General features: G+C 43.1%; 57 protein-coding genes, 1 tRNA gene, 1 pseudogene and 1 other annotated feature (1 of these 60 running past the window's edge). Of the genes and pseudogenes, 41 read left to right on the forward strand and 18 right to left on the reverse strand.

Features of this window, described 5'->3' with window-relative positions; translation table 11 throughout:
• Positions 1-93 precede the first annotated feature (93 nt).
• The 4 genes and pseudogenes from HNQ43_RS03095 to HNQ43_RS03110 all read right to left on the reverse strand — a co-directional run bounded on the left by HNQ43_RS03095 (position 94) and on the right by HNQ43_RS03110 (position 2819).
• On the reverse strand, positions 94-225 hold the full coding sequence (locus tag HNQ43_RS03095) for a zeta toxin family protein (protein ID WP_132587467.1): 132 nt from the start codon (positions 223-225) through the stop codon (positions 94-96).
• 199 nt (positions 226-424) lie between these two features.
• Positions 425-1202: pseudogene (gene ant(9) / locus HNQ43_RS03100) on the reverse strand (aminoglycoside nucleotidyltransferase ANT(9)).
• A gap of 24 nt (positions 1203-1226) precedes the next feature.
• Positions 1227-1997 (reverse strand): nucleoside phosphorylase, encoded by a 771-nt coding sequence (locus HNQ43_RS03105; RefSeq protein WP_002578723.1) that lies wholly within the window; start codon positions 1995-1997, stop codon positions 1227-1229.
• A gap of 24 nt (positions 1998-2021) precedes the next feature.
• Positions 2022-2819 (reverse strand): helix-turn-helix domain-containing protein, encoded by a 798-nt coding sequence (locus tag HNQ43_RS03110; RefSeq protein WP_087231435.1) that lies wholly within the window; start codon positions 2817-2819, stop codon positions 2022-2024.
• A 338-nt stretch (positions 2820-3157) separates the two neighbouring features.
• Between HNQ43_RS03110 and HNQ43_RS03115 the strand changes: the two genes are divergently transcribed.
• The 6 genes from HNQ43_RS03115 (at position 3158) to HNQ43_RS03140 (ending at position 7854) form a co-directional block, all read left to right on the forward strand.
• The gene (locus HNQ43_RS03115; RefSeq protein WP_002588751.1) at positions 3158-3571 is read left to right on the forward strand and encodes a cysteine-rich VLP domain-containing protein; all 414 of its coding nucleotides are present in this window, start codon (positions 3158-3160) and stop codon (positions 3569-3571) included.
• A gap of 111 nt (positions 3572-3682) precedes the next feature.
• The gene (locus HNQ43_RS03120; protein WP_087231432.1) at positions 3683-4078 is read left to right on the forward strand and encodes a replication initiator protein A; all 396 of its coding nucleotides are present in this window, start codon (positions 3683-3685) and stop codon (positions 4076-4078) included.
• A gap of 183 nt (positions 4079-4261) precedes the next feature.
• Positions 4262-5206: a MobV family relaxase gene (mobV, locus tag HNQ43_RS03125; protein WP_087258076.1), complete on the forward strand. Its 945-nt coding sequence runs from the start codon at positions 4262-4264 to the stop codon at positions 5204-5206.
• Between the two features lie 72 nt (positions 5207-5278).
• Positions 5279-5473, forward strand: coding sequence for a hypothetical protein (locus HNQ43_RS03130; RefSeq protein ID WP_087258079.1), 195 nt, complete (start codon positions 5279-5281; stop codon positions 5471-5473).
• A gap of 100 nt (positions 5474-5573) precedes the next feature.
• The gene (locus HNQ43_RS03135; RefSeq protein ID WP_070112441.1) at positions 5574-7196 is read left to right on the forward strand and encodes a recombinase family protein; all 1623 of its coding nucleotides are present in this window, start codon (positions 5574-5576) and stop codon (positions 7194-7196) included.
• A gap of 40 nt (positions 7197-7236) precedes the next feature.
• Positions 7237-7854: an XRE family transcriptional regulator gene (locus HNQ43_RS03140; RefSeq protein ID WP_183374679.1), complete on the forward strand. Its 618-nt coding sequence runs from the start codon at positions 7237-7239 to the stop codon at positions 7852-7854.
• A 273-nt stretch (positions 7855-8127) separates the two neighbouring features.
• Here HNQ43_RS03140 and HNQ43_RS03145 read toward each other — a convergent pair whose 3' ends face one another.
• Positions 8128-8445 carry an acylphosphatase gene (locus HNQ43_RS03145; protein WP_183374681.1) on the reverse strand — a complete coding sequence of 106 codons (318 nt, stop codon included), beginning with the start codon at positions 8443-8445 and terminating at the stop codon, positions 8128-8130.
• 143 nt (positions 8446-8588) lie between these two features.
• Between HNQ43_RS03145 and trkA the strand changes: the two genes are divergently transcribed.
• The 3 genes from trkA to HNQ43_RS03160 are packed head-to-tail and all read left to right on the forward strand — an operon-like array spanning position 8589 to position 12203.
• Complete coding sequence (gene trkA, locus HNQ43_RS03150) at positions 8589-9947, forward strand: Trk system potassium transporter TrkA (RefSeq protein ID WP_183374683.1); 1359 nt, start codon at positions 8589-8591, stop codon at positions 9945-9947.
• Positions 9934-11442, forward strand: coding sequence for a TrkH family potassium uptake protein (locus HNQ43_RS03155; RefSeq protein WP_221247986.1), 1509 nt, complete (start codon positions 9934-9936; stop codon positions 11440-11442). The genes trkA and HNQ43_RS03155 overlap by 14 nt, the downstream gene beginning before the upstream one ends.
• Before the next feature lie 59 nt (positions 11443-11501).
• Positions 11502-12203 carry a metallophosphoesterase gene (locus tag HNQ43_RS03160; RefSeq protein WP_183374685.1) on the forward strand — a complete coding sequence of 234 codons (702 nt, stop codon included), beginning with the start codon at positions 11502-11504 and terminating at the stop codon, positions 12201-12203.
• Positions 12204-12429: 226 nt separating this feature from the next.
• Here the strand turns inward: HNQ43_RS03160 and HNQ43_RS03165 are convergent, their stop codons facing one another.
• Entirely contained in the window at positions 12430-13089 is a 660-nt protein-coding gene (locus HNQ43_RS03165; RefSeq protein ID WP_183374687.1) for a uracil-DNA glycosylase, read from the reverse strand.
• Positions 13090-13137: 48 nt separating this feature from the next.
• Here HNQ43_RS03165 and HNQ43_RS03170 point away from each other — a divergent pair, with 48 nt between their 5' ends.
• On the forward strand, positions 13138-14310 hold the full coding sequence (locus tag HNQ43_RS03170; protein ID WP_183374689.1) for a bifunctional folylpolyglutamate synthase/dihydrofolate synthase: 1173 nt from the start codon (positions 13138-13140) through the stop codon (positions 14308-14310).
• Here the strand turns inward: HNQ43_RS03170 and HNQ43_RS03175 are convergent.
• Genes HNQ43_RS03175 through mnmE form a run of 3 tightly spaced genes read right to left on the reverse strand, consistent with a single transcriptional unit; the run spans position 14291 to position 17025 of the window.
• Entirely contained in the window at positions 14291-15337 is a 1047-nt protein-coding gene (locus HNQ43_RS03175) for a metallophosphoesterase (RefSeq protein ID WP_183374691.1), read from the reverse strand. The two genes, HNQ43_RS03170 and HNQ43_RS03175, sit on opposite strands and share 20 nt — an antisense overlap.
• Position 15338: 1 nt before the next feature.
• Positions 15339-15689 (reverse strand): DUF1622 domain-containing protein, encoded by a 351-nt coding sequence (locus HNQ43_RS03180; RefSeq protein ID WP_183374693.1) that lies wholly within the window; start codon positions 15687-15689, stop codon positions 15339-15341.
• 7 nt (positions 15690-15696) lie between these two features.
• Entirely contained in the window at positions 15697-17025 is a 1329-nt protein-coding gene (gene mnmE / locus HNQ43_RS03185; protein ID WP_183374695.1) for a tRNA uridine-5-carboxymethylaminomethyl(34) synthesis GTPase MnmE, read from the reverse strand.
• 52 nt (positions 17026-17077) lie between these two features.
• Between mnmE and HNQ43_RS03190 the strand changes: the two genes are divergently transcribed.
• The 3 genes from HNQ43_RS03190 (at position 17078) to HNQ43_RS03200 (ending at position 20192) form a co-directional block, all read left to right on the forward strand.
• Positions 17078-17677 (forward strand): L-threonylcarbamoyladenylate synthase, encoded by a 600-nt coding sequence (locus tag HNQ43_RS03190; protein ID WP_183374697.1) that lies wholly within the window; start codon positions 17078-17080, stop codon positions 17675-17677.
• Between the two features lie 46 nt (positions 17678-17723).
• Positions 17724-17933 (forward strand) — a binding site (T-box leader).
• Positions 17934-17967: 34 nt separating this feature from the next.
• Positions 17968-19923, forward strand: coding sequence for a lysine--tRNA ligase (lysS, locus tag HNQ43_RS03195; protein ID WP_183374699.1), 1956 nt, complete (start codon positions 17968-17970; stop codon positions 19921-19923).
• Positions 19924-20048: 125 nt separating this feature from the next.
• The gene (locus HNQ43_RS03200; protein WP_183374701.1) at positions 20049-20192 is read left to right on the forward strand and encodes a rubredoxin; all 144 of its coding nucleotides are present in this window, start codon (positions 20049-20051) and stop codon (positions 20190-20192) included.
• Positions 20193-20256: 64 nt separating this feature from the next.
• Here HNQ43_RS03200 and HNQ43_RS03205 read toward each other — a convergent pair whose 3' ends face one another.
• Positions 20257-21477: a serine hydrolase gene (locus tag HNQ43_RS03205; RefSeq protein WP_183374703.1), complete on the reverse strand. Its 1221-nt coding sequence runs from the start codon at positions 21475-21477 to the stop codon at positions 20257-20259.
• Positions 21478-21548: 71 nt separating this feature from the next.
• Between HNQ43_RS03205 and rho the strand changes: the two genes are divergently transcribed.
• Positions 21549-22685, forward strand: coding sequence for a transcription termination factor Rho (gene rho, locus HNQ43_RS03210; protein WP_244957029.1), 1137 nt, complete (start codon positions 21549-21551; stop codon positions 22683-22685).
• A gap of 33 nt (positions 22686-22718) precedes the next feature.
• Here rho and HNQ43_RS03215 read toward each other — a convergent pair whose 3' ends face one another.
• The gene (locus HNQ43_RS03215) at positions 22719-23897 is read right to left on the reverse strand and encodes a DUF349 domain-containing protein (protein WP_183374705.1); all 1179 of its coding nucleotides are present in this window, start codon (positions 23895-23897) and stop codon (positions 22719-22721) included.
• A gap of 149 nt (positions 23898-24046) precedes the next feature.
• Between HNQ43_RS03215 and HNQ43_RS03220 the strand changes: the two genes are divergently transcribed.
• Positions 24047-24961, forward strand: a complete 915-nt coding sequence (locus HNQ43_RS03220) for an alpha/beta fold hydrolase (RefSeq protein ID WP_183374707.1) — start codon at positions 24047-24049, stop codon at positions 24959-24961.
• Here the strand turns inward: HNQ43_RS03220 and deoD are convergent.
• A complete protein-coding gene (gene deoD / locus HNQ43_RS03225; RefSeq protein ID WP_183374709.1) occupies positions 24942-25661 on the reverse strand; it encodes a purine-nucleoside phosphorylase in 720 nt (239 codons plus the stop codon). The genes HNQ43_RS03220 and deoD overlap by 20 nt on opposite strands.
• A gap of 178 nt (positions 25662-25839) precedes the next feature.
• On the opposite strand from deoD, the gene rnmV reads away from it, so the two are divergent.
• The 14 genes from rnmV to HNQ43_RS03295 all read left to right on the forward strand — a co-directional run bounded on the left by rnmV (position 25840) and on the right by HNQ43_RS03295 (position 39015).
• Positions 25840-26364 carry a ribonuclease M5 gene (gene rnmV, locus HNQ43_RS03230; RefSeq protein ID WP_183374711.1) on the forward strand — a complete coding sequence of 175 codons (525 nt, stop codon included), beginning with the start codon at positions 25840-25842 and terminating at the stop codon, positions 26362-26364.
• 2 nt (positions 26365-26366) lie between these two features.
• Positions 26367-27269 (forward strand): 16S rRNA (adenine(1518)-N(6)/adenine(1519)-N(6))-dimethyltransferase RsmA, encoded by a 903-nt coding sequence (gene rsmA, locus HNQ43_RS03235; protein ID WP_239461019.1) that lies wholly within the window; start codon positions 26367-26369, stop codon positions 27267-27269.
• Positions 27208-28038 (forward strand): 4-(cytidine 5'-diphospho)-2-C-methyl-D-erythritol kinase, encoded by an 831-nt coding sequence (gene ispE, locus HNQ43_RS03240; protein WP_183374713.1) that lies wholly within the window; start codon positions 27208-27210, stop codon positions 28036-28038. The genes rsmA and ispE overlap by 62 nt, the downstream gene beginning before the upstream one ends.
• A gap of 10 nt (positions 28039-28048) precedes the next feature.
• Positions 28049-28258, forward strand: a complete 210-nt coding sequence (locus HNQ43_RS03245; RefSeq protein ID WP_183374715.1) for a DUF1146 domain-containing protein — start codon at positions 28049-28051, stop codon at positions 28256-28258.
• A gap of 2 nt (positions 28259-28260) precedes the next feature.
• Positions 28261-29187, forward strand: coding sequence for a rod shape-determining protein (locus HNQ43_RS03250; RefSeq protein ID WP_183374717.1), 927 nt, complete (start codon positions 28261-28263; stop codon positions 29185-29187).
• Complete coding sequence (locus HNQ43_RS03255) at positions 29184-30245, forward strand: MraY family glycosyltransferase (protein ID WP_183374719.1); 1062 nt, start codon at positions 29184-29186, stop codon at positions 30243-30245. Before HNQ43_RS03250 ends, HNQ43_RS03255 begins: the two co-directional genes overlap by 4 nt.
• A 44-nt stretch (positions 30246-30289) precedes the next feature.
• Positions 30290-30811, forward strand: coding sequence for a hypothetical protein (locus HNQ43_RS03260; RefSeq protein ID WP_183374721.1), 522 nt, complete (start codon positions 30290-30292; stop codon positions 30809-30811).
• Positions 30812-30832: 21 nt separating this feature from the next.
• The gene (gene tilS, locus HNQ43_RS03265; RefSeq protein WP_183374723.1) at positions 30833-31999 is read left to right on the forward strand and encodes a tRNA lysidine(34) synthetase TilS; all 1167 of its coding nucleotides are present in this window, start codon (positions 30833-30835) and stop codon (positions 31997-31999) included.
• 27 nt (positions 32000-32026) lie between these two features.
• Positions 32027-32569, forward strand: coding sequence for a hypoxanthine phosphoribosyltransferase (gene hpt, locus HNQ43_RS03270; protein WP_183374725.1), 543 nt, complete (start codon positions 32027-32029; stop codon positions 32567-32569).
• Positions 32570-32583: 14 nt separating this feature from the next.
• Complete coding sequence (gene ftsH, locus HNQ43_RS03275; protein ID WP_183374727.1) at positions 32584-34536, forward strand: ATP-dependent zinc metalloprotease FtsH; 1953 nt, start codon at positions 32584-32586, stop codon at positions 34534-34536.
• A gap of 25 nt (positions 34537-34561) precedes the next feature.
• Positions 34562-35443, forward strand: coding sequence for an Hsp33 family molecular chaperone HslO (hslO, locus tag HNQ43_RS03280; RefSeq protein WP_183374729.1), 882 nt, complete (start codon positions 34562-34564; stop codon positions 35441-35443).
• Positions 35430-36416 (forward strand): tRNA dihydrouridine synthase DusB, encoded by a 987-nt coding sequence (gene dusB / locus HNQ43_RS03285; RefSeq protein WP_183374731.1) that lies wholly within the window; start codon positions 35430-35432, stop codon positions 36414-36416. The genes hslO and dusB overlap by 14 nt, the downstream gene beginning before the upstream one ends.
• A gap of 124 nt (positions 36417-36540) precedes the next feature.
• Positions 36541-38373: a 1,4-alpha-glucan branching protein GlgB gene (gene glgB / locus HNQ43_RS03290; protein WP_183374733.1), complete on the forward strand. Its 1833-nt coding sequence runs from the start codon at positions 36541-36543 to the stop codon at positions 38371-38373.
• A 33-nt stretch (positions 38374-38406) separates the two neighbouring features.
• A complete protein-coding gene (locus tag HNQ43_RS03295) occupies positions 38407-39015 on the forward strand; it encodes a class I SAM-dependent methyltransferase (protein ID WP_183374735.1) in 609 nt (202 codons plus the stop codon).
• Here HNQ43_RS03295 and HNQ43_RS03300 read toward each other — a convergent pair.
• Positions 39005-41503, reverse strand: coding sequence for a translation factor GTPase family protein (locus tag HNQ43_RS03300; protein WP_183374737.1), 2499 nt, complete (start codon positions 41501-41503; stop codon positions 39005-39007). The genes HNQ43_RS03295 and HNQ43_RS03300 overlap by 11 nt on opposite strands.
• 67 nt (positions 41504-41570) lie before the next feature.
• A tRNA-Ser gene (locus HNQ43_RS03305) sits at positions 41571-41659 on the reverse strand.
• Positions 41660-41743: 84 nt separating this feature from the next.
• Between HNQ43_RS03305 and HNQ43_RS03310 the strand changes: the two genes are divergently transcribed.
• Complete coding sequence (locus HNQ43_RS03310; protein ID WP_183374739.1) at positions 41744-42907, forward strand: cation diffusion facilitator family transporter; 1164 nt, start codon at positions 41744-41746, stop codon at positions 42905-42907.
• Here HNQ43_RS03310 and HNQ43_RS03315 read toward each other — a convergent pair.
• Entirely contained in the window at positions 42904-43659 is a 756-nt protein-coding gene (locus tag HNQ43_RS03315; RefSeq protein ID WP_183374741.1) for a DeoR/GlpR family DNA-binding transcription regulator, read from the reverse strand. The two genes, HNQ43_RS03310 and HNQ43_RS03315, sit on opposite strands and share 4 nt — an antisense overlap.
• Positions 43660-43902: 243 nt before the next feature.
• A complete protein-coding gene (locus HNQ43_RS03320) occupies positions 43903-44694 on the reverse strand; it encodes a purine nucleoside phosphorylase YfiH/LACC1 family protein (RefSeq protein WP_244957030.1) in 792 nt (263 codons plus the stop codon).
• Positions 44695-44832: 138 nt separating this feature from the next.
• On the opposite strand from HNQ43_RS03320, the gene hrcA reads away from it, so the two are divergent.
• The 4 genes from hrcA to dnaJ are packed head-to-tail and all read left to right on the forward strand — an operon-like array spanning position 44833 to position 49394.
• Positions 44833-45867: a heat-inducible transcriptional repressor HrcA gene (hrcA, locus tag HNQ43_RS03325; protein WP_183374743.1), complete on the forward strand. Its 1035-nt coding sequence runs from the start codon at positions 44833-44835 to the stop codon at positions 45865-45867.
• Positions 45860-46408, forward strand: a complete 549-nt coding sequence (gene grpE / locus HNQ43_RS03330) for a nucleotide exchange factor GrpE (RefSeq protein ID WP_183374745.1) — start codon at positions 45860-45862, stop codon at positions 46406-46408. The genes hrcA and grpE overlap by 8 nt, the downstream gene beginning before the upstream one ends.
• A 13-nt stretch (positions 46409-46421) precedes the next feature.
• Positions 46422-48224 carry a molecular chaperone DnaK gene (gene dnaK / locus HNQ43_RS03335; protein ID WP_183374754.1) on the forward strand — a complete coding sequence of 601 codons (1803 nt, stop codon included), beginning with the start codon at positions 46422-46424 and terminating at the stop codon, positions 48222-48224.
• 54 nt (positions 48225-48278) lie between these two features.
• Complete coding sequence (gene dnaJ, locus HNQ43_RS03340) at positions 48279-49394, forward strand: molecular chaperone DnaJ (RefSeq protein WP_183374756.1); 1116 nt, start codon at positions 48279-48281, stop codon at positions 49392-49394.
• 35 nt (positions 49395-49429) lie between these two features.
• Here the strand turns inward: dnaJ and HNQ43_RS03345 are convergent, their stop codons facing one another.
• A complete protein-coding gene (locus HNQ43_RS03345) occupies positions 49430-49837 on the reverse strand; it encodes a hypothetical protein (RefSeq protein ID WP_183374758.1) in 408 nt (135 codons plus the stop codon).
• Positions 49838-49895: 58 nt separating this feature from the next.
• On the opposite strand from HNQ43_RS03345, the gene HNQ43_RS03350 reads away from it, so the two are divergent.
• Both HNQ43_RS03350 and HNQ43_RS03355 read left to right on the forward strand, forming a co-directional pair.
• Positions 49896-50894 (forward strand): serine/threonine protein kinase, encoded by a 999-nt coding sequence (locus HNQ43_RS03350; protein ID WP_183374760.1) that lies wholly within the window; start codon positions 49896-49898, stop codon positions 50892-50894.
• Positions 50895-50954: 60 nt separating this feature from the next.
• Entirely contained in the window at positions 50955-51461 is a 507-nt protein-coding gene (locus HNQ43_RS03355; RefSeq protein WP_183374761.1) for a DUF4352 domain-containing protein, read from the forward strand.
• A gap of 26 nt (positions 51462-51487) precedes the next feature.
• Here HNQ43_RS03355 and HNQ43_RS03360 read toward each other — a convergent pair whose 3' ends face one another.
• Positions 51488-51931: a PaaI family thioesterase gene (locus tag HNQ43_RS03360; RefSeq protein WP_183374762.1), complete on the reverse strand. Its 444-nt coding sequence runs from the start codon at positions 51929-51931 to the stop codon at positions 51488-51490.
• Positions 51932-52011: 80 nt separating this feature from the next.
• Here HNQ43_RS03360 and HNQ43_RS03365 point away from each other — a divergent pair, with 80 nt between their 5' ends.
• The 5 genes from HNQ43_RS03365 to HNQ43_RS03385 all read left to right on the forward strand — a co-directional run.
• Positions 52012-52533, forward strand: coding sequence for a hypothetical protein (locus HNQ43_RS03365; RefSeq protein WP_183374763.1), 522 nt, complete (start codon positions 52012-52014; stop codon positions 52531-52533).
• Between the two features lie 211 nt (positions 52534-52744).
• Positions 52745-53851 carry a glycosyltransferase family 4 protein gene (locus HNQ43_RS03370; RefSeq protein ID WP_425321251.1) on the forward strand — a complete coding sequence of 369 codons (1107 nt, stop codon included), beginning with the start codon at positions 52745-52747 and terminating at the stop codon, positions 53849-53851.
• Positions 53848-54897 (forward strand): lysylphosphatidylglycerol synthase transmembrane domain-containing protein, encoded by a 1050-nt coding sequence (locus HNQ43_RS03375; protein WP_183374765.1) that lies wholly within the window; start codon positions 53848-53850, stop codon positions 54895-54897. Before HNQ43_RS03370 ends, HNQ43_RS03375 begins: the two co-directional genes overlap by 4 nt.
• Positions 54898-54909: 12 nt before the next feature.
• Positions 54910-56871, forward strand: coding sequence for a glycosyltransferase (locus HNQ43_RS03380; RefSeq protein ID WP_183374767.1), 1962 nt, complete (start codon positions 54910-54912; stop codon positions 56869-56871).
• Positions 56868-57671, forward strand: partial view of a 3'-5' exoribonuclease YhaM family protein gene (locus HNQ43_RS03385; protein WP_183374769.1) — the 5' portion only. The gene runs 126 nt beyond the window's last position; 804 of the gene's 930 nt are visible here — the first part of the coding sequence; the start codon lies at positions 56868-56870; its stop codon lies off the right edge, out of view. The genes HNQ43_RS03380 and HNQ43_RS03385 overlap by 4 nt, the downstream gene beginning before the upstream one ends.

Below are 57671 nucleotides of genomic sequence, written 5' to 3' on the forward strand. Positions count from 1 at the left end.
AGGCATATCCAATTACCTCCTTCGGTGGTACTGTTTCTTACTATTGTTATACGCTATTTCTCGTCAAAAATCAACCATTTGTTGTGACAGAGCCTAATGAAAAAAGTCGTCTGTGTGCATATGCACAGATTTATCCATGTTCGATTCTTTTGCGACAATCGACGCAGTTGTTGTCTTTCCTGTTCCCGGCGAACCTGTAATCACAATAATTCTTCCTTGATTCATCTACATTCTCCCTCGCAATTCAGATTTACCGCTCTCTTTCTGATTTTGGAGCGTTTCTTCTCTCAAGATTGAAATGGGCGGGAAGCCATTTTAGGGCTTTCCCGCCTTGATTGCCCATCAGCAAAGACGGGCGGGACTGTCAACGGCGGCGCATTTATGCGCCGTTCATCTTGACCGTTGATTGGCCCCGCTAACTTTGCTACTCTGTTCTAAGTAATTCCTCAATTTGTTTTTTCATATATTCTACAAGTGCCATCGCTTCCTTTTCTACTGTCTCCCATTCATCAGACAAATTTCCCAAATAAGCTTCCTTTGCCGTTGTTAGCAGGGGGGGGAAATCTCTCCGGCAATTTTAAAATTACCCATTTTGCGGCAACATCTTTTGTCGTGATTTCTTCTGTTACTAAAGTAAACCACATTCGTGATAAGGTTAATAACACATTTCTTTCATCACCCTTAAAGCTGGAAATCAAACCAGGTAAAGAAAACCGAATTGCTTTTTTAATTTCGTGAAATGGGATAGCGGGAATAAGCTCTTTGCTTTCCGCCCCCTTCAAAGTTATGCTATTTTTTCTTGCTTGCCATAATAAAATCATTATATCTGGGTCATTGCAGGCTTGCGGATATTCTCTTGCTTCCATCTCTCCCCTTAGCCATTCACCATACATATACTGACATTTTGGCGGAAATTGCAACGGAACAATATCAGATTGATTGATAATAGTTACCTCTAAAGGTCTTTTTTCAATACAGCCTACGGAGCCAGAAATTTTCAATAATTGCTTTGTTAGATCTGCTCTGATTGAATTACTCAATTCTTGTTTAGTAATTATCAGTATATCTATATCACTATCTGGACGCAGCCCATTCATTGTTGCTGAACCATATAAATATATCCCCAATATTTGACCTTGTAATATGGTTTCTGCTATTGAAATAACTTGATTTACTTGTTGTGGAAATTCATTTATATTCATTGTAACTCCTATATGTATTTATTTTTACTCCTCAACAACTGATAAAACAGCGTCTAAGGCTAATTCTAAGGCTATGGATATACTTGTTTTTCCCCATTCTCTTTCTTGGTATTTATGAGGGTCTGCAAGAGTATCGGCTGAAAAAAGCAGCATAGCCCATGTAACTTTTCTAAATTTTGCACACGCCGCCAATGCGGAACATTCCATTTCTACTACTTGACATCCCTCTTCTTTCCGATACTGAACCATTTCTACTGTTTCTCGATAAAAACCGTCTGTTGTCCATGTTTTAACTTCCCAATATGGTATATTCTTTTGGCTTAAAGCAGATTCAATCGCATTTATACCAGCCTTTGAAATCTCTACTTCTCGGGAGGGAGGAAGATAATGGTAAGATGTTCCCTCATCTCTCAATGCAGAAACAGGTATCAAAAATCTATTTTCCGGGATGTCTTCCAATACGCCGCAGGAGCCGACGGAAATAATCTTTGTTACACCCCCTGCAATTAAATATTCTAAAACTTGGACGGCAGCAGCACTTCCCACAGGAGCCGGACATAGACATATTTTCTCCTGATTATAAAGACATTCATAAATAGGATATCGTCTTGTTGCACTTTCAAATTCATCTATCTGTATTCCATCATGGGTATGTGCATAATTTTCAACCTCGTCTCCTAAAAAAGCAAACACTGCTTTTGCAGGAAAACATTTTTTCCCATTTCCCGGCTGAAAAACAGCTTTTGATGCGGTATCGTACTCTAAAACAGGGTAGTCATGCTTTACTAATGGCATATTATTATCTCGAATAACAGGCTATTATTCTATTCCTTTCATCATCTTTTTTGCCAACTGCTTGAACAGGTCGGCAGTTTCTTCATCCATCGGTGCAAGCTGTCCGATCTGTCCGGCAACCATCGCCGTTACATCGTCAATGGAAAGCGGGTTTTGCTTCTGTTCCGCCAATGCGTCCCGCATGGCTTGGAACATCGCGGCGGTCACAGCTTCTCCCGGCTGTTCCCCGTTGTCAATGTCTTTCTTAATATCCCGCAGGATAGCAAGGAACACATTTTTGATTTTCTCAATCTCCGCCTCATGTTCCCCCATCTTCTGGGCGTTCAAAAGCTGTAAATCCTGCTTTGCTTCCGCCCGGTGTTCCGGGTGTTCTTTCATCAGGTCGGACAGGGAAGCCGTTGCCATCTCGATAAGCTGGTTTCTTGCTGTTATGCCTTTTGCCGCTGTGTCCTGAAAATAAATCCGTATCAAATCTATCAGCTTAGGAAAATTCCTATGTTCCAACAGGCGGTTGAGGATTTGCACATCAACAGCACCCGTCACAAGCCCCCTCACGGCTCCCTCGGACAAGCCTAATTCAGAAATATCGTAGCTTTTACGAACGCTCACGGTAGACAAGCCCAGTATGTAGTCTGTCGATACCTTAAATTCCTTTGCTACACCTATGAGAATATCACTGCTGACCGTTCTTGTTTCGCCGCTGACAATGCGGCTCAACTGGGAAGCGGAAACGCCTATCTTCTCCGCAAGTTCCTTTTGTGTGATGTGGTTCCCGTTGCATAAATCGGAAATCCGCTGTCCGGGTGTTCCGGGTAAAGCCATAGATACGCACCTCCTCCGCATACTTCCATTATACAGAATGATTGCAAAAATGCAATTTCCAAAGTGTAAACTTCATCAAAATGCAATTCTCGCAATATTCCGGGAATTGCATTTTTTTCGTGTAGACTTAGGGTAGTTCATCGATGGACGGCACCTTGAAAACAGAATGACCGTCCGAAAAGGAATACCCAGGCTGGGGAAGCACCGCAAGGAGTCGGACTTCGGGACAAAATGTCCCGAAGTTGCGGGGAGCGTGCCAACGCCGGAACACGCCGCAGGAATGGGGCAGGAAACCTTTTCGGGGAGAACGGCAACGGAAAGCAAAATGGAGGGAACGCATGAGAGATAACCCCTATAAAGACTTGCCGCCGCTGGAACGCAGGCCGGACGGTTCCCTTTACCGCATGACCCCGGCGCAGAGAAAACAGGCGGCCAGCCTGATACGCCGGGAGTGCTGTTGCTGTGAGGACGGCAACTGCATTGTCCTTGACGATGGGGACACCTGCACCTGTCCGCAGACGATTTCTTTCTCGGTCTGCTGTAAGTGGTTCCGCTGGGCGGTCTTGCCGCTGGACGGGACGCTGGAAGCGGAGATTTTCCGGGATAAGGACTTGAAACGCTGTGAGGTCTGCGGCGGTGTGTTCGTCCCCAAATCCAACCGGGCAAAATACTGCCCCGGCTGTGCCGCCAGAGTTCACAGGCGGCAGAAAACAGAAAGTGAACGGAAAAGGAGGTCTGCTGTGGACAGTTAGGAGCGAAAAAAGCCTTGATTTATCAGGCTTCGCAAGCCCCAAACCGGGGCAGGTGGTATAAAGTATCGCCCGCCCCGGAAAACGGGCTTCTAACCGTCCACAAAACGCACTATGACAAATACCATCTATATCCATCAGCCGGAAAGGGCGTTCAGCTTCACCCGGCTCCCGAATTTCCTCTTTGAAGCCCCCACGTTCAAGCTCCTGTCCAACGAGGCAAAGGTTCTGTATGCCTTTATTCTGCGCCGGACAGAGTTATCCCGCAAAAATGGGTGGGCGGATGACTGCGGACGGATTTTCCTGTATTTCCCTATCTGTGAAGTGGTCACATTGCTCCATTGTGGGCGGCAAAAAGCGGTGAACACCCTGCGGGAACTGCAATACGCCGGACTGGTGGAAATCCAGAAGCAGGGCTGTGGAAAACCCAACCGCATTTTCCCAAAATCCTATGAAGCGGTTCCAAACACCGACTTCAAGAAATCCCGTTCTGGTACGCCGGAGGACTGAAAACCGTACCCTTGAAGTACGGAAATCAATCTTGAGAAGTACGAAAACCAGACGGTATATAGAAATACAAAGATTAAAATGATTTATTTATATCCATTCCATTCCTATCGTATCAGAGATAATTCTGGCGGGATTTTCCCTGTGGAAAACCCTGGATAGGAAAGGAATGGGGAAAGGAGCAGAATGGCACAACACGCAATTTTGCGGTTTGAGAAGCACAAGGGCAACCCGGCAAGGCCGCTGGAAGCCCATCACGAAAGACAGAAAGAACAATATGCCAGCAATCCCGACATTGACACAAGCCGGAGTAAATACAACTTCCATATCGTCAAGCCGGAGGGACGCTATTACCACTTCATTCAGAGCCGTATCGAGCAGGCCGGATGCCGGACGAGGAAAGACAGCACACGGTTTGTCGATACACTGGTAACTGCCAGCCCGGAGTTTTTCAAGGGGAAATCCCCAAAGGAGATACAGGCGTTTTTCCAGAGGGCGGCGGCTTTCCTCATTGGCCGGGTAGGACGGGAAAATATCGTGTCGGCGGTGGTACACATGGACGAGAAAACGCCCCACCTGCATTTGACCTTTGTTCCGCTGACAAAGGACAACCGCCTGTGTGCAAAGGAGATTATCGGCAACCGGGCAAACCTGACGAAGTGGCAGGACGATTTTCACGCCTATATGGTGGAGAAATATCCTGACTTGGAGCGTGGGGAAAGCGCCAGCAAGACAGGCCGGAAGCATATCCCCACCCGGCTTTTCAAACAGGCGGTTTCCCTCTCCAAACAGGCCAGAGCCATTGAAGCCGCCCTTGACGGCATTAACCCGCTGAACGCCGGAAAGAAAAAAGAGGAAGCCCTTTCCATGCTGAAAAAGTGGTTCCCGCAGATGGAAAACTTCTCCGGGCAGTTGAAAAAGTACAAGGTCACAATCAATGACCTGTTGGCGGAGAATGAGAAGTTGGAAGCAAGAGCAAAGGCCAGTGAAAAAGGCAAGATGAAAGATACGATGGAACGGGCAAAGCTGAAAAGCGAACTGGACAATTTACAGAGGCTGGTTGACCGTATCCCGCCGGATATACTGGCGGAACTGAAACGGCAGCAGCGGCACACGGCAAAGGAAAGGTGATAGATATAAGCAGAAATTTTCGCCGCCCCTGTGCGGCATTGTACCTTGAAAACTGAATATGGAGGACACTGGATGGCAAAAAGCGAAAGCGATATTTTTACACCCCGGACAGGGCAGGTCATACGAACAGAGAACGGGACGCAGTATTTTGTATGTGGGAACAACCGTATAAAAATCTCCGAACACTTCGCCGCAGTCGGGAAGCCCCTCGGTGATCTGATTGTAGATGTGGTGCGGCATACCGCAGAAAAAGCCGCTTCAACCTGATAGCCCATCATTGATAACACGCCCACGCTTATGATATAATTGCCATAGAGCAAAAGTATTGTAAGCGTGGGTTGTTTCTTTAGAAGGAGGATTTTTAACGGTGAAACAACCTTACAATACTACGATTTACAACACGGCGCTTTATATGAGATTGAGCCGGGACGATGAAAACTATGGTGACAGCGTAAGCATTGAAACACAGCGGACAATCCTGCAACAGTACGCAAAGGAACAGGGGCTTCATGTAGTCGGTGAGTATGTGGACGATGGCTGGTCGGGGACGAACTTTGAACGCCCGGATTTTCAGCGCATGATGGACGATATGGAAGCCGGAAAAGTAAACTGCATTGTCACGAAAGACCTTTCCCGTTTCGGGCGGGAACATGTGATGATGGACTACTATCTGGAATTTCTGTTCCCGGAAAAACGGGTGCGCTACATCGCCGTTGCGGAGAATGAGGACACAGAAAAAGGGCTTTCCGATTTTGTCCCGTTCAAAAACCTGTTCAATGAGTGGTTTGCGAAAGATACGAGCCGCAAGGTAAAGGCCGCTTTCAAAGCGAAGTTTGCCACAGGACAGCGTATCGGCGCCTATGCTCCCATCGGGTACAGGAAACACCCGGAAATCAAAAACAAGCTGATAATCGACGAGGAAACCCGCTGGATAGTGGAGAAGATTTTTGACCTTGCCATTCATGGCAGAGGGGCGGCCAGTATCACAAGAATACTGATTGCGGAAAAGGTTCCCACGCCGGGATTTATCAACTTCCAGCGTGACGGGACTTTCGCAAACATCTATGCGGGTGCACCGGAGGAAAAAAGCTACGCATGGACGATAGCGCAGGTCAAGAGCATTATGAAAGATGAAACCTATATCGGCCATACCATCCACTACCGGGAAACAAATATTTCCTTTAAGAACAAGCGGAGGGTACGCAAGCCCCAAAGTGAATGGGTGCGGGTGGAGAACACGCAGGAGCCGATTATCAGCGAGCAGGTTTTCCGGCAGGTACAGGAGCAGATAGCAAACCGCCGCAGGAAGTGCAAGGATGGTACAACGCAGATTTTTTCCGGATTGGTAAAATGTGCGGATTGCGGCTGGTCGCTGTCCTATGGGGAGAACAGGCAGAACAGCAAGCCTTACGGCCATTATCATTGTAGCAAGTACGGGCAGGGCACACGCCAATGCTCCATGCACTATATCCGTTATGATGTGCTTTATGCCTATGTCCTCTCCCGTCTGCAATACTGGTCGGGACTGGTACAACATGATGAAGAACGGCTCTTGAAGCGGCTGTTAAATGCCACTGATAAGGGACAGGCCGCCGCAAGAAAGAAGCAGGCCGCAGAACTGAAAAAGGCAGAGAAGCGAAAAGCCGAAGTCGATACTTTGTTTGCCCGGATGTATGAGGACTGGGCGGCGGGGCGTATCACGGAATACAACTTCTCTATGCTGTCCGGGAAGTACCAAAGCGAACAGGCTGAACTGGACGAAAAGATTGAGCGGCTTCAATCCGCTATCACCACTGAAAGCCAGAACGCCGCAGACGCAGAAAAATGGATTGCCTTGATGAAAGAGTGCGTCAATCCAACGGAACTGACCGCCGAACTTTTGAATACGCTGATTGAAAAAATCGTTGTCCATGAAGCGGTCAAAGGTGAGGACGGAAGCAGGGAACAGGAGGTAGAAATCTTCTACCGCTTTATCGGCAAGATTGATTGAATGACACCAATATCTTTAACTATGTGATACCGGGAACAGTTTGCCTAATGTTACATTGCTCGTTCCTATCGCTGATGTGTTTGGGATAACCGTAACAGAACTTTTGAAGGGTGAAAAAATAAGCGGAAATAAATCACTGAGCACGGATGAAGTAGAAGATCTCATTATAAATTCTTTAGATTTGTCAGTGCGTAATACTATTTGTCAACGAAAGAAGAACTTGATTTTTGCATTTCTTATTTCAATCGGCGTGGTGATTGCGGAAGCTGTTTTAATGACTGTTTCTGGAATCACCATAGAACAAATGGGAGATAGTATATATATTTCTTTTTTGATGCTCATATTTGCGATTTGCTGCATTTTCGTAAAAGAAGTGTTGCCAACCTATTATGATAAAGACAAGATCAATTTTGTTTCACAGGGAGTATTCAGAATACATATGCCAGGATTAGCGTTTAATAACGGAAATTGGATATATGTATTGACCATATTCCGATTGTTTACATTGGGTGTTGCTGTTCTTGCTCCTATTCTTTGTTGGCTTTGCATTTCAATCGGTGGAGTTGATTTATGGAAAAGCATACAATATCCTTCCATACTTATTGTACTTGCCGGGCTTATAGTCGCAACGTATATTGTTGGAAAAAAATATGAATAAGGTTATTTTTGAAATACTAATCGTTGAATATACCGACAACGAGGTGCGATTTTTTTAACTTTATTTTCTGTTTTCTCACAGAGGATGGCAGTGTAATTTAATCGTTCGGCAACTATCCTCTAACTTTAAAATGTAAATTGATTTCCGCTCTATTGGGGCGGAAATTCGTCTCTTTGAAGATATAGACCATGAAATTAAGCTGCGGCTAGTCAAAGGCTAATCTTATAATGGAATGCCAGATCTAATCTATGTAAAGAGTAAAAGAGATATTCTTTAATATCGTACTCGAAATCCGGTTTCCATTTGAATGGGGATCGTTTCTTGTTTCATTTCGTCGATTTGAATATAATGGTCTTCATATAGTTTTTCGATCAGTTTGTTGATAGCGTCCGGTTCCCCTTGAAGTTGAGCGATGACGCTGCCGTCCCATTGGTTTTGAACCCAGCCGCTAATGTGATATTGATTTGCCAATTGTTGGACCAGGAAACGAAATCCTACACCTTGTACGATCCCGGTAAATCGTATCTGTTTTCGAATACTAGAGGATGAAGTTGATTTCATATTTTGGGAATGGTGGTTAAAAAAATGCATATGATCTCCTTTTTATTCATTATAGCATTCTAAAATAAGTAAAATCTTTATGAAATCTTAATATTATGTCTCCTTTTTCTTGATTCCTTTCTATAAGGTGTCTACAATAAAATCTGTTCAAATTGAAGAAATGGGAGATCGATATGAAGATTGCGATTGTCGGAAATGGAAAAGTTGGATTTGCGATAGCGAAACAGCTGGACCAGGAAGGCCATGATGTGACGATCATTGAAAACAAGTCCAAAGTTTTGGAAGACACGATGAATCGTTTAGATATTATTGGCGTTTTTGGCAACGGAGCTAATGTAGAAGTGTTAAAAGAAGCACAAGTCAAAGATTGTGAGCTCTTGATTGCGGCAACTAGTCAAGATGAAGTCAATATCTTGAGTTGTATGCTTGCCAAAAAACTAGGGACAAAAAATACGATTGCACGTATTCGAAACCCGGAATATGTCAGTGGGCTAAACTTGATGAAAGAAGAGTTGGGCCTATCGATGCAGATCAATCCAGAAATGGCGGCGGCTTTGGAAATCGTACGTTCTTTGCGGTTCTCCTCCAATATTAAAGCGACCTCTTTTGCCAAGGGAAGAATGGAATTGACAGAGATCAAGATCAAAGAGGGAAGTCCGCTGATTGGACAAAGTTTGAGTGAGATCAGCAGCCGCTATAAATCAACGGTCTTGTTTTGTGTGATTCAGCGTGGAAGCCAGGTCATTATTCCCGATGGACAAACGATCATTTTGGAAGGGGATAAAGTTTCTTTGACGGGATCCATGCAGGATCTGGAGAATTTTTATCAGGAAATCAAGATCTTAAAAAATCATAAGATCCAGGAAATCATGATCGTTGGCGGCGGGCGCATTACTTTTTATCTGGTTCGTTTGTTATTGCGTTTAGGCATGGAAGTTAAAGTGATTGAAAAAAATAAAGAAGTTTGTCTGGATCTTGTTGAAAGGTTTCCGTCAGTAACGGTGATCCATGGCGACGGAACCGACCATGAGCTTTTGCGTTCGGAAAATTTGGAAGATATGGATGGATTTGTGGCATTGACTGACAATGACGAAGAAAATGTCATTATTTCGATGTTCGCATCCAATCTGGGAGTACAAAACGTGTTGCCGAAAGTCAATCGCGTTTCTCTAGGATTCTTGTTGGAGAAGCTTGGATTGGAAAATGCGATCACGCCAAAAAATATTACGGCCAATCAAATTTGTCAGTATGTCCGTGCCATGCAGAATACGGTAGGCTCAAACATCGAGTCTTTGATCAAAATCATAGATGACCAGGTAGAGGTGCTGGAATTCCGCGTTCGTGACAACTGTAAGTTTATTGGTGTTCCTTTGAAAGATCTGACATTTAAAAATGAAATGTTAGTGGCCTATATTACTCATCGGGGAAAGCCGCAGGTCGCTCAAGGAGATACTCGTGTCAGTTTGGGAGACAGTATGATCTTGATTAGTAAGATTGCAGGATTGAGGGATATCAACGATGTATTGGCTTAAACGAAAATTGCGCAAGATCAACTGGAGCTTGATTGCCAATTTAAATGGATATGTCTTGATTTGTTTAGGGCTTTTGATGGTTTTGCCGACAATTTGTTCTTTGATCTATAAAGAAGATGTTGTCTATGATTTCTTGATCACGATTGCGATCTGTTTAGTCGTTGGTTTTGGATTGTCTAAGATCAAGCGTTCCAGAAGAGACTTTTTTGCCCGGGATGGAATGATTGCCGTCGGATTATGCTGGATCACAGCCAGTCTTTTTGGGGGCCTTCCTTATTTTATTTCCCAGGAGATTCCCAGTTATGTGGATTGTTTCTTTGAAGCTGTCTCTGGATTTACTACGACCGGATCCTCAATCGTTCCGGATGTTACAGCGTTATCAAAAGGGATCTTATTTTGGCGAAGCTTCACTCACTGGATCGGAGGCATGGGGATCTTAGTCTTTATCCAAGCCTTTATTCCTAAAGCCAACGAGCGTTCCATGCATATCATTCGAGCCGAGTCGCCAGGGCCCATTATTGGAAAACTAGTTCCTCGTATTCAGCAGACGGCCGCCATTTTATACAGTATGTATATGGGGTTGACGATTTTGTGCATCGTATTCTTATTGGTTGGCGGCATGCCTCTTTTTGATACACTGTGTTATACATTCGGAACTGCCGGAACAGGGGGCTTCAGCATTTCTCCTTTGAGTGTCGGAGAATATAATAATTTATATTATGAAATCGTCATCACCGTGTTCATGCTCTTGTTTGGAATCAATTTCAACTTATATTATTTCTTATTGTTGAAAAAATTTAAATCGGTCTTTAAAAGCGAAGAGTTACGAACTTATCTGTTTATCGTTTTTGCTTCCATGATTTTGATTGCCTTGAACATCTCTAAGATGTATGGCGGATTCTTTGAAGGCCTTCGATATTCATCTTTCCAGGTTGCGACCATTATTTCGACGACTGGATATGCGACTACAGATTTCAATTTGTGGCCGATGCTTTCCAAGTCGATCTTATTATGTTTAATGGTTGTGGGAGCTTGTGCCGGTTCTACGGCAGGCGGAATCAAAGTTTCCAGGTTTTTGATTATCTTAAAGAAAATCAAGCTGGATATTCAGCGCTTGATCCATCCGCAAAAAGTTTCGGCGATCACGATGGATGGAAAAATCGTTGATGAAGTGACCGTGCAGCAGATTTTAACTTTCTTTGGATGTTTTATCTTGATTTTATTGAGCTGTATTTTATTGGTTTCGTTAGATAATTTGGATTTTGAGACAACGATCAGTTCTGTTTTTACTTGTATCGGAAATGTCGGTCCGGCTTTTGGATTGGCAGGGCCTATGGGTAATTTTGCCATGTATTCGGATCTTTCAAAGATTGTATTGAGTGTTGCGATGTTAGTGGGAAGATTGGAAATTTATCCAATTTTGATCTTCCTGTTTCCTTTGTTTAAAATACCAGATCTGGTCAATCCAAAAAAGTTTTATAAACATTCAAATTGACGGGTAAATCCCGTCTTTTTTGATATATAATAGAAGCACAAAAAAAGGGGGATTTTGTCATGGCAACTTATGTATGCAGTGACATTCATGGGCTCAGTCAAAAATATTATTCACTTTTGGATAAGATCGACTGTGAACATGGAGATACATTGATCATATTGGGGGATGTGATCGATCGTGGGCCAGATGGATTTGAAATCTTGATGGATGCGTTGAAAAGAGAAAATGTTCATCTTCTGATGGGAAATCATGAATATATGATGTGGGAAGTCTTGGAAATCAATAAGGGAGAGATTCCGAATGACATCTCGGTTTTAAACTGGCTGTTGAATGGAGGGGCCACTACTATTGCCGCCTATAACAAGGCTAGTTTGGAAGATCAATTCTTTATTTGTCAGTCATTAAGGTCATTGCCTTATGCATTTACCGACATCGTAGTGAATGATCGACATTTTTATTTATGTCACACGGCACCAGGAAAGGCAAAAGACAAAAAAGTTTTATATTGGAAGGACATCAAAGATCCGATGAATTTTGTCTGGGAACGTATGGATCCAAACGGTCCTTTTCTAGAAAACAAAACCATCATTGCCGGCCATACGATCGTATTGAACTATCATCCGGAATTAACGGTATTCAGTGATACAAACGATCTGAAAACCGCAAATTATATTGATATCGACTGTGGCTGTGCCATGAATGATGAATCCAGCAAGTTAGCTTGTCTTTGTCTGGATACAATGGAAGTGGAATATTTTTAGTAGCGCTCTTAATGATTGTGAATGTGCTATTTTATCAGATTGAAATTAAAATCAAGCTGAAAAGAAAAAAGCCTATTTCTATGTAGGATATAGAAATAGGCAACACATCAACAGTTAGAGTATATCACTGTTTCAAGGCCTTTTCAAGAATGGAGATAAGCTTGAAAAGGGGTGTGAAAGCCACAATAAATTCAGGTTTAACTTCTTATTTCGGCGCTGAGGACTTCTAGAACCATTTGATTGGTGTTTTGCCATGCGCTACCAGGAATTCATTACATTTCTTAAAATGTCCATTGCCAAAGAAGCCCCGATAAGCACTCAGAGGACTGGGGTGCGGACTGGTCAAGACCAAGTGATTCGGGTTATTGAGATAGCGTTTGGTCTGGATTGCTTTTGATCCCCACAACAAGAAGACGACAGCGTCTTCTTTTTCATTGATGCGCTTAATAGCTTCATCCGTAAATCTCTGCCATCCGATATTTTGGTGTGCCAGAGGATGTGAATCTACGACTGTTAAAATAGGGTTTAATAATAATACCCCTTGTTTGGCCCAGTCGGTCAAATCTCCGTTGCGGTGCAGTTTGACATGATATTCTTCTTCGATTTCTTTATAAATATTGACTAGGCTAGGCGGGATTTTGATATCTGGTGCCACACTGAACGCAAAACCTTGTGCCTGTCCGGGTTGATGATATGGGTCTTGTCCTAAGATCACCACTTTTGTATCGTGCAAAGAAGTAGTTAAAAATGCATTGAATATTTTCTCTTTGGGAGGATACACTTTTTTTGTTTTATATTCGCGCGCAAGAAAATAGTTGATCTTGTTGAGATAATCCTTTTGAATCTCTGTATCAAAGAGCTCTTGCCAATCGTTATTAAATTTCATTGCGGACCTCCATGGAAGTTTTTCTTGATTTCTATTATAATACGAATCATGAACTTACAAGAAATAATTCAAGAAATGGAGTCAAAAAAAAGCCGAAATATGGATTTAGACAGCTTTCGAAAGATTTTGGATCATGAGCTTCCGAATCATCGAAAACTATCAAAGATCCAAGTTGCCGGAACCAACGGCAAAGGAAGCACCAGTACATGGCTGTCTTTATTGTTGGAAAAAAGCGGACTGAAAGTCGGTCTATTTACGTCTCCGCATTTGATTGTCCACAATGAAAGAATTCAGATCCAGAAAAAAATGATATCCGATTCAGATCTGGAACGGTTGTATGATCGGTATCGTTCTTTATTCCTGGAAAAAGGATTTACGATGTTTGAGATGGATCTGTTTCTGGCTCTGGCCTATTTTTTAGAGAACCGGGTGGATATTGCGATCATTGAAGTTGGACTGGGAGGCAGATTGGATGCCTCCACAGCCTTAGATTATAAAGCTACAGTACTGACCAATATAGGGCTAGAACACACGGAGATCTTAGGGGACACGTTAGAACAGATTGCTTATGAAAAAAGCGGGATCTTTAAAACCGGAGTTTTAGCGGTATGTGGTGTCGAACAACCGGAATGTCAAAAAGTAATCGACCAGACAGCAAGAGAAAGACGAGTGCCGCTTTATTATTCCTATATGCCTGAAGTAGTTCAGAAAGGGAAAAAATATTTTGTATATTATCTGGATGGGGTCCTGGTATTTGACAAGCCCTATTATCAGTTGAAAAACTTCATTTTAGCTTGCGATACGTTGTATCATCTGAATTTCCGCTTACATTATCCTCTATTACAGGAAACCATCGATGATTTTCATTTTTCCGGCCGGTGCATGCCTTTAAGAAAACGGCCTTTGGTCCTAGTGGACGGTGCCCATAATGTACACGGGATCCAAGCTTTGGTTTCTTCCTTAAAGACATGGAGAGGGCAAATCTATTTTTCCGTTTTGAAGGAAAAAGATGCCCCTCATATGATTGAGCTGCTGAAGACATTAAAAGCACCGATCACTTTAGTGGATTTTGAAAGCGACCGGCTTTACCCTTTAAAAAACCTGGGCTTGCCGATCCTTTCCATGGACGCATTAAAAAAACGGCTTCAAGAAACACATGAGCCGTCTTTAGTTTGCGGATCTTTATATTTTGTCGCAGAAGTTATGAAGTACTTTTCTTGATATGGATCACGACATATTCGCTTTTCCCTTCGGTGCGCAAAGGGAATCCCCATCCGTTGACTCCGGAACTGGTGATCTGGGTGAATCCTTGTTCTTGTTGGATGCCGTAGTCATGTTCATTGACATGGAGCAGGCTGGATAAAAATCCCAAAGGGAAGATCTGCCCGCGATGGGTATGTCCCGAGATCTGCAAGTCTATATCGTTTTGAACACAGTTATCTAATTCAACAGGCTGATGATCTAACACAATCTTATAATTGCCATCTGCAGGGCCGATCAGCTCTTTTAAGCTTTTTCGGTCCTTTTCTTCTGCATCTTCTCGCCCGATCAAAGTAAGATTTTCTTTTTCAACCACAGTATCTTGAAGCAATTGGATCTGATTTTGATGGAGCACTTTCTTGATATCTTCTTTTGAAAAATCTGGATGCGATGAATAATGTTGATTATCGTGATTTCCATAAACATAATACACCGGGGCTGTCTGGCTGAGTTTTCCCAATTCAGCAAAGACGGTTTCCATTTCTTCTTTTGTAGTGAATTCATCCACGATATCGCCGCCCAATGCATAAAAATCCGGATTCTCCTTCTCTAGATGAGAGACCAGTTTCGTTAAAGAATAAGGAGTCATACCGGTCGGATAATGCAGATCCGCTAAAAAGACGATCTTTGTTGGTTCAATGTCTTTGTCTGTAAAAAGTGTATAGCTTGTCGGTTTTATATGGTGAAGGTTGTAGATGCCATATCCCAAAATGCTGCTTGTCAATAATAGCGGAATCAAGAAAAGTAAAAGATTTACAGGTTTATGAAACAAAAAATAAACCAGCTGCATGATCAACAATAAGCAGAAAAAGTGAAAGTAAAATGCCGGGAAAAGCGTATTGAACGTAATACAGGGAAGTAAAAACAATATCACAACGCCTATTAAGATCTTCAAATCGATCTGCGGCATCCATTTATGGATCAAAAAGACAAGATTTGCCCCCAAAGCTAGACATACAAGTCCTAAACCAATTTTTAGATAAATCATCTTATTCGATATCCTCGATTTCATCTGTTAGCGCATTGGCGCTTTTCCATTCCCAATGGATCAAAAAAGTAATGGCCGCTTTGACTAAGATCAAGGCGCCGATCTGAATGATCTCATCTAAAGAACGAACGGTGATCGTACGAATGATCTCCGCAGCCAATTTAAATGTTAAGGCAATGCTGAGTCCGCGAAGAAGCGGCTTTTTTGTATTTTTGTCCTTTTGAAAAAGATTCAATATACTGCGAAAAGCACTGAAGACGATGATGGCCAAGGCCACAGCTTCCAAAAAATACAAAGAAAGATAGGCTATGTTGCACAGTATCGTATGCACTTGTTCTAAAAAGAGTTCCATAAGCAACCTACTTTCCTAGACAGAACTTAGAAAACAAAGTATCAAGAAGATCTTCTCGATGCACTTCGCCCAAGATCTCTTTGAGATCCTCATAAGCTTCCTGGATGTCGATTTCTACTAAATCCGGTTCTGTGTGATTTTCCAAAGCAATTTGGGCTCTTTTCATAGCAGATTTCGCCTGTTGAAGCAAGCCGATTTGTCTTTCATTGGATAAAATGGGCTCTTCTTTCAACAAGTCGTTTTGATAAAGCGATTCCAAGGCGTCGATCAGAGGCTGGATCTGATGATTTTTGGCAGAGATGCAGATTCCTTCTTGTGAGGTGTCGCTTAGATCTTGTTTGTTCCAGATGATCAAGCGCAGTTTATCTTTTGTCTGTTCTAACAGATCTTTGTCTTCTTTTGTCAGAGGACGACTGCCATCCAAAACCAGCAGCACGAGTTTGGCTTGTTGGAGCTTTTCCTGACTTTTTTCGATACCGATCTGTTCGATTTTATCACTGGCATGGCGGATACCGGCAGTATCGATCAAATTAAGCTGTACCGATCCGATATGGATCTGCCCTTCGACGATATCTCGGGTTGTTCCCGCAATATCAGTGACGATTGCTTTGTCTTCCTCAAGCAAAGCATTAAGAAGGGAACTTTTACCAACGTTGGGACGCCCGATGATCACTGTATCGATCCCGTTTTTGATGAGCTGTCCGGTATTGGCTTTTTTTAAGATCGCATCGATCCGGTCAAGCCATTCTTTGACCTTTGGTAAGAGATCTTGTTGCGTAAGTTGTTCGATGTCTTCATATTCCGGATAGTCGATATTGACTTCGATCTGAGCGATGATGTCCAGAAGATCCTCAATCAAAGGCTGTAATAATTGATGAACGCTGCCGCGGATCCCTCTGATTGCCATTTTGGCTGCCGAATCGTTGGTCGCTTCGATCATGTCTTCGACGGCTTCCGCCTGTGAAAGATCGATCCTGCCATGATAAAAAGCCCGCTGGGTAAATTCGCCCGGTTTGGCGAGTTTCGCACCATGACTTAAGACAATAGACAAAATTTTACGAGTGATAAAAATGCCGCCATGACAGTTGATTTCTACGATATCTTCCCGGGTATATGTCTTAGGGGCACGGAAGACAGAAACCAAAACTTCGTCTACCGGCTCTTTATGATCATCAAGGATGTGACCATAGTGGATCGTATGCGAAGGAACATGAGACAAATCTTTGGTGAAGATCTGATTGACAATGGGTATGGCATCTTCTCCACTCAAACGGACAATCGAGATGGCTCCTTCTTTTAAGGCGGTCGATATGGCACAGATCGTATGATCAAACATGAGAATCATCCTTTCACTTGTATCTATTCTATCATAAACCTATAATAGGAATATGCGTACTTATCAAAAAGAACAAATCAAAGAAGTAGTACAAGCCTTTCAAGATCATCAGATCTTGGCGGTCCCGACCGATACGGTGTATGGGGTTGGGGTATTGTATGGAGATCTAAAGGATCTTGAACGTTTGAAACACGCCAAACATCGCCCGGAAACCAAACCCATTCCGATGATGGTGGCCAATGTGGACCAGATGAAACAAGTGGCCTATGTGGATTCACGAATCGAAAAGATCGCTGCCCGTTTTCTGCCGGGGGCTTTGACCCTGGTTTTACGTGTCAAGGAAACGGTGCCCAAAGCGTATACCAATGGCTTGGATACGATTGCGATCCGTATCCCGGAAGAAGACTTCTTGCTGGAGGTGATCCAGGAATTGAATGCACCTTTGTTGGTGACAAGCGCCAACCAGTCAGGTGCCAAGACAGCTCTATGCAGTGAAGATGTTTTCGAACAGCTCCCTAATATCGACGGAATTGTATTAGGAAGGTGCAAAGCTTTGCAGGCCAGTACGATCGTAGACTGTACCCGAGAAACATTAACGATTCTGCGGCCGGGTCCCATTACGCTGGAACAATTAAAAGAAGCAGCTGATTAACAGTTTTTCGTTGACAAAGTTTTCGAGCTTTAGTACGATACATCCCGTAAAGGCTATGAAGAGGACGAGTACTTTAGGAAAATGTTCAAGAGAGCTTTTGGATGGTGGAAAAAAGCACAGGACCTGGAGGAATAAAACCTTGGAGCTGTATGTAGTTCCTGCATTAAAGGAAGCGCTGTTATTAGACAGCGACAGAGGTCTTTCAGAGTGATTTGAAAGATGAATTAGGGTGGTAACACGAGCATTCGTCCCTTGGATGAGTGCTTTTTATTTTGAAAAAGGAGAAAATCATGGCACAACAAAAATTAACGGAACAAGAAAAAGTACGTCGTCAGAAAATGCAAGATCTGGCAGAAATGGGAATTGATCCCTTTGGACAAGCTTATCAGCGAACATCGACCTCAGGAAAGATCACGGCCCAATATGAAGACATGACCAAAGAACAGCTGCAGGAGCTGGATGTTCATGTAAAGATCGCCGGTCGTATCATGACCAAACGCCGTCAGGGAAAAGCCGGCTTTATGCACATTCAAGATGTGGATGGACAGATCCAGATCTATGTTCGTAAAGATGAGGTGGGCGAAGAACAGTACGAAATCTTCAAGAAAAATGATATCGGCGATATTGTAGGAATCGAAGGAACGGTCATGAAGACCGATCACGGCCAGCTTTCAGTACGCGCCAAAGTCTATACGCATTTATCAAAAGCTTTGCGTCCTTTACCGGAAAAGTATCATGGCCTGACTGATGTGGAAGAGCGTTTCCGTCGTCGTTATGTGGATCTGATCATGAATCCGGAAGCCAAACACATTGCCTTGACACGGCCAAGAATCATTCGCGCCGTGCAGGAATATTTGGATGGTCAAGGATTGGTGGAAGTGGAAACGCCGGTATTACAGCCTATCTTAGGAGGGGCTGCCGCTCGTCCGTTCATCACGCATCACAACACACTGAATATGCCTTTCTATTTGCGAATCGCTACAGAGCTTCCTTTGAAACGATTGATCGTTGGAGGCCTGGAAGGTGTGTATGAAATTGGACGCTTGTTTAGAAATGAAGGAATGGATGCGACCCACAATCCGGAATTTACGACCGTCGAAGCGTATGTTGCTTACAGTGATCTGCATGGCATGATGGATCTGATCGAAGGATTATTTGATTTTGTCGCCAACAAAGTTTTGGGAACGACCGAGATCACTTATCAGGGACAGGAAATTTCCTTAAAAGCTCCCTTCAAGCGCATCACAATGTGTGAAGCCGTCAAGGAAAAAACGGGCATCGACTTTAAACAAGAAATGAGTTATGAACAAGCCGTTGCCTTGGCCCAAGAACACGATATCGAAGTGGATAAGATCCATAACTCGGTGGGGCATATCATTCAGCTGTTCTTTGACAAATATGTTGAAGAAACGATTGTACAGCCTACTTTCGTTTATGAATATCCAATCGAGATCAGCCCGCTGGCCAAGAAATGTAAAGACGATCCGCGATTTACCGATCGTTACGAACTCTTTATCTGCGGTCATGAATATGCCAATGCTTTCTCGGAATTGAATGATCCCATCGATCAAAGAGAACGCTTTGAAAAACAGTTGGAACTTCGTGATCTAGGGGATGAAGAAGCCAACGAGATGGATGTTGACTATGTTGAAGCTTTGGAATACGGCATGCCTCCGACCGGTGGAGTCGGGTTGGGAATCGACCGCTTCGTGATGCTTCTGACGGATCAAAGAACAATCCGTGAAGTCCTCTTGTTCCCGCATATGAAGCTGACCGGAGAATCCAAAGGAGCTAAAGTGGAAAAAGAAAAAGAATACACACCTTTGATCCCGGTAGAAGTTAGTGCTCTGACCAACAAGAAACCGACGATTGATTATTCCAAAGTAGAGATCGAACCATTGTTCAAAGACTTCGTGGACTTCGAGACCTTCTCAAAATCTGATTTTAGAGCCGTGAAAGTCAAAGATTGTACGGCCGTTCCAAAATCGAAGAAACTGCTACAGTTTGTATTGGATGATGGAAGTGGAGAAGACCGTATCATCTTAAGTGGCATCCACGATTACTATGAACCTGAAGAACTGATCGGCAAGACCTTGGTGGCCATCACGAATCTGCCTCCTCGTAAAATGATGGGGATCGATTCTTGCGGCATGATCATCTCGGCGGTACATAGTGAAGCCGGAGAAGAACGCTTGAACGTACTGGTTTTAGACAGTGCGATCCCAGCAGGTGCCAAATTATATTAAAACCAAGACAGCTTTCGAAAGAAGGCTGTTTTTCTTTGAGCATATGAATTGATATAGGGCAGAAGAGAGAATATACTGAAATTAAAGAAATCATTTCAGCGAAAAGCTGATAGAAAGAGGTCAACATGAAGTATATTTGTTCTGTTTGCGGCTATGTGTATGATGAAAGTCAAGAAGCTGTACCGTTCAATGAATTGCCAGACGATTGGAAATGCCCTTTATGCGGTGCACCTAAAAAGGTGTTCAAACCCGAAGAAGCGGCTCAGTAAATTGTGCTTAAAAAAGACTCTAAGGGATGACTTAGGGTCTTTTTTGTTGAAAAAAGAGCTGTCTCTAGAAGTTTGACAGCTCTAATAAGTATTGATAAACACAATCACTGATCTCCTGGCAGAAGCTTTGATAAGAAGAGTCGGAGAAAGTCACGAGCAAATAATCGCCAAATGATGCGTAAACGATTCCGCCATCTAAATAATTAGCCAGCGCCCAGCCAGATTTGTGAGCACATTCGACATCCTCCGGCAAGGAAGAAACGATGCCGGTATCATCGGCGCATTGTTTTAAGAGGTCCATCATTTCTTCGCAAGCGTCGGAAGTCAAGATCTCTTCATTGTAGATCATCTCTAATAGATTGGCTACATCCGCAGGTGTGGTCGTATTTTCGTGAGCTCCTTCAAAATATCCTTCACCAGGAACGAGACCATGATAGATAGCGGTATCTTCCAAGCCTAAGGAAGCACAATACTGATTGACGACGGTCGTACCGACATGGGGGTCGCCATTTCCCAGCATAGAAACCAGGACATTGTAAGAAGTATTGTCGCTATCGATGATCATATTTTCTAAATACGTTTCGCAATCACTCTTTTCCAAATTGCCTTCCTGAATCTGGGAATAAACGGTCGCCATCACAAAGATCTTGATGATCGAACAAGGGTACATGGAAACGTTTCCGGTTTGAATCGTTGTACCGCTGTTCAGATCTTTGAAATACACTTCAGCCAAACCGCTATAGTTTGATTGAATCGCCTCGATTTGTTTCTCCAGTTCTGTTGAACTGATTTGAATTTGTCCGTTTTCATCGAATTGATAGAAAGTTCCTTCTATTTCCACTTCACCTTTGGCCATTGTTCCGTTTTCCAGGAAATAGGCCGTATAGGCCTGGTCCCCATCCTTGATCTCATAAAAAGTATTCTGAGCCATCGTTCCATCTTTTTGAAAGAAGTAGGTTTCGCCTTCGATCGTTTGTACGCCATAGGCTTGTTTTCCATCCTCCAAAAAGTAATAAGTTCCCTCTTCGGTTTCTAATAAGCCGGTATACATATAGCCGGAATCGGGGTCAAAGTAGTACCAGTCTCTATCAATTTCAGTCATGCCAGAAGCTTGAGAACCGTCTTCATGAATATAGATCTTGTGATGATCAAACAAAGAAGCATTATGAAATCCGGAACGATTGATCAATAACAGGGAACACAACATGAAGAACAAACAAACGATCAAAATCAGAAAGATGCGATATTGTCGAAGAAATGCGTTGATTTGTTGACGTGAGGGCATAGACGTTCATCCCCTTTTTAGTTATTATAAAACAAGAAATAAATTTTTTGTCAGAGAAAGAAGGATCTGAATTGGAAAACACAAAAGGAATCTTAGAAGTATTGCCGGATGGATTTGGCTTTTTAAGAGGAGAGAATTACCTTTCAACCGAAAATGATGTATATGTATCTCCTTCTCAAATCAAATCCTTGCGTCTTCGGACCGGAGATGTGATCGAAGGAGAACCGCGCGAGAAAAAAGAGAATGAGAGATACCGTTCTTTGATGCGGGTTGACACCATCAATGGCCATACGGTCGATGAGGCATTCCGCCGAAAGAAATTCGATCATTTAACCCCTGTTTTTCCTAATAAAAAATTGAACATGGAGACTCCGGATGGAAATCTGGCGATGCGGATCATTGATTTATTGGCACCGATTGGAAAGGGGCAGCGTGGATTGATTGTTTCTCCGCCCAAGGCAGGGAAGACGACTTTACTGAAAAATGTCGCAAATTCCATCATCAAACGTACCCGAACCGTTAAGATGATCATCTTGTTGATTGATGAAAGACCGGAAGAAGTCACAGATTTTCGTGATTTTATCCGCGAACATAAGGCCCAGGATCGTGTCGATGTGATCTATTCTACGTTTGATGAATTACCTGAACATCATACGCGGGTAGCGGAAATGGTCTTAGAAAGGGCCAAGCGATTGGTCGAACATGGGGAAGATGTTGTCGTCCTTCTGGACAGTATTACCCGTTTGGCTCGGGCCTACAATTTAACGAGCCAGACTAGCGGCCGTACGCTTTCAGGGGGATTGGACCCTGCGTCTTTACACTTTCCGAAAAAGTTTTTTGGGGCTGCCCGGAACACTCGCGAAAAAGAAGGCGGATCTTTGACGATTCTGGCAACAGCTCTGGTTGACACCGGCAGTAAAATGGATGATGTGATCTATGAAGAGTTCAAGGGAACCGGAAATATGGAACTCGTCTTGAATCGCTCTATTTCAGAACGCAGGATCTTTCCGGCCATTGATATCTTGAAATCAGGGACGCGCCGGGAAGATTTGTTGTTGACAAAGTCTGAACAAGAAGCCGTATCGCGCATTCGTAAATCAATCAGCCGTTTAGGCAGTGAAGATGCGACCGAAAGCATTCTTGGCCTATTTTCAACTTATAAGACCAATGAGGTCCTGGTTCAACAAATTTTGGCCTCTCACAAATAAAAAGGCAACCGATGAGTTGCCTTTTTAAATGCTCTATTTGTTGATTTTTTCATCGATATCTTCGATCTGTGTCTCTAATTCTTGAATGAACTCCTCTTTTTGAGCGATTTGTTTCTCGATATCTTTCATCTCTTGTTCGGAGACAAGACCATACATAGATTCCTGAAGCCGGCTGATCTGCTTTTTCTGGTTGTTGATCAGGTCGGCCTTGCGCTGACGAGCTTCTTTCATACGATCTTGGCGCTGTTGGATGCGCTGTGCATTGGCTTTGCCCAAACCGTCAAAGTAAATATCGTTGATCTCGCGGAATTCGGCCCAGATCTTGTCGTCTTTGTTCTTTCCGCAAGAACCGATGTTTTTCCATTTCACGGCCAATTCTTTCATGGTTGCCGTGTTTTCACGACAATAATCTTCGCTGTCTTTGATGGCGCGAGCTTGCTCGATCAGGGCTTGTTTTTCTTTTAAGTTGGCATTCTGCTGCTCGTGAAGAGAATCATAAAATTCATTGCGGCGAGAATAGAATTTTTGACGGGAAGCGTTGAATTCTTCCCATAGAGAATCATTTTCTTCTTTTCCCGCAAAACCAGCTTCACGCCATTCTGTCATCAGAGTGCGGAATTTTTCGGAAGTCTTTTTCCATTCTGAAGATTCTTCCAATGCTCTTGCCTTTTGAATCAATTCTTTTTTGATTTCTTTGGCTCTTTCAAAGTTTTCATGCATTGCTTCCCACGCTTCTTGTTTGCGGTCGTAGAAAGCTTGGCGAGCAGCTTGGAATTCTTCCCATAACGCATCATCTCGTTCTTTTCCGGCGCTGGCAATCTTTTTCCATTCTTCTAAAAGGTCTTGCTGCTCTTTGGTTGCTTGTTTCAAGTCCTCAGATTTCACCAAGGCTTTAGCTTTTTCGATCAATTCGCGCTTCGCTGCTTCACTCTCTTTTTCAGCTTCTCTATACTTTGCATAGAATACATCTAAAGCAGCCTCAAAACGATTTTTGAGGTCTTCCTCGTATTCGCTTTCCCAGTAATGGATCTGGCGCCATTTTTTACGCAATTGGTTGATATGACGATTTGCTTCCTGTGGACTGTCGAATTCCTGGCTCGATTCCGCTTCGGCTACAAGGGCTTCTTTCTTTTTGATGTCCTCATCCATATCATCGTACTTTTCTTCGAAGTAATTTTCGTTCATACTAGCACCCCCTGCTTTTTGATACATATATGAAGTATAACACAAAAAATCTCATCATCTATAGAAAACGTGTATTTTTTTATGTGTTTTTGTGGGAAGAATTTACCTATATTTTTGCCGAAATATGGTATTTTTTTGGGAAGGGTGATTCAATAGAATCATAAGGGTGATACGTTATGGAAGAAATGGAATTCAAGCTTTTGATCAATGGGCAAAGCTTAGATATTTATCAAATCAACCCGTCCCATGATCCCAAAGGAATCGTTGTGATCGTTCATGGAATGGCGGAACATAAAGAGCGATATGCCAATATGATGCATGCCTTGGCAGATGATGGATGGATTGCTCTGATCTATGATCAAAGAGGGCACGGAAGAAGCGTGAAACGCTTTGAAGATCTGGGATATATGGATGATCATCATGCGCAAAAGTTAGTACAGGACCTGTCAGAGATCGTTGCCTATGCCAAAGAACAAGCTCCCAATAAACCGGTTGTCTTGTTCGGACATTCGATGGGGACTTTGGTTGCCCGTCTCTATTTGAAAAAATATGATGATACAATTGACCGGCTAGTATTGAGCGGAGCTGTTGCCGCTAATCTTTTGGCCTTGATGGGCAGCTTATTGGCAAGCCTTTTAGAAAAAATCTATGGATCTAGATACCGCAGTGCTCTGATTCAAAAAATGGCTTTAGGAGCATACGATTCAAAGTGCCCGGGGCATGGTAAAAATCATTGGCTTTCTGTGAATGCAGAAAATGTAGAGGCCTATAATAAAGAACCGTTAGACGGATTTACGTTTACCCTGAATGGCTTTTTGAATCTGTTCTGGATGATTCAACATACCTATGATCGAAAGGGCTGGCAAGTCCATAACCCGGATTTAAAGATTTATTTTTTAGCAGGAGAAGAAGATCCTGTCATCGGCTCAATCAAAAAATGGCAAAAGGCCCAAAAAGCCCTTTGCCAAAGGGGGTATCGATTTGTTTCAGGAAAATTGTATCCCCATATGCGCCATGAGATTTTTCAGGAAAAAGAGGCGCAAAAAGTCATTGAAGATCTTTTGACATTTATCAATGATCAAAACGAGTAGCGCTTTCAAGCCCCAGACAGATCATCGTATCCAGATCCTGCTGACGCTCCTGGCTGGTGAGTTCTTCGTCAGTATAGACAAAAGAATCGCTGACCGTGCATAAGCAAGCGGCTTTTTTGCCAAGGATAGCCGCGTTATGAAATAACGCAAAGCTTTCCATCTCCACGGCAGCACAGCCGTTTTGTTTGGCAAGATCGGCCGCTTTGTCATCTTCATGATAAAATACGTCGCTGGAATGGATCCGAATCGGTTTTAACGGGATCTCTAGATGTTGTGCTGTCTGGACTAGGATCTGATTGATGCCGCTATCGGGTAACTGTATGGATCTTGGATCGTCAGATTGACTTCTGGCATAGGTCGATTCGGACCATGCGGAATCCACAAGCACAACATCACGCAAGTGCAGGTCAGGGCTGTAAGCCCCGCAGGAACCAACGCGTAAAATGGTCTCAACGTTATAAAAGCGATAGAGTTCATAAGAATAGATGCCGATACTTGGCATTCCCATGCCGGAACCCATAACGGAAATTTTTTGACCCTTGTAGGTGCCGGTATAACCAAGCATATTACGAACGCTGTTGAAACAGATCGGATCTTTTAGATATTTTTCGGCGATGGCTTTGGCTCTTAACGGGTCCCCGGGCATCAATACGATCGGGGCGATTTGATCAGGATGGGCAGAATTATGTGGTGTACTCATGCGATTCATTTCCTTTCTGTTTAGACTGAGATCAAGGCAGGGTTGCGTTATAGGGTAATCGTGCTATAATGTTTCCGATTAAGGGGGTAAACAAAAGAGAACCGGCCGTCACTGTTTTTCAAAAACAGAAACCCCACTTTTGACGCTGCCTTCTCTTTTTTATTATACTTAATTTACCATGAAAGAAAAAATCAAAGAGATCCTTGTTGTGGAAGGAAAAAACGATACAAATACGCTTCAATCTTATTTTGAATGTGATACGATCGAAACTGGCGGAGACCAAGTCAGTCAAGAAACGATCGAACGAATCAAAGAAGCGCAAGCCAGGCGCGGAGTGATTGTTTTTACTGACCCAGATACACCTGGGGAACACATTCGCCGATTGATCAAAGAAGCGGTGCCGGGATGTAAACACGCATTTATTGAAAAAGAAAAAGCCAGGACGATTCGCAAAGTCGGTGTGGAGCATGCCAGCAAAGAAGACTTGTGGGAAGCATTGTCTCACTGTGTGACGTTTTCAGAAGAGACGGGATCTTTGCGTTGGGAAGATTTTGTGGATCTGGGATTGACCGGATCGAGCGACAGTGCCTTGCGGCGCGATCGGATCTGCCGTCAGTTTCATATTGGTAAATGCAATGCGAAGACTTGTTTCAAGCGTTTAAATCAGATGCAGATCACCCGGAAAGAATTGGAGAAAGAATAATTATGCAGCCTATCGCAACGATCAAGCGAACCAAAGAGATCCAAGATAAATACCAAATCTTTACGAAAAAAAACTATGGGCAAAACTTTATCATTGAACCCAAGATTGTGGAAAAGATTGCTGATTATGCGATCCAAGATCCTGACGAACTGGTTTTTGAAATCGGTCCGGGAATTGGAGCTTTGACAGAATTTCTTTGTCAAAAAGCCAAACGAGTCATCGCTCTCGAAATCGATTCTCGGCTCCCGTCCATTTTACAGGCAGAGGTCAAGGGAGATTTAACAGTGCTTCTGCAAGATGTCTTGGAAACCGATATCGATCAATTGATCCGGTCGTATCGCAAACCGAATCAGAAAGTCGTTTTTGCCAGCAATCTTCCTTATTATATTACGACCCCGATTTTGTTTCGGCTTTTTGAAGCGAAAGAGCCGATTGAAAGAATTACGGTCATGATGCAAAAGGAAGTCGGACAGCGGTTTTTGGCGGATTCGAAAGATAAAGAATACAATGCTCTTAGTGTGATCACGCAGTATCGCTGTGATATCAAGAAGGTCATGGATGTCTCCAGACATGTCTTTTGGCCGAAGCCCAATGTCGATTCGATGGTGCTGTCTTTTTCTTTTCATCATCGTTACGCTCTAGAACAGGAAGAGCTGTTTTTTGAGATGGTCAAAGCTTGTTTTCAACAGCGTCGTAAAACCATCGCAAACAACATGGGCAAATGGATCAAAGATAAAATGCAGGCAGAACAGATTTTAAAAGCGGCTGGCATTGATCCTGAAACTCGTGCTCAACAACTGGGGCTGGAAGAATTTATAAAACTATTTGATGAGGTGAAATTCTATGAAGGTGCAAGCACAGGCAAAAGTGAATCTGGCATTGGATGTCATCGGGAAACGAAATGATGGGTATCATGAATTAGATATGATCATGGCTCCAATCTCTTTATATAATGATATAGAGATCGATATTCATCCTGTTGATCAGATCACCTGTGATGGAGGAAAGATCCCGGATCATTCGACGATTCATAAAACATTGGCTTTACTGCGAAAAGAGATCGGTTTACGCAATCATTATGCGATCCATGTGTTAAAGCGGATCCCCGATCAAGCAGGCTTGGCCGGCAGCAGTGCGGATGCCGCCGCTGTTTTTCGGGCCGTGATGGCGATAGAGGGAATCGATCTAGAGTTGGTCAAACAGCTGGAATTCGCCAAACAAATCGGTGCAGACGTGCCATTTTGTCTTGTGAACCGCCTGTCTAGAGTCCAGGGAATCGGTGAAAAGATTCGAGTTTTGCCTCAAGGATGGAAACTGTCTTGCCTGATCGTCAAGCCTAGCTATGGAATATCAACGCCAGAGGCTTTTGAACGATGGCATGCGCAAGCGCCGGTCCATGTGGATGTGGATGCGGTCGAAGATGCGATCCAGAATCAGGATTTCGTCTCTCTTTGCGAGCGGATGGGAAACGCTTTGGAGAAACCTGCTTTTCAAATGCGCCCAGAATTACGAGAACTAAAGCAGAAAATGGAAGCGCTGGGTTTTGATCGAGTTATGATGTCGGGGTCGGGATCCAGTCTGATGGGATTTTTTCACGATCTGAGTCATCTCAAGCGTGCCAAAGAACTTTGTGTCGGCATGGACTGTTTTGTTGAAATCGTTACGATAGGATAGGAGGAAAGACATGGCCAATTCGATCATAGAAATTATTCTGTTTGTGGTTTGTTTTATCTTAAGCTTTTATGCTTTGAGTGCCGTCCGTTTTGAAGCGTTTTGTCGAGTGAAACAGCCTTCAAAAGTGACTTTGCTGATGTTTTTATGCGCTTTGGCCTTGGCTTATTTATGTACACAGGCTATCTTGCAGCTGACGATCTATAATGGATTGGGAGTTTAGGCATGTTTGAACGTTGGTTGGCTTTAGATGTTGGCGCCTATGAAGTGCGCCTTCACGATTATGGCCATCAAAGCGATGCCAAGACGCGGACAGTGATGGCATTTCGCCATCATGAACCGATTGCGTATGGACAGGACGCTTTGACATATATCTATAAAGATCCAAGCGTGCAGATCCGTTATCCGATCCAGGAAGGCGATGTGGATCATTCAATCAGTGATTTGATTGCCCATTGCTTAGATGTTTTAAAAAGCTCGCAGACACTCCTCAAACCTTGTGTTTGGATGGCCGTTCCTTCCGGATCATCCGAAGAGGCCTTGATGCGTTGGCAACATCTTTTATTGGATGCGGGGATCAAAAAGACAAAATTTATCACCAATGAAGAACTTCTGCAGACTAAAGAAGCTTGCTTTTTGATCCATGCCGGACATTCATATACGGAAATGGGGATCTTTGTCAACGGAACCAGGCGCGCATATAAGAAGATCTCTTTTGCGGGCAGCCGCATGGATGATCAGATCAAACGAGTGGTGGCGACCAAAACCAATTGTCTTATCTCAAACGAAGACGCTTCTGCTCTTAAACACGCAGCCAGCGATGCGTTTTGGAAAAATAAAAATGCCCGTCTTGTCTGTATGGCGATGGATCGTTATCAGCGCCTTGGCCAGATCGAAATCAGCGCTGCCGATCTGTGGCCGGCACTGGAGATGATCGAACAGCAGATCGTTCTTTGGGCTAAGCAGTGTTTTAAAGAACAGCCTTTTGAGATGAAGCAGGCTCTTTTGAAAAAAGGAATTTTTCTAGATGGGGGACTGGCCCGCTGTTTCGGGTTGCGACAATTGTTGGAACAAGCCTTCTCGTGCCCGGTGATCGCAGCAGAATTTCCGGAGTATGAGATCATAAATACTATGAAGGAGTTACGCCCATGATCGATTTACAGTGGATATGTCTGGCTTTTTTGGGAAGTTTAGTATTGACTCCCATCATAAAAAAAATATCAGAAATCGCCAAAGCATACGCTAAAGAAAACAAGCGGACAGTTCATCATGGCAAGATCTCACGCATCGGCGGAGTTGCGATCTATTTGACTTTTATTATCGTGAGCTCTTTGTTTTTGGAAGTCGATCGTGCGATCAATGGGGTGATCTTAGGCGGAAGTATTATGTTTTTTGCGGGACTGGTCGATGATTTGATCGATTTGAAACCGCGTATGAAACTGCTTTTGGAATGTATAGCGGCTGGCGTTGCGATTTATTTCGGCGTCAGTGTGGATGTGATTCGTTTACCGTTTGGCATCAGCATTGATATAGGTGTCTTTTCGGTTTTGTTTACTTTGATATGGATCGTCGGCATTACCAATGCGGTGAATCTGATCGATGGCCTCGATGGTTTGGCCGGCGGACTTTGCGTAATTGTCCTGATGATCATTGGCAGCATGGGAATCATTGAGCGTCGTTTTGATATCATGAACCTGGCTTTTGTGCTGGGGGCCAGCATTCTTGGCTTTTTGGTTTACAATGCGCATCCTGCCAGTATCTTTATGGGAGATTGCGGCTCCTTGTTTTTGGGATTCATGGTTTCTACGATCTCGATCATGGGATTTAAATCCAGTACGATCATGACATTAGCGTTGCCGGTTTTGATCCTGATGGTGCCCATTATTGATACCTTGTCTGCTATCTTGCGGCGAACCTTAAAAGGACAGCGATTTATGGAAGCGGATAAGAGTCACCTGCATCATTTGCTGATGCGCCAGTTTGGACATCGAAATACGGTGATCATCATGTGCGGCTTGACGGCTTTGTTTGGATTGAGCGCTTTTGTTTATATGCTCAATCGCAATATCGGATTTATCGTCATGCTTGTAATGTTGTTTGCGGTCGAGCTGTTTATTGAGAAATCCGGAATGATTTCCAATCATTATCATCCTTTGCTGAGTCTGGAAAGAGGCGTTCGGGCAAAGTTCAAGAAGCAAAAGACAAAATAAAGATGTGTCATGTTTTGGTCACATCTTTTTGTTTGAATGAGGATATGGAACCCCAGGACTGGATCAAAAGAAAAAATCAGCGAACTTCCGTGCAGGCCTTGGTTTGTGAAGCTGAAAAGCAAGAAAAAAAGATGCTGCAAACAATGGAGAGCCGGGAAGTCTTCGATTATATGATTTCCAAGCTGAATTTCTGCAAACGCAGACTGGCCTTTTCTTATAAAGAGGTGCAAGGCCATTATACACTCCGCAAAGGCGATATTTGTTATATCGATTTTGGACAGGCTTATGTAATGGAGATTGGATATCTGCATTTTGGCCTGATTCTTGCTTTTTGTCATCAAAAGGTTTTTGTTGTTCCTATGACAGGGAAATGTCGCGAAGACAAAGAGTATATTTTCCCGCTTGGTCAGATTCCGGGCCTTTATAAAGAATCGTATCTTTTTTTGAATGATGCCAAGTGGATCAATACAGCTCGTATTATCGATATCAAGGGGCATTTGGATCCGGAAGCCGGCCTATTTCAAACGATACAAAAAAGTGTAGTCAGATGCATTGGAGTAAAATAGCAAGAGTGATAAAATAGACCCATGGAAAAACCCAGTATTATCGGATGCTCCGGCGGTCCCGACAGCATGGCTTTATTGGATTGGATGGTTTCAAAAGGTTTCTATGTGATCGTGGCTCATGTCAATTATCAAAAACGCGAAAGCGCCTTGCGCGACGAAAAGCTGGTCAGAGCATATTGCCAAAACAAAGGTATTCCATGTTTTGTGGAGTATCCTCAGTTTTCAAAAGGACAAAACTTTCAAGCCTGGGCTCGTCAAGTGCGCTATGATTTTTTCGTGAAGCTGGCTTGCCGCTTTGAGGCTCAAGGAATCTATGTCGCCCATCAAAGAGAAGATCATTTGGAAACGTATCTTTTTCAAAAACAACGAAAGATGCTTTGTGAATACTATGGCCTCAAGCCTGTATCGTCTTATCGGGGGATCCCGTTGTATCGTCCTTTGTTGGATTGGTCAAAAAAGGATTGCGTGGCGTATTGTCAAAGAAGGAATATTGAATTTGGAATCGATGAATCGAATCAAACCGATCAATATGTTCGTAACCGGATCCGCCATCATTGTGTGGATCAGATGAGCGAAAAACAAAAAACAGATTTGCTTCATCAGATCGATACTGTCAATCGGGAATGGAAAGAGAAACAAGAAAGCGCAAGACTTTTCTTGAAAAACTGGGATCAGAAGATCGCTTCGTTAACCGACTGGTATTTCCTGGAAGAGCATCTTTATCAGCAGACGGGAGAGCGCCATGGCAAAAAAGAATGTCAGAATCTGCTTGATCAGATTCAAACGGATTGTTTGATCGATTTAAAAGATTATGAGATGGAAAGCTTTCAAGGAAAACTTTGGATCGTAAAAAAACAAGCGCCGGTCAAGATCGTTTTGCCGAAAATTCAATATGGAACTTATCCTGGATTTACCTTGGCCAATGCGGGCAGGACCATTGAAGGGGTGTCTGTGTCCTGTGATGATTTTCCTTTGACGATTCGGACAGTTCAAAAAGGAGATCGAATCGAATTGCGTTATGGAACAAAAAGGCTGAATCGCTTTTTTATTGACCGTAAGATTCCCAGGGTGATGCGAAAAAACTGGCTGGTGATGGAAAACGCTTCGGGAAGAATCATTTTTGTGCCTCAAATTGGTTGTGATGTCCAACATTTTAGTGCACAACTGAATTTATTTATGTTACAATGAATTTCGTATCTCAAGGAGGGCTTTTGGATGATTAGTCAGGATATTCAAAAGGTTTTGATCGAAGAAACCCAGATCAATGAACGCTGTAAAGAGTTGGCTGCTCAAATTGAAGCAGATTACCAGAAACGCGGACAAGTACCGGTAATCGTCGGCTTGTTGAAGGGAAGCGTGCCGTTTATGGCAGAGCTGATCAAACGATTTACTTTTCCTTGTGAGATCGACTTTATGTCAGTGAGTTCCTATGATGGCACCGAATCCATCGGTGATGTGCGCATTGATAAAGATATGGATCTTTCTTGTAAGGGACGGGAGGTCTTGATTGTAGAAGATATCGTCGATACAGGAAGAACGCTTCGTGAAGTGAAGAAGCTTTTAAAAAGAAAAGGAGCTGCCGATGTCAAAGTTGTCAGCTTGTTGGATAAACCAGAACGCCGCGTTGTAGAGATCGAAGCCGACTATATTGGCTTTCGGGTCCCAGACGAATTCGTGGTCGGGTATGGTTTGGACTATAATCAGAAATATCGAAATTTGCCGTATATAGGAGTGCTGAAACCTGAAGTCTACCGTTAGATAGGAGGATGCCTATGAAAAAATGGATCAATTATTTGCCCACTTTGTTTGTGGTTTTGATCGTCCTGTCTCTGTTTTTCTACAGTTCTCAGGGATCGACACGAACGATGAACTATACACAATTTAAAGAGATGGCAGAAGATGCCCGGTTTGGAGATACCAATGTATCAATTTCGACATCGATCATTCATGTTGATGGTGTGCTTCAAGACGGAGATTCGAATATACAGTACAGTGTGATCATTCCAAATTCAGAAGCAAATCTGGAATGGCTGGAAGATACCTTGACGGAAAACGGTGGCGAGATCACTGTGCAAGATCCAAATCAATCCAGTATTTGGATTACGCTGTTAGGCAACATTTTGCCGCTGGTGATCATCGGAGTTTTCTTTTACATCATGTTTGCGAAGATGGGCGGCGGAAGCAGTAATAAGGCTTTTGAGTTTGCCAAATCGAAAGCGCGTGTCGAAACCAATGTCAAGACTAGATTTCGTGATGTAGCGGGGTGCGAAGAAGAAAAAGAAGAAGTAAAAGAAATTATCGATTATTTACGAAGTCCCAAGAAATTTACAGATATGGGCGCTCATATCCCTAAAGGGATCTTGATGGTAGGTCCTCCGGGAACGGGAAAGACTTTGCTTGCCAAAGCCGTGGCCGGCGAGGCGAATGTGCCGTTTTTCTCGATTTCCGGCTCTGATTTTGTTGAGATGTTTGTGGGGACCGGAGCCAGCCGTGTTCGTGATATGTTCAAGAACGCACAAAAGAGCGCTCCTTGTATTGTCTTTATCGATGAAATCGATGCCGTCGGCCGCCAGCGTGGTGCCGGCATGGGCGGAGGCAATGATGAACGTGAACAAACCTTGAACCAGTTGTTGGTAGAAATGGATGGTATGACCGATAACATCGGAATCGTAGTGATTGCCGCTACGAACCGTCCGGATGTTTTGGATCCGGCCTTGTTAAGAAGCGGTCGTTTTGACCGACGTGTTACAGTCAACTTGCCGGATGTCAAAGGGCGTAAAGAGATCTTGGAAGTACATGCCCGCAATAAGAAATTGGCATCCGATGTATCTTTGGAAAATCTGGCGCGCCGCACACCAGGCTTCTCAGGGGCGGATTTGGCGAATGTTTTGAATGAAGGAGCGATTTTAGCGGTCCGGAATAAAGAAACCCAGATTACGATGACAGATCTTGATGAAGCTATTGATCGTGTCATGATGGGGCCAGCGAAAAAAAGCAAGAAATATACGGAAAAAGATAAGATGCTTGTATCGTATCATGAAGCCGGCCATGCCGTGATCGGCTTGAAATTAGAAGATGCGGATATGGTGCAGAAAGTGACGATCATTCCTCGTGGCGAGGCTGGCGGTTATAACTTGATGACGCCGCGAGAAGAAAAGTATTTCCATCGCAAGAGTGAATTTATCGCCCGCATCACAGGTTTATTAGGGGGCCGGACAGCCGAAGAGATCGTCTTTGGAGAAGTCAGTGCCGGGGCGGTCAATGATATCGAACAGTTAACGAAAATTGCGAAAAACATGGTTCGCGTTTATGGAATGTCATCCTTAGGGCCTATCCAGTATGCGGATCCGCAAGGCAATGTCTTCTTAGGAAGAGATTATACACAGGGCAGTTCTTATTCCGATGGGGTTGCGGATGAGATCGATAAAGAAGTTCGTGCCATTGTCGATGCCTGTCATCAGCAGTGTCGCCAGATCTTGACGGAAAATCGTGATTTGTTGGATCTGATTGCCAAAAATCTATTCGAGCACGAAACTTTGACAAACGAAGAGATCAATAATTTGATGAATTATGGTTCTCTGGAGGACCCTCATGCACCAAAGCCAGAACCACAACCCGAAAAAACACAACCGGATGTTCCGCCGATTCCTTCTAAAAATGCTGGCGTTGAACAAAAAGATCTGGATGATGCATTGAGTGAATTGACAAAGAAAAAAGACGTGTAAAGCGTCTTTTCTTTTGGAGGAAAAAATGAACGATACGATATGTAAAGCTTTGGTCTGCCAAGACCATGTCCGTTTGTATTTGATCCGCAGTACCGATCTGGTCCAAGAGGCCAGAGATCGTTTCGATCTGTATCCTTGTGCTTGCGCAGCTTTGGGACGAACATTATCGATAGGCTCTTTGATGGGGAGCATGTTAAAAGATGAAAAAGAGATGTTGACGATCTCGATCAATGGACATGGCCCCATTGGCTCTATCATCGTGGATGCCTATCATGATGGCAGCGTTCGCGGTTTTTGTTCGAACCCTCATGTAGATACGGAATTCAAGGAAGCGGGAAAGCTGAATGTAGGAGCTGTTGTCGGAACAGCGGGGACATTGACAGTGACGAAAGACTTGGGGATGCAGGAAAACTTTTCGGGCACTGTAGAATTGGTCAGCGGTGAAATTGGAGAAGATTTCGCTTATTACTTCACAAAGAGCGAACAGACTCCGACGGCTGTCAGTGTGGGGGTGCTGGTCGATCCTAGCGGAAATGTGATCAGCGCCGGTGCTTTGATCTTGCAGGTGCTTCCGGATGCGACAGAAACAGATATTTCGATTTGTGAGCATGTAATCGAAGGCTTGAAACCGATGAGCACGATCATTGCGGAATATGATGATGTGTCTTTAGAAAGACTGGCTGAAGATCTGTTCGAAGATGCGCATATCTTGGAATCTAAGCCAGTTCGTTTCTTCTGCCCTTGTTCAAAAGAAAGAATGGCAAGAGCTTTGGCCACATTGAAAAAAGAAGATCTGCAGGCGATGATCGAAGAAGATCATGGAGCCCAGATCACTTGTAATTTCTGCAATGAACGCTATTCATTTACGGAAAAGGAGCTGCAGGAGATCTTAGATGAAAGGCTTTGAGATTGGATCTGTCAAGATCGACAATCCTGTGATCGTCGCTCCTTTGGCCGGCGTCAGCAACATTGCGTTTCGACGTATCGCAAAAAAATTTGGAGCCGCTTTGGTATGCAATGAAATGGTCAGCGATAAAGCTCTTTATTATGCTTCACAAAAGACATTTGAAATGTGTACCTGTGATCCGGGGGAGCATCCGGTCAGCTTTCAACTTTTTGGTCATGATGAAGAATCGGTTTTGTTCGGGGCTCGCTATTTGGATCAGAATACGGAATGCGACATCATAGACTTCAATATGGGATGCCCTGTCAATAAAGTGATCAAAGCCAAGGCAGGCAGCTATTTGATGAAGGACATTGAATATGCCAAAGAATTGATGACAAAAGTCGTCAGAACGGTTTCAAAACCGGTGACCGTAAAGATGCGTATCGGCTTTGACAAAGATCATATCAACTGTGTTGAACTGGCACAGGCTTTGGAAGCCGCTGGGGTGCAGGCTGTTACGGTCCATGGCAGGACTCGTTCACAAATGTATGAGGGAAATGCAGATTGGTCGTATATCAAGAAGGTAAAAGAAGCTGTTTCGATTCCTGTGATCGGCAATGGGGATGTGCGATCGGTGGAGGATTTTCATCGGATGATGAAGGAGACTGGATGTGATGCGGTTATGATTGGACGCGGAATCATCGGGAATCCTTTCCTGATCCAAGAATGTGTGGATTCCCTGACAGGTGCACGTCATGAATATTCTATAGAAGATCGAATCGAAATCTGTTTAGAACATGCACAAGGTTTGATTCAGACAAAATCGGAAACGGTGGCGATGAAAGAGATGCGAGGGTTGGCTTCCTGGTATTTAAAAGGATTGCCGTGTGCCAAGATGTTTAAAAATCAGTGTTCATCGCTGGAAAGTTATCAAGATTTAGTCAGGATTCTTCAAGAGTATAAAAATCGATTGGATGAATACGAAGGCCATTGAGCCTTCTTTTTTTGACTTAGACAGATATCGAAGTTTGTGTAACCGTTCACATTTTCCGAAAATGCACCTTTTCTATCCAGGTAAAGCGTTGTAAAATATAAGCATGAATTAAGGAGGTCTTAAAATGGACCATAAAAAAACAAAAGCCTTTTTCGAAGGTCGAGAACTCAGAGCTTATAATATTTTTGGAGCCCATATCAAACCAAAATCTGTGGAATTCAGCGTGTGGGCCCCTCATGCACAGGCAATCAGCGTGGTAGGAACCTTTAACAATTGGGATCCGAAAAAGAATGTGATGAAAAAAGATGATCAAGGCATCTGGACATGCACCAGCCGGTCCGCCAAAGAAGGAGATTCTTATAAATTCAGAATCACACGAGCAAATGGCGAAGTCGTTGACAAATCAGATCCTTACGCTTTCTATAGTGAACTTCGTCCAAATACCGCCAGCATCATTTCTTCTTTGAAGTTTGATACTTGGGAAGATCAAGAGTGGATGAAGAAGCGAAACAAAGGTTTTGATTCTCCTGTCAATATCTACGAGATCCATGTCGGCAGCTGGATCAAAGATGAAGACATGGTTGATTTCGTGCACTATGACCAAATCATTCAAGAACTGATCATCCATTGTCAACAGAAGCATTATACGCATGTGGAAGTCATGCCGCTGAATGAATATCCTTTTGATGGATCTTGGGGATATCAGTGTACGGGATATTTTTCCAGCACTTCCCGATACGGAACCAATGCGCAGTTAATGCACTTTGTCAATGAACTGCATAAAGCGGGCATTGGGGTCATTATGGATTTTGTTCCTGTGCATTTTGTCCGTGATGATTATGCTTTGCGTTTATTCGATGGAACACCAACCTATGAATATGACCGCGAAGAAGACGCCAATTCTCAATGGGATACTTTGAATTTTAATTTGTGGAAAGAAGAAGTTCGGTCCTTTTTGATGAGTGCTGCCAATTTCTGGCTGGAAGTCTATCATTTTGACGGATTGCGAATGGATGCCATCAGTAATGCGATCTACTGGCATGGAAATAAAAATAATGGCGTGAACGAGGGTGCGTGTGATTTTATGAAACGCATGAATTACATGCTCAATGAAGCTCATAATGGAAGTATTATGTTAATTGCGGAAGATTCAACCGATTTCCCGAATGTCACAAAGTCGACTTTAGATGGAGGACTGGGATTTGATTATAAATGGGATATGGGTTGGATGAACGATACATTGTCGTATTTGAAGAAGGACCCGATCTATCGTCAATGGCATCATTATGATCTTACATTCTCCATGGCTTATTTCTACTCGGAACGCTTTATTTTGCCGTTCAGCCACGATGAAGTTGTCCATGGCAAAGCAACGATCGTCGACAAGATGTGGGGAAGTTACGATGATAAATTCGCGCAGGCACGAGCCCTGTATGTTTATATGTTTACGCATCCTGGTAAAAAGCTGAACTTTATGGGCAATGATATCGGGCAATTGCGTGAGTGGGATGAACAGAAGAGCTGTGACTGGTTCTTGCGCGAATATCCGATGCATGACTCTTTTGAACGATTCTTTGAAGAGTTAGGCAAGCTGTATACCGAGAACGATGCGTTCTGGAACAAGGACTATGATTGGACCAGCTTCCAGTGGATCGATGCGGACAATCAGTCCCAAAACTTATTTTCTTATATTCGGCGCGGACAAAAGAAAGACTATGTGATCGTTTTGAATTTCTCGACCAATGGATATGATCACCAGCAATTTGGTGTTCCGGATAAAGGAATCTACAAAGAGATCATCAATACACAATGGAAACGATTCCATGGCAATTGGGAAAACGAAACTCCTCAGACTTGTCATTCGATTCGAATCCCTCGCCACAATCAGCCGTATATGATTGAAATTAATGTACCGGCTTTAGGGGCTGCAGTATATGAAGTTGAAAAAGAGGATTGATTTCCTCTTTTTTTATATTCTATAATGGGGCTTATGAGTCACTATTTTGAAAATGATATGGATTTAAAGCACGATCCTCATGAATTGCGATTTGAAATCAATCAAAAAGAGTATTGCCTGAAGACCGATGCCGGAGTTTTTAGTAAGGATCGTTTAGATACGGGGACAAGACTCTTGTTAGAGACACTATTGGAGAAAGAAAAGGATCCGGTTACTACTTTGGATCTGGGATGCGGTATCGGACCGGTGGGAATTGTTTTGAAAGATCAATGGAATACACAGATGACAATGATCGATATTAATCAAAGAGCAGTGGATCTGGCGAGTGCGAACTTGAAACGATATGCGTTTTATGCAGATCTTTTTTGTCAAGATGGTATACAGGAAGGACAATATGCCTGCATCGTATTCAATCCGCCGATTCGGGCAGGCAAAAAAGTGATCTATCGCCTTTTTCAGGAAGCTGTTGACCACTTGAGCCGGGAAGGCCGTTTATGGGTCGTGATGCGCAAACAACATGGTGCTCAAAGTGCGATTCAGTATCTGGAAAGCCTGGGATGTTCTGTGAAAAAAGTCAATCGGGAAAAAGGATTTTGGATTTTTACAGCGCAGAAGAAAAGCACTGAGTCATCTAAGGATTAAGATGGCTGAGTGCTTTTTTATTGACCGATAAAACTTGTGATTCCAATTCGGTATTAGACATTCGTCGGGCTCCGTTTGCCAAGATGGCATTTTGGATCAGGCCATCTCCGGTGGCAACTGTGATTCGGTATTTCCCTTTGAGTTCATGGACCTTTCGCTCTATATACTGATCTGCGCTCTGGCCGGTTCTTGTATAGACGATATCCAAACCTCCCTGACGAAAAGAAGATCCGATGTTATGTGGCAGACGCCAGCCGTCAAAGACCAAAAGAATTTTGATTTGACGATATCCTTGAAAATTGGAAATCTGATCGATCAAGGCGTCGCGTGCCAAATCGATTTTTGAATTCCCAAAAGTGCGCAAAGAATTCCAGCTGAAAATCATATTATAGCCATCAATGATCAGACATTCTTCCTTTTTGGGTTCAGAGTTTACTTTTTGTTCGTTCAGATCGATCTTACGTTTGATTTTTTTTGGCTTTTTTTCTTCTCGTTTGTTCTTTCCGCCTAAAGTATTAAAGACATTTTTCAGCTCTTCTTCATTGACAGTGTGTCTCACTCTTTGATAACTGTGTTCGTTTTGGGATTTGGGCTGGATGTGCATATATTCGGCAACTTCGTCATAAGGAATATACGTTCCCGATCCATGGAAACAAAAGATCGAACCGGTTGGATTTTTTAAATCAGCTTCACTGTCGTAGCCGATTTCCTTTACGATCTTTTCTTGTTCAGCGCATGGATAATATCCGTCTAAAACACAGCTGTAACGCCCGGCTCCTCTGGTATAGGCCATGACCTCATTTTGATAATTCATCAGTGTGCGGACTGGCCCCTTCCCGCTGATTTCCATGGTTTCGTTTCCAAGATCCTCAATCTTGACTTCTGCTTGTCTGGATTCCAGATCGAATAGAGCTTTGCTTAGACGAGAAGAAGGAACTTGCAGAGTAAAGCGATAATACGGCTCCAGCAAGATCGATTCTGCCATCTTTAACCCTTGACGAACGGCTCGGTAAGTGGCTTGGCGAAAATCTCCGCCTTCTGTATGTTTGAGATGACTTTTTCCGGCAATCAAAGTGATTTTCATATCCGTGATCGGTGAACCGGTCAATACGCCGCGATGTCTTTTTTCTTTCAAGTGTGTCAAGATCAGTCTTTGCCAGTTCAAAGCCAGGTCGTCGCTGGATAGGTCGGCTTCAAACTGCAGTCCTTTGCCTCTGGCTAAAGGTTCAAGCCGAAGATGGACCTCGGCATAGTGGCGCAAAGGTTCAAAATGCCCCATGCCAATCACAGGTACCTTAATGGTTTCTTTATATAAAACTCGATCCAATCCAAAACCGACTGAGATTCCAGAGAGAGTCTCGATGCGTTTTTGAAGAACTTCCATTTGAATGTCACCCATCAGGCGCAAGCTGATTTGATGAGTGTTTTCGTTCATCTCGATCTGTAAAGAAGGATCTTCATTAGCCAGCTGATCCAGAATATCTTTTATTTCTAAGGGATCCACTCCTTGAGGAAGAAGAAGCCGATAGTTCAAATAAGCGTTGAGCATCGGGGGCGGAGAATCTTTTTCAAATCCTAGGCCTTGTCCTATTTCCGCATGCTCGATACCCTTTAGGGCAACTACCATGCCAGCCTGTGCTTGCGAAAGAAGCTGATACGAAGGGCCGTTATAAAGGCGGATCTGATCCACTTTTTCGGTTTCTGAAATTTTTTGTTTTGGTTTCAAAGAGCCGCCTGTGATCTTGATGTGCGTCAAGCGGTTGCCTTGTCCATCTTTTGTGATCTTAAAGATACGGGCCCCAAACTCGGGCGGATAAAGGGGGGACTCGAAAAGCTGGATCATTTGATCCATCAATTCTTTCACTCCGTTATTCTTTAGAGCAGACCCGAAAAAAACAGGAAAGAATTTTCGCTGTAAAAAAGCTTCCTGGATCATCTCTTGCGCTAAAGAGCCGTTTTCCATATAGGCATCCAATAAGGTATCATCGCACAAGGAAACTTGTTCTTCAAAATCATCAGCAGAAGGAACTGCCATATGAGGAGAACATCGATCTTCCAGATCTTGAAGCAACTCTTCGGGCGAATGATACGAGATATCCATCTTATTGATGAATACAATGACAGGGATATGATAGGACTCTAAGCATTTCCAAATGGTCTCGGTATGGGATTGTACACCATCCTGGCCATTGATGATCAAAACGGCTAAGTCCAAGATTCCTAAGGTGCGCTCCATTTCACTGGAAAAATCGATATGCCCGGGGGTGTCGATCAAAAAAATCTGAGCATCCTTATAGTTGAATGAAGCCTCTTTGGAGTATATCGTGATTCCGCGGTCGCGCTCTTGTGCATCGTAATCTAAAAATGCATCTTGATGATCGACGCGTCCCGCTTTTTTTAATAAGCCTGCATTGACAAGCATGCTTTCGATCGTGGTGGTTTTGCCGGCATCGACATGGGCAAGAATGCCTACAGTGATATATTTCATGTTTTCTATTCTATCACGCTTTGAAAAAATCAAACAAAAAAACGCCTAAAAAGGCGTTTTGGACAAATGGCGGAGACGGTGGGATTCGAACCCACGTGCCCGTGAAGGCAACTCGATTTCGAGTCGAGCTCGTTATGACCACTTCGATACGTCTCCGTGCTCAAGTATTGTATCATAAAAGTAAGCGGATAGTAACTAAATTTCATTGAATCAAAGATTTTGATTTGATATACTCGCGGTATGGTTGATTATTTAGTACGTCGATGGATCCCAAATTATGAAAACACAAAAGATTCTGCGGTGCGCAGTGCGGTTGGCCGGCTGTGCGGAGTGATCGGGATCTTTGCGAATATCTTTTTATTTGGGATCAAGTATGCGATTGGAGTTATTGTGAACAGCGTTTCGATTCGAGCCGATGCGATCAACAATCTGTCGGATGCCTGCAGCAATATTATTTCCATCGTCTCTTTTCATGTATCGAATAAACCGGCAGATGAACATCATCCTTTTGGGCATGAGAGAACAGAAACGATCGCATCCATGTTTGTCGGACTGATCGTAGGTTATATCGGAATCGAGATGGCACGAGAAAGTCTGGACAAGATCCTGCATCCTGCCGCTTTGGATTTCCGTTATGGGACATTGGTGATTTTGGCAATATCGATCCTCGTGAAATTTTGGATGTATTTTTATAATAAGCGATTAGCCAAGATTTATGATTCCAGTCTTTTAGAAGCTACGGCTCTGGATTCAATCAGTGACGTGATGGGGACAGGTGCCGTGTTGTTGTCGACGATCTTGTCTCCGCTGATCGGCTTTAACCTGGATGGGTTTATGGGAATCATTGTTTCGGTGATCATTTTGTTCAATGCGTATAAATTGATTAAAGAGGTCATCAATTCTTTACTGGGAGAAGCTCCTGATTCGGGTATTGTCAACAAGCTCTTGCAGCGGGTTATGGAAAATTCCGAGGTCTTGGGTGTACACGATCTGATGATTCACAATTATGGACCTAATCGGTTGTTTGCCAGCGCTCATGTTGAAGTGGATTCTTCGCACGATATCTTCTTGGTCCATGATCAAATTGATAATATCGAACGCCAAATCAAAAATGAGATGGGGATCGAGTTAGTGCTCCATATGGATCCGGTGCGAGTGAATGATCCGGAAACGGAACATTATAAAAGACTGGTTGCTCAAGCAATCCAGTCCTTGCGTGTAAAATGGAGTTTTCATGATTTCCGAATCGTTACAGGGCCGACACATGTGAATTTGGTCTTTGATCTGGTGGTCCCTTTTTCGGATCCTTATACAGAAGAACAGATACATTCGATGCTCAGCGAACGAATCAAATCGGATAAACCTTTATATTTTGTGATTACGATCGATCATCCAATGACTTAGACTTGGATGATCTTTTTTATATCTCTGAGAGGTTTTAATTTTTCTTTTGGCACAGGGTTTGTGACCAGCACATCGAATTCCCGGAATTTACAAAAAGAAAAAGGGGCAGCATCTTCAAATTTGCTCGCATCTGTGACCATGATCATTTTGGAAGACTGATTCATGACGTGTCGTTTGAAACCTAATTCGTTGATGTTGGTCGATGTAAACCCGTCACAGTTTTTAAATCCATCGGTGCCCATGATGGCGGTGTCGATATGCACGTGATCGACAACTTCGATCGCAAAATGACCATATGCCCGTAAGCCTGCATTATAGATCATGCCGCCGGCAAAGAGAATATCAAAATGGTAAGCGGCACATTGTTGGGCTAGGGGCAGTGAATTGGTCACGATAGTTAAACTTTTCTTCATCTGCAAGGCAGGAAGTCCTAACAAAACGGTGCTTCCGGAATCCAAAAAGACGACTTGACCATCTTTGATTTCATTAAAGGCTTGAATAGCTACTCGTTTTTTGGCTTCGGCATTTTCCTGGTTTCGAAAAAACAAGGGAGTTTCCTGCATAGGGTTGTGGATCCTGGCATACCCATGTTCACGAATCAATAAAGAATGGGCTTCCATTTCGTTGAGGTCGCTTCGTAGTGTTTCTGGGGTGACTTCCAAACGTTTTGCCAGGTCGGTGATTCGAATGCGGCTTTCTTCTAACAGGATCTGACGGATCCGGGCTTGACGAAGATCTTTTTTCTTTGACATGCAAACCTCCTATACGATAATAGTATATTAATTTTTTTAAAACATAAACTATTTCATTTAAAAACTTTTTGAATGAAGAAAATTGTTTTTTGATTAAAAAAAAGATGATTCCAAAATTGTGATTTTTGATGATTTCGATACAATAAATCTGTCTGAAAAGACAAAACTAATCATATCTGTATCCTTCCTTAGATAAGTGATACGAAGATCCTTTATTGCCTTTTAGGCGAAAAGCCTCATGATTTATTCATTGAGGCTTTTTTTGTCGATATAACCATAAATAAAGTGTTCTCCGCATTTTGGAAATTCTTTTAAACGATTGTTCATGCGATAACTGAATGTGTCTTGGATATCTTTTAAGGTATCGTATGAACTGGGATGAATGTTCTCTGAAGGAATACCTAAATCACGCAACATCTGGATGTTGAGCCCTTGATTATCAAACAAAGCTTTTTGCTCAGAAATCGGCTTCAGAAATGGCACTGTATTCATATCCATGGCTTGAATCTGAGTGATGACATCCTGTCCGATCTCCAGAGAGTCAAATTGTAATGAGGGGCCAAAAAAAACTTGTGTAGTTTGGGGGTGAAGCAGCTGTTTTTGGATCAGATGGGCAATCGTTTTATAGGTTATTTTTTGAACGGTTCCTTTCCAGCCGGAATGGATCGTGCATACGCAAGGGGTGGTCGAATCAAAAACCAGGATCCCTAGGCAATCGGCCGTGAAAACTCCAATCAAGATTTCGGGTTCCGTTGTATAAAGAGCATCTACATTCAGAATGCTTGTGTCTTTATCATAGGCTCCTTTTCCTATGTCTTTGCGGGTGACGCGATAAAACTGATCGGTGTGTTTTTGCCATGCCAAAGCCCATCGGTTTAAAGGAATCGTTTCTTTTTCCAATTGATGACGATTTTCTAATACTCCCTGCGGATCGTTGCAGACATGAAGGGCCATGTTGTTTTGGTCAGGTCTTGAGCGATCTTTCATTGTGACGCCGCCGCAGATCGTTTCTTGGCAAAAAGTAATTTTTTTCATAGATTCATCATATCAAACCTGCAAAAAGAGGCAAGGGCAAGTTTTCTGAGTTTTTAGCACTATTTACTTGCGTTTGCTAAAGAATGTGCTATACTGTTAGCAGACAAAGAACAAGAGTGCTAGAAAGGAGTCTTGGCCATGGAATTAACACAACGACAGAAAATCATCTTTAAAACAATTGTGGATGAATTCACTCGCTGTGCTGAACCGGTTGGGTCCAAGACGTTGATGCAGCTTTTGGATTTTCCTGTTTCGTCCGCAACGATTCGCAATGAAATGGTTACGTTAGAAAAAGCAGGACTTCTCGAAAAGACGCATACTTCCAGCGGTCGTGTTCCCAGTCAAAAAGGCTATCGGTATTATGTCGAACATTTGATGGAAACCAATTTGGATGTCCAGGTCAAGGATGCTTTGCAGGAAGTGTTCGCTCAACGGCATTATTCACTGGATGAAGTCGTGGATAAAAGCTGTGAGATCTTGAGCCATATGACGAATTTGACCAGCATCGTTTTAGGACCGGACAGCCGTTCCCAGAAATTGGCGCATGTACAACTGATTCCTATCAGTGAACGAAGCGCGGTCGGTATTATCGTGACCGATCAGGGGCATACCGAAAACAAGGTCTTTGATTTTGGCACGGAAGTTTCCGCGCAAGATATCAAAACGTGTATGGAACTGATGAATGATCAGCTCATTGGCACGCCGATCAGCGAAGTGGTTGAAAAGATGAAAGAAATCGAGCCTCTGATGGCTGCCAAAGTTGTCCGTCACGAAGTTCTTTTTGAAGCCTTTGTCACAGCCTTTATGCGATTTGCGACCGAGAAGGTCAAAGTTTCCGGCCGCAGCAATATGCTTTATCAGCCAGAATTCAGCGACTTAAATAAATTGAAGGAGCTGATGAAGGTGTTGGAAAGCTCGAGCCTGTTTCATCAGTGGACGGATCAGGAAGACAATGTGGCCATCCAGATTGATAATCGGAACGAACTGATTCAAATCGGGGACTGTTCGGTTTTGACTACAAAATTCCACTATACCAATGATGAAGAAGGCCAGTTGATGGTCGTAGGACCCAATCGTATGCAGTATTCCAAGGTCATTGCTTTAATGGATTATATGTCCAGTGTGATCGAGGATGTCTTTACGAATAAAGGAGGCCAAAAGAAGAATGAGTAAGAAAAAACAAAAACAGGAAGAAACGGTAGAGGCCGTAGAAAAAGAACCTGAAGAAGTAAAAGAACAAGAAACAGAAGCAGAGAATTCTTTGGAAAAAGAAATCGATCAGCTCAAAGAAGAATTGGCAAAAGCAAAGAATGATGTTGCCAGAGCTTATGCCGATACAGAAAACATGAAAAAGCGTCTGCAGAATGAAGCGGATACGGTAAAAAAATATCGCTTCCAGCAGGCGGGGCTGGAAATCCTTCCCATCTTGGATGGTATGGAACGCGCTTTGAGTGTTCAAAGCGAAAATGAAGAAGTGATGAATTATGTCAAAGGATTTGAGATGATCCATCAACAGCTTGTCCAAGTTTTGACCAATGAAGGAATCCAGGAAATTGAAGCAATGGGAAAACCTTTTGATCACAATACGATGCAGGCATTGATGCAGGAAGCCCAGGAAGGTGTAGAAGCTGGAATCGTATTAGAAGTGATGCAGAAAGGTTATATGTTAAAGGATCGTATTTTACGGCCCGCTTTAGTAAAAGTTAGTGAATAAGGAGGAATCGACTATGGCAAAAATTATTGGAATCGACTTAGGTACAACAAACAGTTGTGTTGCGGTCATGGAGGGAAAAGATTCAAAAGTGATCCCGAACCCGGAAGGAAATCGTACAACTCCAAGTGTTGTAGCGTTTAAGAATGGAGAACGCATCATTGGGGATGCTGCCAAACGTCAGGCAGTTACGAACAAAAACACGATTTCTTCCATCAAACGATTGATGGGAACGAATGAAAAAGTAGAAGCAGAAGGAAAGCAGTACACACCGCAGGAAATCAGCGCTATGATCCTTCAGTATCTGAAATCTTATGCTGAAGATTACTTGGGAGAACCAGTTACCAAAGCCGTGATCACAGTACCGGCTTACTTCAACGATGCACAGCGTCAGGCAACTAAAGATGCCGGTAAGATTGCAGGATTGGAAGTAGAACGTATCATCAACGAACCAACAGCTGCTGCCTTGGCTTACGGAATCGATAAAACAGATAAAGAACAGAAAGTTTTGATCTATGACTTAGGTGGAGGAACTTTCGATGTCAGCATCTTGGACTTGGCAGATGGTACATTTGAAGTTCTTTCTACAAACGGAGATACTCATCTGGGTGGTGATGACTTCGACAATGTATTGGTTGACTGGATGGCAGAAACATTCCGTAAAGAAAATGGAATTGATTTGAAACAAGATGCGATGGCATTGCAGCGACTGAAAGAAGCTGCTGAAAAAGCGAAGAAAGATCTAAGCGGAGTAATGCAGACACAGATCAGCTTGCCATTTATTTCGGCAGGGGCTAGCGGACCGCTTCACTTTGAAGCAACGTTGACGCGTGCAAAATTTGATGAGATGACAAAATCGCTGGTAGATCGTACTTTGATCCCAATCGAGAACGCATTGCGTGATGCCAAGTTATCGAAAAATGAAATCGACCAGGTTCTTTTGGTTGGAGGATCGACTCGTATTCCAGCTGTTCAAGAAGCGGTGCGTAAAGCATTGGGTAAAGATCCTAATCATTCTGTCAATCCTGATGAAGCCGTTGCGATGGGAGCTGCCATTCAGGGCGGTGTCATTTCAGGCGATGTAAAAGACGTTCTTTTGCTGGATGTTACACCATTGTCTTTAGGTATTGAAACTATGGGTGGTGTTATGACGGTATTGATTCCTCGTAACACAACGATCCCAACAAGCAAATCGCAGATTTTCTCAACAGCTGCCGATAATCAGCCGGCTGTAGATATCCGTGTATTGCAAGGTGAACGTCCAATGGCAGCTGACAACAAAGAATTAGGAAACTTCCAGCTGACAGGAATTGCACCGGCTCGTCGAGGCGTTCCTCAGATCGAAGTTACATTTGATATCGATGCCAATGGTATCGTACATGTCAGTGCCAAAGATAAGGGAACAGGAAAAGAACAATCCATCACGATTCAGAATTCAAGCGGACTAAGTGATGCGGAAATCGACCGCATGGTTCGTGAAGCCGAAGAGCATAAAGCTGAAGATGAAAAACGAAAAGATGAAATCGATTTAAGAAATCGTGCAGAAGGCTTCATTGCTCAGATTGATGCCATGTTAGAAGATGGCAAGGATAAGATTGATCCAAAACAAGCGGAAGAAACAAAGAAACTGCGTGATGATCTGCAGAAATCTTTGGATGAAAATAACATGGATGATGTTCGAAATAAACTGGACGCCTTGGAAAAAGCCGCTCAGATGGCCGGACAGCAGATGTATCAGCAGCAGGCCAATGACCAAGGCAATGCAAATACGCACACGAACGATGATGTCGTGGATGGCGAATTTACTGAAAAACACTAAGAGTCAAAGTTCTAGCAGACGCTAGAACTTTCGTTTGAGATAGGAGGGACGATCATGGCTGAAAAAAGAGACTATTATGATGTTTTGGGCGTTAGTAAAAGCGCCACCGAAGATGAAATCAAAAAAGCCTATCGTAAACTGGCCATGAAGTATCACCCCGATGTGAATCATGATCCGGGTGCTGAAGATAAGTTCAAAGAAATCAACGAGGCGTATGAAGTCTTGAGCGATCAGGAAAAACGCGCTCGTTATGATCAGTTTGGTCATGCCGGCGTGGACGGCTCCTTTGGTCAAGGCGGATTTCAGGGTGGATTTTCTGATTTTGGAGACCTCAACGATATTTTCGGGTCCTTTTTTGGCGGATCTGGTTTTGGGTTTGGAGGATCTTCTCGCCGCAGTTCCAATCAACCTCGCCAAGGGCAAGACCGATATATGCAGATGCGCATCAGCTTCATGGATGCCATTTTCGGCAAGACAGAGACCATCTCTTTAGAAGTGGATGAACAATGTCCGCATTGTCACGGCAGCGGGGCGGAAACACCTGGCGATGTGCAGACGTGTCCGACTTGTCATGGCTCTGGGTATGTCATGACGCAGCAGCGAAGCATGTTTGGTGTCATCCAACAGCAGTCTGTCTGTCCTGATTGTCATGGAACGGGTAAGAAAGTATCTCGTGCATGTCATCAATGTCATGGAAAAGGCTATGAACATAAGCGGGTTAAGCTGGATATTAAAATTCCTGCAGGGATCTCGACCGGACAACAGATCCGAATTGCCGGAAAAGGGGAGCGAGGATCTAACGGAGGACCGAATGGCGATCTGTATATCGAGATCATCGTTCAAGCGCATTCTACTTTTAAACGGGAAGGCAATGATATTTATATCCAGATTCCGATCAGCGCTTTGGATGCGACCATTGGCACAAGTGTGCAGGTTCCGACGGTATACGGGGATGTAGAGTTAAAGATTCCGGAGGGCACGCAACCCAATACGAAGTTCCGTTTAAAAGGCAAAGGGGTTAAGACATCACGAGCGACAGGAGATGAATTTGTCGAAGTGCAGATCGAGATCCCGAGAAAATTGACAAGAAAAGAACGTGAACTCTATGAACAGCTTCGTCACGGACAAAAAGAAAGTCCGTTTGAGCGTTTTAAAAGATCATTTAAATAGTAAAAGTGAACCATCGAGTTCACTTTTTTTGTGTTTCAGTCCAGAATTTTCAGTCCATGAGCATCTAATAACTCATTGGTTTTCATTAGATCGTAATGATGGTGGATGGCATAGATCAAGATGGCATCTTCTTTGACTTTGGCATATAAAGATCCATTGTTGCTGAGGGCGAGAAGATTGTTAGTTTGGTGCAGGTCTAAACGCATGGCAATTGCGATCTGCAATACTTTATCGCGTCCGGGATGTTTAGATCCATCAAAGATCTGGTACGCATAGTTTCTTTGAATGTTCGTTTTGGCAATGATTTCATTTTTTTTCAAATCATGTAGCTCCATCAACGACTGCAAGTAACCAGGAAAATCCAAATCAGGGATTTGTTGGAGGATCTCGGGAAGCGAAGCGGAGCCTTTCAGCAGCTCTAAAAGTTGTTGTGTAGGGATCATCACGGTAAACTCCTTTTAAAATATGGTAAAATACCTAAGAAAGATAGGCAAGATAAAAATGATACCTCCTCTGTTTCAAACGATACGAGTATTAAAAGAAACTCCTTCTAAGAAGATTTCTTTAGTTTTGCGCAAGCGCGACCAAACCCTATGGATCCAAAGAGAATTGGAACATGGGGATTTTTTCGTGTTTGAAAGTTTGAAAAAGAGCCAGATCTCAGGGATCCCTGCAATTGAGCAAGTCACGATTCAAGAAGGCCGTCTGGTCGTGTTAGAAGAATATATCCAGGCTCCGACTTTAGATACTCTCTATCCTGTATCGGAACGGCAGGCGGCGGATATTCTTTGTCAGCTATGCGACATTTTGGATGCTCTGCATCATTTGGATCCGCCGATCATTCATCGCGATATCAAACCGGAAAATATTTTTTATCGCGCCGGAAAAGTCATCTTGTTTGATTTTGATATTGCCCGACAGTATGACCCGCAAAAACATCGGGATACGACTTTGTTGGGAAGTGCGGGGTATGCTTCTCCGGAACAGTTCGGCTTTGATCAATCGGGACCGCAAAGTGATATTTATTCATGCGGCAAATTATTTTTGATGTTGTTGACGGGAAAAATTGAAGGCAAAGCGAATGGAAAGTATGCATCCGTCATTGAAAAGGCCATTCAATTGGATCCCCATCATCGATATGAAACGGCACGCCAGTTCAAAGCGGCCATCCAAGGAAAACAGTTTGTGATCCCGGGCTGGAACAATGCGACAACCAAAGGAAAAGTGCTTTCCTGGGTGGGATACATTTTGAATCTTTTGATGGTCATTTCCATTGATACGTCTCATAATACATCGCTTCATTTTGATTTTTTGTATTTAGTGGGGTGTTCTAGTGTCTTTGGGTGGTTAGAGCTTCTTTACTGCAATCGTCAAAGATTGCTTCGCTATTCATCAAAAGGCGTTCGGATCTTAGCTTTTTTGGGTATCTATTTTGCTCTTTTGATTGCCGGGATCACGATTTTGATGATCTTGGATTATGCTCTGAGCATACCATTTTGATCTTGATTTTCTGTATACTCCAAAAGTGAAAACAGAGTTTTTATGAAGGAGGATCAGAAGATGAAAAAAATACTGTCGGGTTTTCTTGTATTGACGTGCTTATTGGGGATGAGCGCATGCTCGTCAGATGAAGAACCATCCACAGAAGGCGGAGAAGTCAAACAGGAAGAACAAAAAAGCGAATACGCTCTAAATGAGACGGCTGATATTGACGGAGTGAAGTATACTTTGACCGCGGTTGAAAGAAATAGTGGCTTTAGCTATAATACGCCAGAATCGGGAAAAGAATATGTGATCGTTACTGTGTCCATTGAAAATGGCTCAGAAGATAAAGTGGATTACAATCCCTATAATTTTAAGATGTTGAATTCCCAAGGACAGGAGATCGATAATGCGTTCGTTGTGGATTTAGACAATCAGTTGGATTCGGGAGAATTGACGCCGGGCGGAAGCATTACCGGGCGGATGTGTTTTGAAGAACCAGCTGGAGATACCGGGTTAAAACTCAATTTTTATGACAATATCTTTAACGAGGAACCAAGCTGCTCTTTTGTATTAGGGGCATAAAAATAGAACGAGGGGTTCCTCGTTCTTTATTTTGATTCTTGTTGTTTTTTGGCTTTGATCCGGTCGGAATCTAAGAAAAACATCGTAAAGGTTGCCCGCGAAAGCAAGGTGTTGCGATCGTTGAAGATAAAAACTTCATAGACTCCGGTGGTTCTGCCGCGTGAGATCTCTTGCGCAATTCCAATCAGTTTGCCGCCTTTTCCAGGTTTGATATAATTGATCGTTCCGGTCAAGGTGACGCTGTCGCGCCCCGTCGCAAAGCTGGCGGCACCGGCTACCGTGTCGGCTAATGAAAACAAGGCGCCGCCATGGACAAATCCATGAATATTTAAGATCTGTTCATCAATGATCATTTCAACTTTGGCATAGCCTTGCCGGACTTCCGTGACGCGCATATCGTTGCTTTGAAGAAACATGGAAGAGCTGTTGAGGCGTTCCATGAGTTGTTCGTTGTTTTTTTCGATTTCCATGTGCATTCCTCTTTCATCTACCCCATTGTAGCATATTCCTTTCTTCTGGTATAATACCTTGCGTGTAAGGAGGAATGGATATGGAAACAACAGGCATGATGGTTTGGGTGCTCAATGGGATTTTTATCTTATTGGGGGTCTATGTTGTATGGACGACGATTGCCCGTTTGTTGCGATATAAAAAGGAAGCTAAGCATTTTGAACAAGGACATTCGGATTTGGAAGTTTTGCGAATGGATAAAGGGCCTTCATCCGGTATGTTTGCCTTGGGGGTTCTGGTGCTCTATTTGACATTTATGGGCTTTTCCGATGGCTATGAAGCAGCTTATTTGCTGATCTATGTTTGTGTAGGCATATTATTCTTTGCTTTGGGAATTGATTATACGATGCGTTATCGGGTTTTGTTTGGAGCGGATTCTTTTTTCTTTGAGGGACAGTGCATTCGCTTTCGAATGATCAAAAAGATCACGTATCAGGACGGACTGTTTAAAAAAGGAATGCTGCAGCTTTCCAAAGGAGAAGAGATCACATGCCCTTATAAGATTGCTAAAGCGATTGAAGATAAATTAGGGGTTTGGAAAAAACAGCGCAAACATAAATAATCATTTTCACAAACTCTCACATATTCTCTCCGTAACAATCTCAAACTTTTTTTGTAAACTAACATCGAGCCAAGGATAAAGGCTCACTTCATAATCAAATTCCCTTTCTTAAAAACTTTCCGGAAAAAGTGCCTGGCTCCTTAAAGGAATCAGGCACTTTTCCTTTATTCGGGATATTGATATAATGAATTTAAACGAAAGAGAGGTTGCTGTGAAAAGTACCCGATTAAAACTGATCATGTATTCCAGTGCAGATAAGGTCGATGGCCAAGGCGTTGGAAGTGCCTATGAAGAACAGGTGGCTTTGATCCGAGAAGGAGCGAGCGATTTATTTGACGTAAAAATCAATGATTGGACATCGAAACCAGATATCCAGCATTTTCATACAATTGACCCTACTTTTTTTGTAAAGATGCAGGATAAAAAGGCGGTCAATATTGCGTATTGTCACTTTTTACCTGAAACAGTGGATGAAAGTTTAAAGATTCCCAGTCCTTTTTTTAAGGTTTTTGCGAATTATTTGATCACATTTTATAAAACTGCGGACCGTTTGGTCGTTGTGAATCCTTGTTTTATTGATCCCTTGGTCGAATTAGGGATTCCTCGGGAAAATGTCTATTATATTCCTAACTATGTCTCCAAAGAGACTTTCTATCCAAAACCGGAAGCAGAAAACAGAGCGTATCGCGAAAAGCTGGGAATCGATCCTGATACCTTTGTCGTATTGGGGGCCGGACAAGTACAGACACGAAAAGGTGTTTTAGACTTTGTGAAAGTCGCAGAAGCTATGCCGGATGTTACTTTTGTATGGGCCGGAGGCTTTTCTTTTGGGGTCATTACGGAAGGGTATGATGAGTTATCAAAGATCCAGAAAAACCCTCCAAAAAATGTCCATTTTTTAGGCATTGTTCCCCGGGAAGAAATGGTCAATCTTTATAATGCCGCAAATGTCCTTTTCGTGCCAAGTTACAATGAACTGTTTCCCATGACGATTTTGGAAGCCGTCAATGTGCATGTACCCTTGGTGCTTCGCGATTTAGATCTATATAAAGATATTTTATTCGGGCATCACATGAGTGCCGGTGATAATGAAGGATTTGTCGCCTGTATTCAAAGCCTTAGGGAAAATCCGGATATTTATGAAAAATATCAGAGGGAATCGCTGATTCTCAGTGAGTTCTATTCAAAGGAACATGTGCTGCAAATGTGGCGCGAATTTTACTTGAGTGCTTACGGAGAAAAACAATATGAGCTTAGAAAGGATAAGAATACTTCTAAGAAAAAGAAGCCGAAAAAACATAAGACAAAACGATCATGAAAAAGAGTAAATATATATTGAATATAGCGGTCATCTTTTTGTTGACGGTCGGCGTACTTTGGTTCGCCTTAAAAGATAATTATAAAGAGGTCCTTTCAGCGATTGCCCAGATTCGGCCGTTTTCTTTGATTCTGATTCTGTGCTGGGGTGTTCTATATACGGTTGTCTGGGGCTTTGTCTATTTTATTTTAGGGCGAAAATATGTTCCGAAGTATTCTATCGGCCAAGGAGTCCTTGTTGCGTTTGTCGGCACCTTTTTTGCGGGGATAACACCAAGCAGCACAGGAGGTCAATTTGCTCAAGCGTATATCATGAAAAAACAAGGCATGCGTGTAAGCGATGCAGCCAGCTTGTTGTGGGCGGATTTTATTATCTATCAGACTACGATGATGATCTATGTCACAATTTTGTTTGTTTTGCGTTTTGGTTACTATCAGGCTCAGTCAGGATGGTTCAATATCATCTTGTTGGGCTATGTAGTCAATGCGGTCGTGATCTTGGCTTTGTATACGATGGCATTGTTTCCAAAAATCTATATTCGATTGGCTGGCTTTTTGGCAAAAATCTTAGGAAAACTTCACATATTAAAAAATCCGGAGAAAACCAAAGATTCCTGGAATCTGCAGATGACTTCTTTCACAAAAGAGATCAAGAATCTTTCTACAGATATCAAACGGATCATTTTATGTGCTCTGGTCAACACGGTGCGTTTGACATTACTTTTTTCCTTGCCGTTCTTAGTGGGATTGGCTTTGCATATTCCGTTAGAGTGGCCGCAGATGCTGGATGTCATCGCATTGAGCAGCTTTGTGACCATGGCGAACAGCTTTATTCCTATTCCAGGGGCCAGCGGCGGAACAGAAGTTGTATTTAACTTATTGTTTAGTTCAATGATGGGAACTTTAACCAGTGCCGTGATGATCTTGTGGCGGTTTTCGACCTATCATATCGTATTGCTGATTGGCGGGATCTGTTTTATGGTTGCCAAAAATCTTTATGAACGCAGGGATACCATGGCGAAAGAAGATTCGATCCAAGTGGAATAGGGAGGAGATTCTATGCGTATAGGTTTATTTACAGATGCATACTTACCAGATATCAATGGGGTCGTCAGCAGTGTGGCGACCCTAAAAGGGGCTTTAGAGGAACAAGGACATACAGTTTATGTGATTTCTAACCATAAAGGCTCTAATATTGAAATGAAAGACAATATCTTACGGTTAGGTGGTCTGGAATTAAAAAAGTTTTATGGGTATAAAATGTCCAGTCCTATTCAGATTCGTGCCGAAAAGATCGTGCGCGAGATGAACTTGGATGTGATCCATGTACAGACGGAAGCCGGGGTCGGAATCTTTGCCCGCCAAATGGCCAGACAATTACACATTCCTTTAGTGTATACTTACCATACGATGTATGAAGATTATACGCATTATGTTAATCCTCTGGATTTTGAAACCGTAGAAAGAATGGGGCGTCTGGCGATTCGCTCTTTGTCCAAGATTTTGGGGAACCACGCGCAAGCAGTGATTGCTCCCAGCGAAAAAACAAAACAAGCCTTGCTCCAATATGGAGTTACAACACCCATTTATATCGTGCCAACCGGCTTGGATCTTTCTTTGTTTGATAAAAATCATCTGGATCCTGAAAAAATTGCACAAATTCGTTCTTCGCTCAATCTTTCCGATCAGGATCATGTCATTGTTTTTGTCGGACGTATTGCGAAAGAAAAGACGATCGATATGCCCATTCGAGCTGTTTCGAAAAGCCAGGACCCGCATCTCCATTTAGTGATCGTAGGAGGCGGAACCGATGAAGCTTATTATCAGATGGTGGCTAAAGAATACCATGTCGAAGACCGCGTCCATTTTTTAGGACGTCGTCCGAAAGAAGACATTCCCTATTATTATGCCGCTTTTGATGCGTTTGTTTCCGCTTCTTTGAGCGAGACCCAAGGGATGACCTATCTCGAGGCATTGGCGACGGGGCTTCCTATTTTTGGGCGTCGAGATGAAGTTTTAGAGGGCTTGTTAGAGGAAGGACAAAGCGGCTTTTATTTTGATGATGAAGAGGAGCTGGTCAAAAAATGGGAGCTTTTTTTCTCGCTTTCAGATTCGAAACGAGAAGAAATGCGGGAAATATGCATATCGAAGACCAAACCGTATTCAACAAAAATGTTTGCTTCCAAAGCTTTGGCAGTCTATGCGCAAGCTATCGATGATTATCATCAAAGTTTCACAGTCGAAAAAGTCAAGATCCTGGGCGACTTTGTGAAGCTGGTCTTAAAACGGGATTGCGATGAAGAACCTGTCAATTTACAGATCCCGATGGATGATTATTTTGATTTGCGGATCGGGCTCAAAACCAATCTGGATGCCTATGTCGTAGAAGATTACTTGGCGATGCAGAATTATTATCAAGCTTATATACAGATCAAAAAGAAAGTGTTAAGCAAAGATCATACGGCATATCAAGTTCGTGAGATGGCGCATAAGAAATATGATTTGTCTTTGGAGGAAGCAAGCACGCTTGTTGAAGAATTTCAGGAACGAGGATGGATCAATGACCGTCAGTATGCCTTAGATAAAGCCTTGATATGGGCGGATTACGGATATGGCAAGCGTAAGATCGAAGCTAAACTTAGAGAAGATGGCATTGCGTCAGAGTGGATCGAACAAGCTTGCGACCAATTGGACAGCGAAGAAGAATTGCATGCTGCAATAAAGAGCGCGCAGCATTTCAAAGCTACCTTAAAAGAACAAAGTGAGCGATTGAAACGTCAGACGATCATCAAAAAATTGATATCCAAAGGTTTTTCGGTCGAAGTTGCTAAAGAGGCCGGGAATACGGTTGAACTGGAAGAAGACGATGAACAAGCTCTGCAGCGTAGTCTTAAAAAAGCACACCGCCTTTACGCTTCTTTAGAAGAGCCCAAACGGACTGAAAAGATTCGTATGTATTGTTTAAGAAAAGGATTTTCCATATCGGAAATTGATGAAGTATTAGAAAGAGAGTCAATATGATCAAAGATATCGTACAGGAAGGACCTGTTACAATCGAATGTTTGATTTCTCGCTGTGAGCGGGGAAAAACAGTAAAGAATACTCCGTATCTATCGTTAGCGTTAGAAGATGCTTCCGGGATATTGGATGCCAAGTTTTGGAATTTAACAGATCAAATGATTGCTCAATACCATACCGGCATGATCGTAGAAGCGCAGGGAGATATTTTATTTCATAAAAATGCGATGCAACTGCGGGTGCGTAAACTGACACCGTTGGAAGGAAAGGATGTCAGTCAATATGTACAAAATGCTCCTATGACCAAAGCGCAAATGGAAGAAGAGATCATGGCGGCCATCTTGGAAATGAAAGATGGTGTGATTCAAAGAGTGGTCTTGAAAGTTTTGGAAGAAGTACAAGAAGATTTTTATACCTATCCGGCAGCAACGAGAAATCATCATAATTTTGTGGGTGGTTTGGCTTATCACACGTTGACCATGTTACGGATGGCTAAACATGTGCTTTGTGAATATCCATGGCTGGATGCTGATTTGTTGATGGGAGGCGTAATCTTGCATGATATTGGTAAGATCAAGGAACTTTCTTCGATGATCTTGCCGGAATATACGACAGAGGGAAATTTGATCGGACATATTTCAATCGGTACCCATGAAATTGAAAAAGCAGCCTGTGAATTGAAATGTGAAAAGACTGAAGAAGTGATGTTGTTGAAACATATGGTCCTTAGTCATCATGGAAAGCAGGAATTTGGTTCGCCCGTATTGCCGATGATCCCGGAAGCGGAAGTTTTGTCGTTATTG

Origin of the sequence: Faecalicoccus acidiformans, assembly GCF_014202635.1 — a bacterium.
Lineage (GTDB): Bacteria > Bacillota_I > Bacilli_A > Erysipelotrichales > Erysipelotrichaceae > Faecalicoccus > Faecalicoccus acidiformans.

Coding starts and splice junctions, on each gene's coding strand:
- HNQ43_RS03095 (WP_132587467.1), bottom strand. CDS start 225: ATGAATCAAGGAAGAATTATTGTGATTACAGGTTCGCCGGGAACAGGA.
- HNQ43_RS03105 (WP_002578723.1), bottom strand. CDS start 1,997: ATGCCATTAGTAAAGCATGACTACCCTGTTTTAGAGTACGATACCGCA.
- HNQ43_RS03110 (WP_087231435.1), bottom strand. CDS start 2,819: ATGGCTTTACCCGGAACACCCGGACAGCGGATTTCCGATTTATGCAAC.
- HNQ43_RS03115 (WP_002588751.1), top strand. CDS start 3,158: ATGAGAGATAACCCCTATAAAGACTTGCCGCCGCTGGAACGCAGGCCG.
- HNQ43_RS03120 (WP_087231432.1), top strand. CDS start 3,683: ATGACAAATACCATCTATATCCATCAGCCGGAAAGGGCGTTCAGCTTC.
- mobV (WP_087258076.1), top strand. CDS start 4,262: ATGGCACAACACGCAATTTTGCGGTTTGAGAAGCACAAGGGCAACCCG.
- HNQ43_RS03130 (WP_087258079.1), top strand. CDS start 5,279: ATGGCAAAAAGCGAAAGCGATATTTTTACACCCCGGACAGGGCAGGTC.
- HNQ43_RS03145 (WP_183374681.1), bottom strand. CDS start 8,445: ATGCATTTTTTTAACCACCATTCCCAAAATATGAAATCAACTTCATCC.
- trkA (WP_183374683.1), top strand. CDS start 8,589: ATGAAGATTGCGATTGTCGGAAATGGAAAAGTTGGATTTGCGATAGCG.
- HNQ43_RS03155 (WP_221247986.1), top strand. CDS start 9,934: ATGTATTGGCTTAAACGAAAATTGCGCAAGATCAACTGGAGCTTGATT.
- HNQ43_RS03160 (WP_183374685.1), top strand. CDS start 11,502: ATGGCAACTTATGTATGCAGTGACATTCATGGGCTCAGTCAAAAATAT.
- HNQ43_RS03165 (WP_183374687.1), bottom strand. CDS start 13,089: ATGAAATTTAATAACGATTGGCAAGAGCTCTTTGATACAGAGATTCAA.
- HNQ43_RS03170 (WP_183374689.1), top strand. CDS start 13,138: ATGAACTTACAAGAAATAATTCAAGAAATGGAGTCAAAAAAAAGCCGA.
- HNQ43_RS03175 (WP_183374691.1), bottom strand. CDS start 15,337: ATGATTTATCTAAAAATTGGTTTAGGACTTGTATGTCTAGCTTTGGGG.
- HNQ43_RS03180 (WP_183374693.1), bottom strand. CDS start 15,689: ATGGAACTCTTTTTAGAACAAGTGCATACGATACTGTGCAACATAGCC.
- mnmE (WP_183374695.1), bottom strand. CDS start 17,025: ATGTTTGATCATACGATCTGTGCCATATCGACCGCCTTAAAAGAAGGA.
- HNQ43_RS03190 (WP_183374697.1), top strand. CDS start 17,078: ATGCGTACTTATCAAAAAGAACAAATCAAAGAAGTAGTACAAGCCTTT.
- lysS (WP_183374699.1), top strand. CDS start 17,968: ATGGCACAACAAAAATTAACGGAACAAGAAAAAGTACGTCGTCAGAAA.
- HNQ43_RS03200 (WP_183374701.1), top strand. CDS start 20,049: ATGAAGTATATTTGTTCTGTTTGCGGCTATGTGTATGATGAAAGTCAA.
- HNQ43_RS03205 (WP_183374703.1), bottom strand. CDS start 21,477: ATGCCCTCACGTCAACAAATCAACGCATTTCTTCGACAATATCGCATC.
- HNQ43_RS03215 (WP_183374705.1), bottom strand. CDS start 23,897: ATGTATCAAAAAGCAGGGGGTGCTAGTATGAACGAAAATTACTTCGAA.
- HNQ43_RS03220 (WP_183374707.1), top strand. CDS start 24,047: ATGGAAGAAATGGAATTCAAGCTTTTGATCAATGGGCAAAGCTTAGAT.
- deoD (WP_183374709.1), bottom strand. CDS start 25,661: ATGAGTACACCACATAATTCTGCCCATCCTGATCAAATCGCCCCGATC.
- rnmV (WP_183374711.1), top strand. CDS start 25,840: ATGAAAGAAAAAATCAAAGAGATCCTTGTTGTGGAAGGAAAAAACGAT.
- rsmA (WP_239461019.1), top strand. CDS start 26,367: ATGCAGCCTATCGCAACGATCAAGCGAACCAAAGAGATCCAAGATAAA.
- ispE (WP_183374713.1), top strand. CDS start 27,208: ATGAAGGTGCAAGCACAGGCAAAAGTGAATCTGGCATTGGATGTCATC.
- HNQ43_RS03245 (WP_183374715.1), top strand. CDS start 28,049: ATGGCCAATTCGATCATAGAAATTATTCTGTTTGTGGTTTGTTTTATC.
- HNQ43_RS03250 (WP_183374717.1), top strand. CDS start 28,261: ATGTTTGAACGTTGGTTGGCTTTAGATGTTGGCGCCTATGAAGTGCGC.
- HNQ43_RS03255 (WP_183374719.1), top strand. CDS start 29,184: ATGATCGATTTACAGTGGATATGTCTGGCTTTTTTGGGAAGTTTAGTA.
- HNQ43_RS03260 (WP_183374721.1), top strand. CDS start 30,290: ATGGAACCCCAGGACTGGATCAAAAGAAAAAATCAGCGAACTTCCGTG.
- tilS (WP_183374723.1), top strand. CDS start 30,833: ATGGAAAAACCCAGTATTATCGGATGCTCCGGCGGTCCCGACAGCATG.
- hpt (WP_183374725.1), top strand. CDS start 32,027: ATGATTAGTCAGGATATTCAAAAGGTTTTGATCGAAGAAACCCAGATC.
- ftsH (WP_183374727.1), top strand. CDS start 32,584: ATGAAAAAATGGATCAATTATTTGCCCACTTTGTTTGTGGTTTTGATC.
- hslO (WP_183374729.1), top strand. CDS start 34,562: ATGAACGATACGATATGTAAAGCTTTGGTCTGCCAAGACCATGTCCGT.
- dusB (WP_183374731.1), top strand. CDS start 35,430: ATGAAAGGCTTTGAGATTGGATCTGTCAAGATCGACAATCCTGTGATC.
- glgB (WP_183374733.1), top strand. CDS start 36,541: ATGGACCATAAAAAAACAAAAGCCTTTTTCGAAGGTCGAGAACTCAGA.
- HNQ43_RS03295 (WP_183374735.1), top strand. CDS start 38,407: ATGAGTCACTATTTTGAAAATGATATGGATTTAAAGCACGATCCTCAT.
- HNQ43_RS03300 (WP_183374737.1), bottom strand. CDS start 41,503: ATGAAATATATCACTGTAGGCATTCTTGCCCATGTCGATGCCGGCAAA.
- HNQ43_RS03310 (WP_183374739.1), top strand. CDS start 41,744: ATGGTTGATTATTTAGTACGTCGATGGATCCCAAATTATGAAAACACA.
- HNQ43_RS03315 (WP_183374741.1), bottom strand. CDS start 43,659: ATGTCAAAGAAAAAAGATCTTCGTCAAGCCCGGATCCGTCAGATCCTG.
- HNQ43_RS03320 (WP_244957030.1), bottom strand. CDS start 44,694: ATGAAAAAAATTACTTTTTGCCAAGAAACGATCTGCGGCGGCGTCACA.
- hrcA (WP_183374743.1), top strand. CDS start 44,833: ATGGAATTAACACAACGACAGAAAATCATCTTTAAAACAATTGTGGAT.
- grpE (WP_183374745.1), top strand. CDS start 45,860: ATGAGTAAGAAAAAACAAAAACAGGAAGAAACGGTAGAGGCCGTAGAA.
- dnaK (WP_183374754.1), top strand. CDS start 46,422: ATGGCAAAAATTATTGGAATCGACTTAGGTACAACAAACAGTTGTGTT.
- dnaJ (WP_183374756.1), top strand. CDS start 48,279: ATGGCTGAAAAAAGAGACTATTATGATGTTTTGGGCGTTAGTAAAAGC.
- HNQ43_RS03345 (WP_183374758.1), bottom strand. CDS start 49,837: ATGATCCCTACACAACAACTTTTAGAGCTGCTGAAAGGCTCCGCTTCG.
- HNQ43_RS03350 (WP_183374760.1), top strand. CDS start 49,896: ATGATACCTCCTCTGTTTCAAACGATACGAGTATTAAAAGAAACTCCT.
- HNQ43_RS03355 (WP_183374761.1), top strand. CDS start 50,955: ATGAAAAAAATACTGTCGGGTTTTCTTGTATTGACGTGCTTATTGGGG.
- HNQ43_RS03360 (WP_183374762.1), bottom strand. CDS start 51,931: ATGGAAATCGAAAAAAACAACGAACAACTCATGGAACGCCTCAACAGC.
- HNQ43_RS03365 (WP_183374763.1), top strand. CDS start 52,012: ATGGAAACAACAGGCATGATGGTTTGGGTGCTCAATGGGATTTTTATC.
- HNQ43_RS03375 (WP_183374765.1), top strand. CDS start 53,848: ATGAAAAAGAGTAAATATATATTGAATATAGCGGTCATCTTTTTGTTG.
- HNQ43_RS03380 (WP_183374767.1), top strand. CDS start 54,910: ATGCGTATAGGTTTATTTACAGATGCATACTTACCAGATATCAATGGG.